Origin of the sequence: Streptomyces sp. NPDC085900, assembly GCF_044540925.1 — a bacterium.
Taxonomy (GTDB): Bacteria; Actinomycetota; Actinomycetes; order Streptomycetales; family Streptomycetaceae; genus Streptomyces; species Streptomyces gilvifuscus.
The window spans coordinates 281,104-336,961 of record NZ_JBITSP010000001.1 but is presented as its reverse complement, the minus strand read 5'-3'; the positions used below and the strand labels follow the sequence as shown (position 1 = coordinate 336,961).

General features: G+C 72.1%; 51 protein-coding genes (2 of these 51 running past the window's edge). 25 read left to right on the top strand and 26 right to left on the bottom strand.

The features are described from left to right. The 6 genes from ACIGDI_RS01495 to chpG form a co-directional block, all read right to left on the bottom strand. On the bottom strand, window positions 1-85 hold the 5' end (the start) of the coding sequence (locus ACIGDI_RS01495; RefSeq protein WP_399888886.1) for a hypothetical protein. Its footprint begins 428 nt before the window's first position; only the first 85 of its 513 coding nucleotides appear in the window; the start codon lies at window positions 83-85; its stop codon lies off the left edge, out of view. Between the two features lie 124 nt (window positions 86-209). Further along, a complete protein-coding gene (locus ACIGDI_RS01490; protein ID WP_399888883.1) occupies window positions 210-821 on the bottom strand; it encodes a vitamin K epoxide reductase family protein in 612 nt (203 codons plus the stop codon). Between the two features lie 4 nt (window positions 822-825). Further along, complete coding sequence (locus tag ACIGDI_RS01485) at window positions 826-1,326, bottom strand: DUF5949 family protein (RefSeq protein WP_399888880.1); 501 nt, start codon at window positions 1,324-1,326, stop codon at window positions 826-828. A 188-nt stretch (window positions 1,327-1,514) separates the two neighbouring features. Further along, entirely contained in the window at window positions 1,515-1,799 is a 285-nt protein-coding gene (locus ACIGDI_RS01480; RefSeq protein ID WP_399888878.1) for a hypothetical protein, read from the bottom strand. Window positions 1,800-1,911: 112 nt separating this feature from the next. Continuing rightward, window positions 1,912-2,652: a hypothetical protein gene (locus ACIGDI_RS01475; protein WP_399888875.1), complete on the bottom strand. Its 741-nt coding sequence runs from the start codon at window positions 2,650-2,652 to the stop codon at window positions 1,912-1,914. Between the two features lie 192 nt (window positions 2,653-2,844). After that, window positions 2,845-3,084, bottom strand: a complete 240-nt coding sequence (gene chpG, locus ACIGDI_RS01470; protein ID WP_058925214.1) for a chaplin ChpG — start codon at window positions 3,082-3,084, stop codon at window positions 2,845-2,847. Window positions 3,085-3,334: 250 nt separating this feature from the next. Between chpG and ACIGDI_RS01465 the strand changes: the two genes are divergently transcribed. The 9 genes from ACIGDI_RS01465 to ACIGDI_RS01425 are packed head-to-tail and all read left to right on the top strand — an operon-like array spanning window position 3,335 to window position 13,723. Then, entirely contained in the window at window positions 3,335-4,435 is a 1,101-nt protein-coding gene (locus ACIGDI_RS01465; protein WP_399888872.1) for a DUF3344 domain-containing protein, read from the top strand. Between the two features lie 47 nt (window positions 4,436-4,482). Beyond that, window positions 4,483-5,658 (top strand): glycosyltransferase, encoded by a 1,176-nt coding sequence (locus ACIGDI_RS01460; RefSeq protein WP_399888869.1) that lies wholly within the window; start codon window positions 4,483-4,485, stop codon window positions 5,656-5,658. After that, window positions 5,655-7,079, top strand: a complete 1,425-nt coding sequence (locus ACIGDI_RS01455) for an exopolysaccharide biosynthesis polyprenyl glycosylphosphotransferase (RefSeq protein WP_399888866.1) — start codon at window positions 5,655-5,657, stop codon at window positions 7,077-7,079. The genes ACIGDI_RS01460 and ACIGDI_RS01455 overlap by 4 nt, the downstream gene beginning before the upstream one ends. Window positions 7,080-7,085: 6 nt before the next feature. Next, a complete protein-coding gene (locus ACIGDI_RS01450; protein WP_399888863.1) occupies window positions 7,086-8,387 on the top strand; it encodes an O-antigen ligase family protein in 1,302 nt (433 codons plus the stop codon). After that, window positions 8,384-10,072 (top strand): murein biosynthesis integral membrane protein MurJ, encoded by a 1,689-nt coding sequence (gene murJ, locus ACIGDI_RS01445; RefSeq protein ID WP_399888860.1) that lies wholly within the window; start codon window positions 8,384-8,386, stop codon window positions 10,070-10,072. Before ACIGDI_RS01450 ends, murJ begins: the two co-directional genes overlap by 4 nt. Then, window positions 10,062-10,829, top strand: coding sequence for a polysaccharide deacetylase family protein (locus tag ACIGDI_RS01440; protein WP_399888857.1), 768 nt, complete (start codon window positions 10,062-10,064; stop codon window positions 10,827-10,829). The genes murJ and ACIGDI_RS01440 overlap by 11 nt, the downstream gene beginning before the upstream one ends. 1 nt (window position 10,830) lies before the next feature. Further along, complete coding sequence (locus ACIGDI_RS01435; protein WP_399888854.1) at window positions 10,831-11,976, top strand: glycosyltransferase; 1,146 nt, start codon at window positions 10,831-10,833, stop codon at window positions 11,974-11,976. After that, the gene (locus tag ACIGDI_RS01430) at window positions 11,973-12,629 is read left to right on the top strand and encodes a lipopolysaccharide biosynthesis protein (protein WP_399888851.1); all 657 of its coding nucleotides are present in this window, start codon (window positions 11,973-11,975) and stop codon (window positions 12,627-12,629) included. Before ACIGDI_RS01435 ends, ACIGDI_RS01430 begins: the two co-directional genes overlap by 4 nt. Then, on the top strand, window positions 12,626-13,723 hold the full coding sequence (locus tag ACIGDI_RS01425; RefSeq protein ID WP_399888848.1) for a GNAT family N-acetyltransferase: 1,098 nt from the start codon (window positions 12,626-12,628) through the stop codon (window positions 13,721-13,723). Before ACIGDI_RS01430 ends, ACIGDI_RS01425 begins: the two co-directional genes overlap by 4 nt. A 22-nt stretch (window positions 13,724-13,745) precedes the next feature. Here ACIGDI_RS01425 and ACIGDI_RS01420 read toward each other — a convergent pair whose 3' ends face one another. Continuing rightward, window positions 13,746-15,050: a glycoside hydrolase family 26 protein gene (locus tag ACIGDI_RS01420; protein ID WP_399888845.1), complete on the bottom strand. Its 1,305-nt coding sequence runs from the start codon at window positions 15,048-15,050 to the stop codon at window positions 13,746-13,748. A gap of 120 nt (window positions 15,051-15,170) precedes the next feature. On the opposite strand from ACIGDI_RS01420, the gene ACIGDI_RS01415 reads away from it, so the two are divergent. After that, on the top strand, window positions 15,171-16,544 hold the full coding sequence (locus tag ACIGDI_RS01415; protein ID WP_399888842.1) for an ATP-grasp domain-containing protein: 1,374 nt from the start codon (window positions 15,171-15,173) through the stop codon (window positions 16,542-16,544). Then, window positions 16,544-17,830 (top strand): FAD-dependent oxidoreductase, encoded by a 1,287-nt coding sequence (locus tag ACIGDI_RS01410; protein WP_399888840.1) that lies wholly within the window; start codon window positions 16,544-16,546, stop codon window positions 17,828-17,830. The genes ACIGDI_RS01415 and ACIGDI_RS01410 overlap by 1 nt, the downstream gene beginning before the upstream one ends. 83 nt (window positions 17,831-17,913) lie before the next feature. Here ACIGDI_RS01410 and ACIGDI_RS01405 read toward each other — a convergent pair whose 3' ends face one another. From ACIGDI_RS01405 to ACIGDI_RS01395, 3 genes are all read right to left on the bottom strand, one after another. Then, window positions 17,914-18,822 carry a chaplin gene (locus tag ACIGDI_RS01405; protein WP_399890442.1) on the bottom strand — a complete coding sequence of 303 codons (909 nt, stop codon included), beginning with the start codon at window positions 18,820-18,822 and terminating at the stop codon, window positions 17,914-17,916. 130 nt (window positions 18,823-18,952) lie between these two features. Further along, complete coding sequence (locus tag ACIGDI_RS01400) at window positions 18,953-19,180, bottom strand: chaplin (protein WP_399888837.1); 228 nt, start codon at window positions 19,178-19,180, stop codon at window positions 18,953-18,955. A gap of 262 nt (window positions 19,181-19,442) precedes the next feature. After that, window positions 19,443-19,835 (bottom strand): rodlin, encoded by a 393-nt coding sequence (locus ACIGDI_RS01395; protein WP_058925200.1) that lies wholly within the window; start codon window positions 19,833-19,835, stop codon window positions 19,443-19,445. 238 nt (window positions 19,836-20,073) lie between these two features. Between ACIGDI_RS01395 and ACIGDI_RS01390 the strand changes: the two genes are divergently transcribed. Continuing rightward, window positions 20,074-20,472, top strand: coding sequence for a rodlin (locus tag ACIGDI_RS01390; protein WP_399888834.1), 399 nt, complete (start codon window positions 20,074-20,076; stop codon window positions 20,470-20,472). Window positions 20,473-20,532: 60 nt separating this feature from the next. On the opposite strand, the gene ACIGDI_RS01385 is transcribed toward ACIGDI_RS01390, so the two are convergent. The 10 genes from ACIGDI_RS01385 to iolC form a co-directional block, all read right to left on the bottom strand. Next, a complete protein-coding gene (locus ACIGDI_RS01385) occupies window positions 20,533-22,452 on the bottom strand; it encodes an AMP-dependent synthetase/ligase (RefSeq protein WP_399888830.1) in 1,920 nt (639 codons plus the stop codon). Between the two features lie 87 nt (window positions 22,453-22,539). After that, window positions 22,540-24,102: a von Willebrand factor type A domain-containing protein gene (locus tag ACIGDI_RS01380; RefSeq protein ID WP_399888827.1), complete on the bottom strand. Its 1,563-nt coding sequence runs from the start codon at window positions 24,100-24,102 to the stop codon at window positions 22,540-22,542. A 172-nt stretch (window positions 24,103-24,274) separates the two neighbouring features. Then, window positions 24,275-25,147, bottom strand: coding sequence for an ABC transporter permease (locus tag ACIGDI_RS01375; RefSeq protein WP_399888824.1), 873 nt, complete (start codon window positions 25,145-25,147; stop codon window positions 24,275-24,277). Next, window positions 25,144-27,912, bottom strand: a complete 2,769-nt coding sequence (locus ACIGDI_RS01370; RefSeq protein WP_399888821.1) for a CocE/NonD family hydrolase — start codon at window positions 27,910-27,912, stop codon at window positions 25,144-25,146. The genes ACIGDI_RS01375 and ACIGDI_RS01370 overlap by 4 nt, the downstream gene beginning before the upstream one ends. Before the next feature lie 200 nt (window positions 27,913-28,112). Then, window positions 28,113-29,513, bottom strand: coding sequence for an APC family permease (locus ACIGDI_RS01365; protein WP_399888818.1), 1,401 nt, complete (start codon window positions 29,511-29,513; stop codon window positions 28,113-28,115). A 242-nt stretch (window positions 29,514-29,755) separates the two neighbouring features. Continuing rightward, a complete protein-coding gene (gene mmsA / locus ACIGDI_RS01360; protein WP_399888815.1) occupies window positions 29,756-31,258 on the bottom strand; it encodes a CoA-acylating methylmalonate-semialdehyde dehydrogenase in 1,503 nt (500 codons plus the stop codon). Window positions 31,259-31,272: 14 nt separating this feature from the next. Beyond that, window positions 31,273-33,165 carry a 3D-(3,5/4)-trihydroxycyclohexane-1,2-dione acylhydrolase (decyclizing) gene (gene iolD, locus ACIGDI_RS01355; RefSeq protein ID WP_399888812.1) on the bottom strand — a complete coding sequence of 631 codons (1,893 nt, stop codon included), beginning with the start codon at window positions 33,163-33,165 and terminating at the stop codon, window positions 31,273-31,275. Further along, a complete protein-coding gene (gene iolB / locus ACIGDI_RS01350) occupies window positions 33,162-33,977 on the bottom strand; it encodes a 5-deoxy-glucuronate isomerase (RefSeq protein WP_399888809.1) in 816 nt (271 codons plus the stop codon). The genes iolD and iolB overlap by 4 nt, the downstream gene beginning before the upstream one ends. A 7-nt stretch (window positions 33,978-33,984) precedes the next feature. After that, the gene (locus tag ACIGDI_RS01345) at window positions 33,985-34,893 is read right to left on the bottom strand and encodes a deoxyribose-phosphate aldolase (RefSeq protein WP_399888806.1); all 909 of its coding nucleotides are present in this window, start codon (window positions 34,891-34,893) and stop codon (window positions 33,985-33,987) included. Window positions 34,894-34,934: 41 nt separating this feature from the next. Further along, a complete protein-coding gene (gene iolC, locus ACIGDI_RS01340) occupies window positions 34,935-35,885 on the bottom strand; it encodes a 5-dehydro-2-deoxygluconokinase (RefSeq protein WP_399888803.1) in 951 nt (316 codons plus the stop codon). A 125-nt stretch (window positions 35,886-36,010) separates the two neighbouring features. Between iolC and ACIGDI_RS01335 the strand changes: the two genes are divergently transcribed. After that, window positions 36,011-36,928 (top strand): sugar phosphate isomerase/epimerase family protein, encoded by a 918-nt coding sequence (locus ACIGDI_RS01335; protein ID WP_399888800.1) that lies wholly within the window; start codon window positions 36,011-36,013, stop codon window positions 36,926-36,928. 285 nt (window positions 36,929-37,213) lie between these two features. Then, window positions 37,214-37,414, top strand: a complete 201-nt coding sequence (locus ACIGDI_RS01330; RefSeq protein WP_058925190.1) for an AlpA family transcriptional regulator — start codon at window positions 37,214-37,216, stop codon at window positions 37,412-37,414. A 22-nt stretch (window positions 37,415-37,436) separates the two neighbouring features. Here ACIGDI_RS01330 and ACIGDI_RS01325 read toward each other — a convergent pair whose 3' ends face one another. Then, a complete protein-coding gene (locus ACIGDI_RS01325; RefSeq protein WP_399888797.1) occupies window positions 37,437-38,489 on the bottom strand; it encodes a zinc-dependent alcohol dehydrogenase family protein in 1,053 nt (350 codons plus the stop codon). Between the two features lie 162 nt (window positions 38,490-38,651). On the opposite strand from ACIGDI_RS01325, the gene ACIGDI_RS01320 reads away from it, so the two are divergent. From ACIGDI_RS01320 to ACIGDI_RS01310, 3 genes are all read left to right on the top strand, one after another. After that, window positions 38,652-38,819 (top strand): hypothetical protein, encoded by a 168-nt coding sequence (locus tag ACIGDI_RS01320; RefSeq protein WP_399888795.1) that lies wholly within the window; start codon window positions 38,652-38,654, stop codon window positions 38,817-38,819. A 128-nt stretch (window positions 38,820-38,947) separates the two neighbouring features. Then, entirely contained in the window at window positions 38,948-39,187 is a 240-nt protein-coding gene (locus ACIGDI_RS01315; RefSeq protein WP_200701228.1) for a heavy-metal-associated domain-containing protein, read from the top strand. Window positions 39,188-39,280: 93 nt separating this feature from the next. Then, entirely contained in the window at window positions 39,281-41,542 is a 2,262-nt protein-coding gene (locus ACIGDI_RS01310) for a heavy metal translocating P-type ATPase (protein ID WP_399888791.1), read from the top strand. A 682-nt stretch (window positions 41,543-42,224) separates the two neighbouring features. On the opposite strand, the gene ACIGDI_RS01305 is transcribed toward ACIGDI_RS01310, so the two are convergent. From ACIGDI_RS01305 to ACIGDI_RS01290, 4 genes are all read right to left on the bottom strand, one after another. Next, entirely contained in the window at window positions 42,225-43,514 is a 1,290-nt protein-coding gene (locus ACIGDI_RS01305) for a citrate synthase (protein WP_390625760.1), read from the bottom strand. A gap of 232 nt (window positions 43,515-43,746) precedes the next feature. Beyond that, on the bottom strand, window positions 43,747-45,978 hold the full coding sequence (locus ACIGDI_RS01300; protein WP_399888788.1) for an ATP-dependent RecD-like DNA helicase: 2,232 nt from the start codon (window positions 45,976-45,978) through the stop codon (window positions 43,747-43,749). Between the two features lie 29 nt (window positions 45,979-46,007). After that, entirely contained in the window at window positions 46,008-46,193 is a 186-nt protein-coding gene (locus ACIGDI_RS01295) for a DUF397 domain-containing protein (protein WP_399888785.1), read from the bottom strand. A gap of 8 nt (window positions 46,194-46,201) precedes the next feature. Then, on the bottom strand, window positions 46,202-47,038 hold the full coding sequence (locus ACIGDI_RS01290) for a helix-turn-helix domain-containing protein (RefSeq protein ID WP_399888782.1): 837 nt from the start codon (window positions 47,036-47,038) through the stop codon (window positions 46,202-46,204). Between the two features lie 175 nt (window positions 47,039-47,213). Here ACIGDI_RS01290 and ACIGDI_RS01285 point away from each other — a divergent pair, with 175 nt between their 5' ends. The 8 genes from ACIGDI_RS01285 (at window position 47,214) to ACIGDI_RS01250 (ending at window position 55,397) form a co-directional block, all read left to right on the top strand. After that, window positions 47,214-47,630 (top strand): ATP-binding protein, encoded by a 417-nt coding sequence (locus tag ACIGDI_RS01285; RefSeq protein WP_399888779.1) that lies wholly within the window; start codon window positions 47,214-47,216, stop codon window positions 47,628-47,630. A gap of 32 nt (window positions 47,631-47,662) precedes the next feature. Then, window positions 47,663-48,547 carry a hypothetical protein gene (locus ACIGDI_RS01280; protein WP_399888776.1) on the top strand — a complete coding sequence of 295 codons (885 nt, stop codon included), beginning with the start codon at window positions 47,663-47,665 and terminating at the stop codon, window positions 48,545-48,547. Window positions 48,548-48,770: 223 nt separating this feature from the next. Continuing rightward, a complete protein-coding gene (locus tag ACIGDI_RS01275) occupies window positions 48,771-49,790 on the top strand; it encodes a LacI family DNA-binding transcriptional regulator (protein WP_399888773.1) in 1,020 nt (339 codons plus the stop codon). After that, window positions 49,787-51,316, top strand: coding sequence for a sugar ABC transporter ATP-binding protein (locus ACIGDI_RS01270; RefSeq protein ID WP_399888771.1), 1,530 nt, complete (start codon window positions 49,787-49,789; stop codon window positions 51,314-51,316). The genes ACIGDI_RS01275 and ACIGDI_RS01270 overlap by 4 nt, the downstream gene beginning before the upstream one ends. Continuing rightward, window positions 51,306-53,255: a substrate-binding domain-containing protein gene (locus ACIGDI_RS01265; protein ID WP_399888769.1), complete on the top strand. Its 1,950-nt coding sequence runs from the start codon at window positions 51,306-51,308 to the stop codon at window positions 53,253-53,255. Before ACIGDI_RS01270 ends, ACIGDI_RS01265 begins: the two co-directional genes overlap by 11 nt. A 68-nt stretch (window positions 53,256-53,323) precedes the next feature. Next, a complete protein-coding gene (locus ACIGDI_RS01260; protein WP_399888768.1) occupies window positions 53,324-54,226 on the top strand; it encodes a ribokinase in 903 nt (300 codons plus the stop codon). Then, entirely contained in the window at window positions 54,223-54,612 is a 390-nt protein-coding gene (gene rbsD, locus ACIGDI_RS01255) for a D-ribose pyranase (protein WP_272174110.1), read from the top strand. The genes ACIGDI_RS01260 and rbsD overlap by 4 nt, the downstream gene beginning before the upstream one ends. A gap of 254 nt (window positions 54,613-54,866) precedes the next feature. Then, on the top strand, window positions 54,867-55,397 hold the full coding sequence (locus tag ACIGDI_RS01250; RefSeq protein WP_399888766.1) for a hypothetical protein: 531 nt from the start codon (window positions 54,867-54,869) through the stop codon (window positions 55,395-55,397). A gap of 60 nt (window positions 55,398-55,457) precedes the next feature. Here ACIGDI_RS01250 and ACIGDI_RS01245 read toward each other — a convergent pair whose 3' ends face one another. Continuing rightward, a protein-coding gene (locus ACIGDI_RS01245; RefSeq protein WP_399890439.1) for a sugar phosphate isomerase/epimerase family protein crosses the window boundary here: on the bottom strand, window positions 55,458-55,858 show its 3' portion. It continues 397 nt past the right edge of the window; the window shows 401 of its 798 coding nt (coding positions 398-798); the start codon falls outside the window, past its right edge; the stop codon is at window positions 55,458-55,460.

The window sequence follows — 55,858 nt, the reverse complement described above, 5'->3', positions numbered from 1 at the left end:
CCGCCGCGGCGGGGGCGGCCGCCCCTACGGCGGCCGCGACGCCGGTGACGACGGCGGCAAGGGTTCCTCGGGTGGTCGACTTCATGACAGGTGCGGTCCCTTCCAGGGTTCGGAGGCTCAACGTCCGTACCGGGTAACGATGCTGGGCCGCCGACCAGCGCAAGAATCCCCCGAGTGCCGCAGTAGTACGACGAACCGACGTCCGTCGGTCAGCTCGTCCAGAAGTCCCACCAGCGGGTGAGGACCAGCATGCCGACGACCCCGGTGTGCAGCAGCGGGGGCGCCCAGGCGAACTCGTCGAAGAACGTCCGTACCGCCGCCGGCGCGGGCAGGAACCGGTGGCGCACGGCATGCGAGGTGACGTACCAGAACAGCCAGATCGTGGCGACCCACGCCAGACAGCACCACAGGCACAGGGCGTTGATCCGGTACAGGGACTGGAACTGCAGCCAGGACACGAACCCGATCCCGAACAGGCATCCGGCGTCGAAGGTCAGCCAGTACCAGCGGGGGAAGCGGGCGCCGGCGAGGACGCTCATGCCGACGCAGACGACGATGCCGTAGGTGGCCAGGCCCAGCATCGGGTTGGGGAACCCCAGGGCCGAGGCCTGGTCGCTCTTCATGACGCTGCCGCAGGACACCACGGGGTTCAGGCTGCAGCCGGGGGTGAAGTCCGGGTTCTGGAGCAGCTTGAACTTGTCGAGGGTGATGACCCAGGAGGCCAGCAGTCCGGCCGCGCCGGTGACCACCAGCAGCAGGGCGAAGGCGCGGCCGCCGCCCGAGGTGCGGGCCGGCTCGCGGGCGGGCTGCCCCGCGGTCACGGCGTCAGGCGCGCAGGCTGCGGGCCGGCAGTACGAGGTGCGCGGCGGCGTCCAGGGTCTCGTCGGCGTTGACGAACTCCGCCAGTTGCTCGGGCTCGACGGACTTGCCGAGTTCGGCCTCCGGCCAGGGGCGCGTGGTGAAGATCAGGTAGGCGAAGCCGCGTGCCGCGACCGCCTCGAGCCACTCCGGCGGCACGGTGCACTGGGCCCGCAGACCCGGCATGGTGACGACGGCCTGGCCCGCGACGACGAGCATGCTGACCGGCAGGCTGGGCCGGGCGATGCCGTCGACGAGCTCCCGGCCGACCGGCAGACCGTTGTCCGTCAGCAGCCGCTCGACGGCGGCGGACGTCGTCTCCGGGCCGCCCTCGGCGTTCCCCAGGGAGCACACCAGAAGGTGGGGGATGTCGACGCCGGCGGCGTTCTCGCCGCTCCAGGGGAGGACGACGAGCGTGCCGAGGTCGGCGGAGCGGAAGGGCCGGGTTTCGCTTGAGGTTGAGGTCACCGGGCGACCATATCGACGGCCTCGACGGCGACCTGACGCGTTCTCACCCGACTGGGCGAGGGCCGGCCGGGTGTCCACACGAACGAGGGACGGGGCTCGAACAGCGCGAAGGCCGATCCCGTGGCCCGACGCGAGGCCACCCGGAATCGGCCTTTCCCGGGGTGTCCCGGGTTTCCGACGAGGAGGTCTCAGCCGCCCAGGGCGGGCAGGGCGCCGACGATTCCGCCGTTGTTGTTCAGCGTCTTCGTCGCGCCGCTGACGGTGCTGAGCGCGGAGTCCTTGTTCTCGGTGTCGAGCGAGTCCGACTGGTGCTGCAGCGGCATGACGTCGATGGGACCCTTGGTGAGCGCGTTCACGGCCCCGTTGAGGCTGGTCGGCGTGAGGTCGGCGCTGTTGTAGGCGAACGCGGGCGCTGCGGCACCGGCGAGGACCAGGGAACCGGCAATGACGGCGGCGGCCTTGAGGGTCTTCATCGTGTTCCTTTCATCGGCAACTCACGTCACCCAGGGGATTCTGACGCCATGTCCAACGAGGGGCGTCCGGCGCGGAAACTCCCCTGCCGAGTCCTCATATGAGATCCCGGTGTCAGTTCGGCAGGCCGGCCGCCGGCACGCTGGGCAGGCCGGTCAGCGTCGGTGCGGGCAGCTTGCCGTCGAGCAGGGTCGCGGCGATGGCGTTGACTAGTCCCGTCACGGAGGCGTCGACGGCGGAGGCGGCCTCGTCGGCGTCGCCGGTGGTCGCCGCCGCGACCAGATCGTCGATGGCCTTCCGCAGCGACGCCAGCGCGTCCTGGAGCACGTCGGACGAGGGCGCCCCGACGTCCGTGCCGCTCTTGACGAGCGCCGGCAGCGTGGTGGCCTGCGCGGCGGCGGGGAGCACCGGCGTCGCGGGCGTGAGGGGCGGCGCGGGCGTGGCCGGGGTCGCGGGCGGGGTCGACGCCGCGGGCGTCGCGGGTGCGGCCGGCGTCGTGGGCGGGGTCGGCGTGGTCGCGGTGCTCGGTGCCGTCGGCATCGCCGCGGTGACCTTCGCGATGGCGTCCTTCACGGCGGTGGAGAGCTCGGCCGCCTCGGTGTCGGAGAGCCGGCCGTTGTCGGCCTGGAGGACGGAGGACAGCAGGTCGGTGACGGGGGTGAGCACGCCGCCGAGTCCGGACAGGCTCTGCACCTGACCGAGGAGCGTGTCCGCGCCGGGGACGGGCGTGCGGGACTCCGCGTGGGCGCGCTCCGCGGCCGGGCCGGCGGCGACGGCGGCCGGAGCGGCGATGCCGACCAGGAGGGCGGCGCAGAGTGCGGTGGACGCGATGCGCCGTGCGGGCAGAGCACGCATGGGTGTTCCTTTCGATGAGCGTCGGATCTACGCCCACCGTGAATTCACCCCTTGCGCCCTGCAACCGGAGCGGTGTTCGGGCCAATGCCGCGGGCCTTCACCCGCATCGCCCGTTCGAGGGAAAGCGGACCGGCCGCGCCCCCGTGGAGGAAGAACGGGAGGGCGGCCGGCCGGGGAAGTGACGCGCGAACGTCAGTCGTTCTCGCACTGGTTGCCGAACGCCGGGTTCAGCAGGCCGATGACGTCGACGGTGTTGCCGCAGACGTTGACCGGAACGTGGACCGGAACCTGAACGACGTTGCCCGACAGCACGCCCGGGGAGTGAGCGGCGGCGCCGTGCGCGTCACTGTCGGCGGCGGCGATGCCCGCACCACCGGCGACGGCCGCGGCGGCAACGGAGGTCAGGGCCAGGCCCTTCGCGATACGCGACATGGAGAGGTGCTCCTTGGGTTGTTGCAAACACCCGGGCGGATGCCCGGCGCTGTGTCAACGCGTGACGCCCACGCGGGTTGTGCCGCCGATGGGGTGAACTGTCCGGAGCCCGACTTCACCGATCCGACACAACTGACCGTTTTCACCTGATTAGTCGGGAAAGCGGCTAGAGTTGCGGCCTCCCGGCGCCCCGCGGGCGGTACTTCGCCCGGACCGTGCGCCGTCGTCTCCGGAAAGGGCACCGCCGGTCATGCGTACTTCCCCGGTCCCGCTGCTGCGCCGCGCGACGGCGGGATTCGCCGCCCTGGTCGCCCTGTGCGGACCGGCCCACGCCGAGGTGGCCGCACCGGCCCCGCCGGCCGCTCAGGCCCAGCGCCTGCCGTTCACCGAGCGGTACCGCGCGCTCCAGCACGGCGGCATCGTGCGCGCGGCCAACACCTCCGTCAGCTGCCGCACCACCGGCATCGCCGCCGCACCCTCGTGCCCCACGGTCCGAGCGGGCGGCAGCGGCGCCAACGACGCCTTCGACATGTTCTACGTCGACGTCGACGACGACCCCAACACCTACAACTCCTCCCGTGCCGAGGTCCGGCTGCCCGCGGGCTCCCGGGTGACGTACGCGCGCCTGTACTGGGGCGGGAACCTGCGCGTGGGCGAGCAGAAGCCGCCGCGGGACAACGGGCGGGTGCTGATCGCCGAACCGGGCGGGGCGTACAAGGCCCTCCTCGCCGACACGGTGGTGGGCCACCGGGTGGCACAGGGAGCGGACGCCTTCCAGGCCTCGGCGGCCGTCACGAAGCTGGTCCGGGACAGCGGTTCGGGGATGTACACCGTGGCGCAGGTCAACGCGGCGATGGGGAGGTCGGCGGCCGGGGCGTGGGGCGGCTGGACGCTGGTGGTGGCCTACGACAACCCCCGGCAGCCGCTGCGGCACCTCGCCCTCTGGGACGGCTTCGAGACCCTGAACGGCCGTACCGGCCAGGAGGTCCGGCTGCGGGGACTGCGGCTGCCGGCACACGGCGCCGGCCGGGCGGGGCTCGTCGCGTACGACGGCGACCGCGGCCGTACGGGTGATTCGGTCACGGTGTCCACCGGCCCCGGACGGACGACCGCCCTCACCACCCCGGCCGACCCGCGCGATGACGTCCTGAACTCGACGATCTCCGAGGCAGGGGCGTCCGCGCCGGAGCGCGAGCCCTCCTACGCGAACACGCTCGGCTACGACTCGGACGTGTTCGAACTGGGCACCGCTCTGCGGCGTGGCGGTGACCAGCTGGCCTTCCGGCTCGTTTCCCAGCGGGACGCGGCATGGGCCGGCGCGCTCTTCGTCGCCGTCGACGCCCGGCAGTAGACGCGTTCCGCCGTCCCGAGCACGTCCGTGAGCGAGGAAGCCCCGCAATGCACCAGTCAGCTACCGGCCCCGGGCCGCGGGTCCTGCACCTCACGCAGCCCGTGGACGGCGGGGTCGCCCGGGTGGTGACGGACCTGGCGCGGGCCCAGCTCGCCGCCGGTCTGAACGTCACGGTCGCCTGTCCGGCCGGCCCCCTCGATGACGGCCTGCGGGCCCTGGGCGCGGACGTACGCCCCTGGGAGGCGACACGCTCCCCGGGCCCGACACTCGTTCGAGAGGTACGCCGGCTCGCCCGGGTGATCGAGGACGTACGGCCCGATCTGGTGCACGCGCACAGCGCGAAGGCCGGGCTGGCCGGGCGGCTCGCCGTACGGGGGCGGATTCCGACCGTGTTCCAGCCGCACGCCTGGTCGTTCGAGGCGGTCGGCGGGGCCACGGCGGCCCTCGCGCTCCAGTGGGAGCGGCGCGCGGCGCGCTGGTCCTCGCGGACGGTCTGCGTCAGCGAGGCGGAGCGCCGGACGGGCCTGCGGGCCGGCATCCGGGGGCGCTGGAGCGTGATCCCCAACGGGGTCGACACCGAGCGCTTCTGTCCCGCGACCGCGCACGCCGTACGGGCCGGTCTGCTTCCCGACGTCGATCCGGCCGCGCCGCTCGTGGTGTGCGTCGGACGGCTGTGCCGGCAGAAGGGGCAGGACGTCCTGCTGCGGGCCTGGGAGGCGGTGCTGCGGCGCGTGCCGGACGCCCGGCTGGTGCTGGTCGGTGACGGGCCGGAGCGGGAGAGGCTGCGTGCCGCGGCCCCCGGACCGGTGGTGTTCGCCGGGTCCTTCGCCGACGTCGTGCCCTGGTACCAGGCCGCCGATCTGGTCGTCCTGCCGTCCCGCTGGGAGGGCATGGCGCTCGCCCCGCTGGAGGCGATGGCCTGCGGCCGACCCGTGGTGGTGACGGACGTGGACGGCGCCCGGGAGAGCCTGCCGTCCGCGCTCGCCGACCGCTGCCTGGTGCCCCCGGAGAAGCCGTCGGTGCTGGCCGCCGCCGTCGCCGGACTGCTGCTCGACCCGTCGCTGCGCGAGTCGCTCGGCCGCCGGGGGCGCCGTTACGTCCTGTCCACGCACGACGTGCGGCGCACGACCGAGGCGGTGGCGGACCTGTACCGCGGCCTGCTCGGCGCCGAGCCCGCCGCGCGCTACGTGTCCACCGAGTGCAGGGAGCCCATCCACTCGTGACCGCGGAAAGCACCGTTCCCTCCCCCGGCGGGCAGGCACGGGACCTCGGATTCTCGCCCGTATCGGTCCTGCCGCCGCGCGGCCCGGCGGCCGGTTTCCGGTTCCCCGCCCGCCGCCCCCCGGCCCGCCCCTCCTCACCGCTTCCCCTGCTCACCGCGGACCTTCTCGCGGCCCTGGCGGGGGCGCTCGCGCTCGGCGAGGCCCAGCGCCGGCCGCTGCTCGTGGCACTGCTGGTGACCGCGTCGATACTGCTGCGCCCCCAGGCGTCCGCGGCGGTGACCGGGATCCTCGACGAACTGCCCGCCGTCTGCGCCCGGACCGGCGTCGCCTGGCTGGTCCTCGCCGCCGCGGTGGCCTCGTACGACACGGACCGGGCGCTCGGCCCTGCGACCCTCGTCCTGGGCTTCCTGCTGCAGTCCGCGGCCGGCTGCGCGGGCCGTGGCGCGGTGCGCCGGCAGCAGCGCGTGGCCCTGCTCGCCCGCCCGCGCGCCGCCCTCGTCATCGGTCCGGCGGCGACCGCCCAGCGCGTGGCCGCGGCCGTGCTGCGCCACCCGCGGTGCGGGGTGCGGCCGGTGGGGATCGTCGCCGAGCAGCCGGACGGCGGCGAGGGCCTGCCGGTGCTGACGACCGGCGAGGCGGTGGAGCGGGCGCTCGTCCAGAACGGCGTACGCGACGTGCTGACCGTGCACCCGTCGGTACGGTCCCGGCAGGGGCCGCTGCTGCGGGCGCTCGCCGAGTCGGGCTGCACGGTGTGGGAGATCGACGCGAACTCGCCGTCGTACGAGGCGGGACAGCGGCTCGCCGGGTTCTCCTGCCGGCGTCTGGTGATGGGCTCGCGGCGCCGGGGCAGTGCCGGCAAGCGGGCGCTGGACGTGGCCGTGTCGGGGACGCTGCTGCTGCTCGCCGGTCCGCTGCTGCTGGGGTGCGCCGTCGCGCTGCGGCTGAGCAGCGGGCCGGGCGTCATCTTCCGGCAGGAGCGGATCGGCAAGGACGGCAAGCCGTTCACCCTGCTGAAGTTCCGCACGCACCGGCCGGTGGACGCGCACGAGGCGGCGACCCGCTGGAGCGTGGCGAACGAGCACGACATGCCGTGGCTGTGCCGGCTGATGCGGCGCACCTCCCTGGACGAGCTGCCCCAGCTGTGGAACGTCCTGCGGGGCGACATGAGCCTGGTCGGACCGCGTCCCGAACGCCCCTACTTCGTGCACAAGTTCAGCCAGACCTACCCCGGTTACGCGGCCCGCCACCGGATGCGGACCGGTATCACCGGCCTCGCGCAGGTCCACGGGCTGCGCGGTGACACCTCGATCGAGGACCGCTGCCGGTTCGACAACGCCTACATCGACGACTGGTCGCTGTGGCAGGACATCTGCATCCTGCTGCGCACCGCGGCCACGCTCGTGCGTCCGACGGGGAGCTGAGCGCGGATGAGTCACGCGCTGACGGTGCCACCGGCCCGGCGGCTCTCCCCCGTCCTGCCGGTATTGGCCGTCGTCGCCCTGCTGGCGCTGCCGGTGGCGCCGACCGCCGAAGGCGGTGCGGGACCGGCCGACGCGGTGTCCGGCCTGGTGGTGCTGTACTGCGTGGTCCGGCTGCTGCGGGAGCGGCGCCGGCCCCTGTCGCGCGGGGCGGCCGTGATCCTCGGCCTGCCCGTGGTGGGGCTGGCCGTCGCGGCGACGGGGGCGTCCACGGCGACGGCGGGGCTCGCCGGCCTCGGCCGCTATCTGCAGGTCTTCGTGCTCGTCCCGGCGGCCGTGCTGCTGCTCGTCAGGGACCGGAGCGACTTCCGGCTGCTGGCCTGGGCGCTGGTGGCCCTCGCCGGCTGGGAGGGCGCGATCGGGGTGCAGCAGTACCTGACCGGCACCGGCGCCTCCTACCAGGGCCGGGACATCCGGGCCGTCGGCACCTTCGGGGTGACCGACGTGATGGGGATGGCGACCGTGGTCTCCTTCGGGCTGGTGTGCGCGCTGGGGCTCGCCCTCGGCCGAACGCCCTTACGGCAGCGCCTGGTTGCCGCCGGATGCGCGCTCCTGCTCCTCGTGCCGCTCGCGTTGTCCTTCAGCCGGGGCGCGTGGATCGCCACGGGCGTGACCTGCACGGCGCAGCTGGTGCTGGCGGGGCTGCGGCGGGCGCTGGCGGTGGGGGCCGCGGCGGCCGCCGTCGGCGTCATCCTGGTGGGCGGCTTCGGCGTCGGTTCGGCGCAGCTGCAGGAGCGGGTCGACAGCATCACGCGGGTCACCGACGCGCCCGACCAGTCCGTGACCGACCGGTACACCATGTGGTCGGCGGCCGTCGACATGTGGCGCGAACGGCCGCTGACCGGTGTGGGGTTGAAGGGCTTCCCCGAGCACCGCGACGGGCACGCCTCGCTGGCGCTGTCCGCGGGCAGCGACACGGAGGGCGCGGGCGCCGCCTTCCGCAAGCAGCCCCTGCTGTCCCCGCACAACATGTACTTCCTCGTCCTGGCCGAACAGGGCCTGATCGGGCTTCTCGCCCTGGTGGGCAGCTGGCTGGCGCTGCTGGTGTGCGGGCTGCGGGGGCTGGCGCGGGTGCGCCGGCACGGGCCGGGGCTCGACTGCGCGCTCGTCGGCTGCGGGCTGCTGGTGTGGCAGCTGACCGACTTCGCGTACGCGGACATCGGCGGGCCCTCGACGGTGCTGACCGCGGTGTGCTTCGGGGTGATGGCGTGGTGGGCGCTGGCCGGTTCCCGAGAGGCGTCCGCCGTATGACGGTGACGCCGTCCCCGGGCGCGGGGACCTCCGGCGCCGAGGGCACGGCGGCCGTTCCGGCGGCGCGGACCCGGCCCGCCGAGGAGGCCGAACTCGCTCCCGTCTCACGGCGTTTCCTCGCCAAGGCCACCGCGGTCACCGCCGCCCTCTCCATCGCCGGGGCCCTGCTCGGGCTGGTGCGGGACCAGTCGCTGGCCCGGCTGTTCGGGGCGGGCAGCGCGACGGACGCCTTCCTGGTGGCCTGGACCGTGCCGGAGTTCGCGGCCACGCTGCTCATCGAGGACGGGCTTGCCTTCGCGCTGATCCCCGCGTTCAGTCTGGCCCTGTCCCGGCGGGCGCAGGGCGCGCCCGGAGACCCGGTCCGGGCGCTGGTCGCCGCCACCCTGCCCCGCCTCGCCCTCGGCTTCGCCGCCGCGTCCGCGCTGCTCGTCGCCACCGCCCCCTACCTCGTCGAGGCCCTGGCGCCGGGCCTGCCCGATCCCGCTCTCGCCGTGGACTGCACGCGGCTGACCGCGACCTGCGTGCTGAGCTTCGGGCTCGCCGGGTACTGCAGCGCGATGCTGCGGGCGCACCGGCGCTTTCTGATGCCGGGCGCGATCTACGTGGCGTACAACACCGCCATCATCACGGCGATGTTCGCGCTGGGCGGCCACTGGGGGGTGCGATCGGCCGCCGCGGGTGTCGCTGCGGGCGGGGCCTTGATGGTGGCGGTCCAGCTCCCGGCGCTGTGGCGGCAGTTGCGTCGCGGACCGGTCGGCCCGCGGGAGGACGCGCAGGATCCGGAGCGGGCGGTGCCGCTGGCTCTGGTCGCCAGCGTCCTGCTCTTCGCGCTGTGCCGGCAGTCCCAGGTCCTGGTCGAGCGCTTCCTCGCCTCCACCCTCCCGGCCGGGGCCATCTCGCACCTGAACTACGCGCAGAAGGTCGCCCAGATCCCGATGACGCTGTCGCTGATGCTGTGCACGGTCACCTTCCCGGTGGTCGCGCGGGCGCTGGCCGACGGCGACACCGAGCGGGCCCGCGGCCGCGTGGAGCGGGATCTGGCGCTGGCCGCGTGCACGGTGCTGCTCGGCGCGGCCACGGTGATCGCATGCGCCCCGCAGATCATCGAAGTCCTCTTCCAGCGGGGCGCGTTCACCGCCCGCGACACGGCGGCGACCGCCGGCGTCATGCGCGTGTACGCCCTCGGGCTGCTCGGCCAGACCCTGGTCGGCGTGCTGATCCGCTCGTACTTCTCGGCGGGCCGCGCCACCTGGTACCCGGTCTGCGCGATGGCCGGCGGCATCGTCGTCACCTCGTGGTTCGGCGCGTGGGCGGTGGGCCCGTGGGGCGTGTCCGGGATCGCCGCCGCCAACGCCTCCGGCATCACGGTGACGGCCGCCCTGCTCCTCGCCGGCATGGGCACGACGCACCGGGGTCGCCACCGCGGCATCCCGGTGCGGGTCCGCGAGGTGCTCAGAGGGGTCGGCCGGCCGGTGCGCGCGGCCGCGGTCGCGACACCGGCGGGCTGGCTCGTCGCGGGCCTGGTCCCGGCGCCGCTGCCGGCACTCGTGGCCGGGGCGGCGACCGTGGGCGCCGTGTTCCTCGTGCTCGGCCTGGCCCTGGACGCCCAGGGCTGCGCCTCCGCACTCCGTTCCGTACGGGCCGCCACCCGTGCCGTCACCCGAAGGCTCCCCCATGGCCGCTGACTCCGACCGCACCCGTACGGCGCCCGAGGCCCCTCCACGCCGGCAACGCCCCGTGCTCTGGGTGGCCATGTACCACTCGGTGGGCGACCGCTCGAACGACCCGTACCGCGTCACCGTCACTCCCGACCGGTTCGAGCGGCAGCTGAGGTGGCTGGCCGGGCGCGGCCTTCGGGGCGTGTCCGTGGCCGACCTGCTGGCTGCGCGCGCAAGCGGCCGGGGCGGCGACCTGGTCGGGCTCACCTTCGACGACGGCTACGCCGACTTCCTCACCGACGCCCTGCCGGTGCTGCGGCGCCTGGGTTTCGGCGCCACCCTGTTCGTGCTGCCGGGCCGGCTCGGCGGTGACAACGCCTGGGACCCGCTCGGCCCGCGCAAGCCGCTGCTGACCGCGGACGGCATCCGTGAGGCGGCCGCGGCGGGCATCGAGATCGGCTCGCACGGGCTGACGCACACCGACCTGACCAAGGCGGACGACGACCGTGTGAAGGCCGAGGCCGTGGAGAGCCGGGCCCTGCTGGAGGACCTGCTCGGCGCCCCGGTCGACGGCTTCTGCTACCCCTACGGCTCGCTCGACCGACGGGCCGTCGACGCCGTCGGGGAAGCCGGGTACCGGTACGCCTGCGCCATCGACCCCGGCCCGCTCACCGGCCCGCTCGCCCTCCCCCGTCTCCACATCGGGCAGGAGGACAACGCCGTACGGCTCTACCTCAAACACCGGCTGCACCGCCTGCGCCGCCGTCCCGTCGAGGGCTTGTGACATGCGGAGCCTGCATGTCATCACCGGCCTCGGAGTGGGCGGAGCCGAGCAGCAACTACGGCTCCTGCTGCGCCACCTGCCCGTCGACAGCGACGTGGTGACCCTGACCAACCCGGGCGCCGTCGCCGATGGGCTCACCGCGGACGGGGTACGGGTCACCCACCTCGGCATGGCCGGCAACCGCGACCTCGGCGCCCTGCCCCGCCTGGTCCGGCTCATCCGCCAGGGCCGCTACGACCTCGTGCACACCCACCTCTACCGGGCCTGCGTCTACGGCCGGCTCGCCGCGCGGCTCGCGGGTGTCAGGGCGATCGTCGCCACCGAACACTCCCTCGGCGACACCCAGATGGAGGGACGCAGGCTCACCGCGGGCGTCCGCGCCCTGTACCTGGCCAGCGAGCGGCTCGGCCGGTCCACCGTCGCCGTCTCCCCCACGGTCGCCGAGCGGCTCAGGCGCTGGGGGGTGCCCGCGCCGCGCATCGAGGTCGTCCCGAACGGCATCGACCTGACCCGCTTCCGCTTCGACGCGGCCCAGCGGCTGCGCACCCGGCAGCGGCTGGGCCTGCCGGAGGACGCCTACGTCGTCGGCGGCATCGGCCGGCTCACCGGGGCCAAGCGGTTCGACGTGCTCATCCACGCCCTCGCGCAACTGCCGGACCACTGCTGGCTGTTGCTGGTCGGGGGCGGGCCCGAGGAGCACGTCCTGCGGCGCACCGCGCACGAGGCCGGGGTGGCCGACCGCGTCCTGTTCACCGGCGAACGGCCCTACGTCGCCGACGGCTCCCCCGGCCCCGACCTGCCCTCGCTCACCTTCGCGATGGACCTGCTCGCCTCGCCGTCCCCGGAGGAGGCCTTCGGTCTGGCGGTCGTGGAGGCGCTGGCCTCCGGACTGCCCGTCCGCTACGCCTCCTGCCCGGCGATCGAGGACCTCCCCTCGACCTCCGCGCCGGCCGCCCGCCGGGTGACCGGCGGCGCCGAGGCGTTCGCCCGGGCACTGGCCGCGGCCCGCGCCGAGGGCCCCCGCCCGCGCACCGCGCCCGAGGCCGCCCACCACTACAGCATCACCCGCAGCGCAGCACGGCTCATGGACGTCTACGCGGCGGCCCACTCCTCGCCCCCGTCACCTCACGGAGTCAGTTCCTCATGACCGAGAACCCCAGCGGCCCCCGCCGCACGTCCCACGCGCTCGGCCCGGCCAGGTCCCTGCCGGCCTGGTCCCTGCTCGCCGTCGGCGCCCTCGCCGGCGGCCTGATCGGCGGCACGTACGGCCTGGTCAGGACGCCTACGTACACGGCGACCAGCTATGTCGTGGCCGTACCGACGCAGAAGTCCGACTCCGCGACCGCGCTCGGTTTCGCGCAGGCCTACGGACGGGTCGCCACGCAGCTCGCGGTGCTCGGGGACGCCCAGGTGTGGGCGGGCGTGTCGGTGCCGACGCTGAAGTCGAGTGTGCAGGCGGCGACTTCACCGGACGCGCCGATGGTGGCGATCACGGCGACCTCCTCGCAACCGCAGCTCGCCGCCGACATGGCCGACGCCGTCTCGCGGGCGCTGACCCGGCACGCCAACGACGCCAAGGCCGACACCGACGTGGAGCTGCGCCAGTTCGCCCGCGCCGTCAAACCCACGGAGCCGTCCTCGGCGTCCCCGGCGGTGACGGGGCTGGTGGGGGCGAGCGCGGGCGGTCTGCTGGGCGGCCTGGCGCTGCTGGTCCGGCCCCGTCGGACCACGGACGCACCCGGGCGGCCGGCCTCCGTGCCGAGCCCGGCCACCGCCGCCGACGTGCACGGGCAGCTGTGAAGTACTCCGTCGAGGTCGTCACCGACGAGCCCGGATTCGCCGAACTGGGCCCGCAGTGGAGCCGGTTGTACCGCGGGTGCGCGGCGGCGACCCCGTTCCAGAGCCACGCCTGGCTGCACTCGTGGTGGCTGTCCTACGGCCGCCGCGGCCGGCTGCGCCTGCTGCTCGTCCGCGACGGCCACGACCTCGTCGCCGCCGCCCCGCTGATGCGGGTACGGCGGCCGGTGCCGGCGCTCGTGCCGCTCGGCGGCGCGATCTCCGACTACGGGGACGTGCTGGTGGACGACGAGCGCGGCGAGGAGGCGGTGGGCGCGCTCACCGAAGCGCTCTGGTCGGCGGCCCGCACCGCGCTGGTCGACCTGCGCGAGGTCCGGCCCGGAGCCGCCGCCGAGGGGGTGTACGCCCGGTGGGGCGGCCCGCGCCGCCGGGTGGACGACTCGCTGTGCCTGGAGCTGCCCGCCGTACCCATGGACGAACTGGTCGCCCGGCTGCCCTCGGCGAAGGCCCAGCGGGTGCGCGCCAAGCTGCGCAAGCTCGCCGCGCTCGGCGTCGAGCGGCACGTCGTACCGCCCGACGAGGTGGACAAGGCGCTGCGCCGGCTCGTCGAACTGCACCGGCTGCAGTGGCAGGGACGCAAGGTGACGGGTGAGCACCTGCGTCCCCGCTTCAGCGAGCACCTGGTGCGGGCGGTGGAGGCGATGGTGCGGTCCGGGGACGCGGTGGTCACCGAGTTCCGGCTGGAGGACGACGTGGTGGCCGTCGACCTGACCCTGCTGTCCCGGCGGCTCGCGGGCGGCTACCTCTACGGCGCCCACCCGTGCCTGCGCGAACGCAAGGCGGACGTGGCGGTGATGCTGCTCGACGCGTGCGCCGAGCAGGCCCGCGGCGACGGGCGGGACACCCTGAGCCTGCTCCGCGGCGACGAGCCGTACAAACGCCACTGGCGTCCGGAACAGGTCGGCAACCAGCGGCTGTTGCTCGCCCGGCGGCGCACGGCCCCGCTGCTGTCGGCGGCCCTCGGCGACGTGGCGGCCCGGCGGCGGGGCAAGGAACTGGTGCGACGGTGGAGGGAGCGCGGTGGCGACGGGCCGTGACCGACCCGCCGCCCGCCGGGGTTCACCGGGTGCGCGACCACCAGTCGAGGCGCAGGCACAGCTTCCCGCCGAGCCAGTACTCGACCCAGTCGCCCAGGTTCAGCGGCGAACAGCTGGGCGCGGGAGTGGGGGTGGGTTTCGGGGTCGGTGTCGGCGTGGTGGGCTTGGTCGGCTCCGGAGTCGGCTCCCCGGTGCGGCCGGTGAGCACGGACCGGTAGACCTCCGACGACCTGGGGTTGTCGGCGCACTGCCAGACGCCGTGCGGGCAGTAGTCGGTCACCGTGTTGTACAGCGGCTTGTGCGCGTCCATCCACGCGAGCATGTCCCGCATGTACTCGGCATTGTCGCCGTTGCGGAAGAGCCCCCATTCCGGATAGGAAATGGGTTTCTTGTGGGCCTTGGCGAAGTCCACCTGCGCCTGAAGGCCGTACGGCTCTTTCACCTGCTGCTCGAAGGACAGTCCGCGCGGCTGGTCGTACGAGTCCATTCCGATGATGTCGACGGTGTCGTCCCCGGGATAGCACTCGGTCCAGGGAACGGCGTCCCGGCCACGGCTGGGAGCGAAGTCGAAACGGAATTTCTGCCCCGGCACCGCACGCATGGTGGCGACGATCCGGTTCCAGTAGGCCTTCCACGCCTCCGGGTCGGGGCCGCAGCGGTGGGTGTAGGTGGTGCCGTTCATCTCCCAGCCGAGCACGATGACCGTGTCCGGGGCCTTCAGCGCGACCAGCCGCTCGGCGAGCGCGCGGAAGTGGTGGTCGAACCGGCCCGTGGCGGCCCGGCGCAGCAGCAGTCGTACTTCCTCGTCGGAGACGTCGTTCTCGTTGCGCTCCATCATCGGCACGTTGAGGACGAGCATCCGGTCGGCCTTCTGCGCGCGCCAGTCCGCCCAGACGTCGAGGAAGCCGTGGCCGCCCTCGATGTTGGACCAGCGGTCGCCTGGCAGGTAGGTGTGACCGACGCGCAGGTCGGCCCCGCCCAGCCAGCGGCTGAGGTCGGCGATCCGGGCCACGCCGGGGGCACCGGAGTCGAGGAAGGCGCCGAACGAGGCGGCGTACGTCGCCGTCGGAGCGGGCGTGGTGGGCGTGGTGGGTGTGGCCGGGACCGACGGGGTGGGTGTGGTCGGGACCGACGGGGTCGGCGTGAGCGGGGTGGCGGGGACCGGAGGGGCGGCCGGGCCGGTCGTGGGCGCCGGAGCGGGAGGGTCGGTGACCCGCGCCGTCCCCGCCGCGAATCCCGGCCCCGCCGCCAGGGCGGCCGACGCGGCGGCCGTCACGGTGATGACCGCCAGCCGTCGCAGACGGGCCCGTCGCTGCTGTGAGGACATGCCTGCTCCTTTCTCTCCGATAACTGACACTCAGTCACGAAAATATGAAGTTCGCCACCTCATTACGGCTTTCGAGTGCACCGATCGCCCGCCCGAGTGAAACGACCGAAGGAAATGCCCGTGTCGCTGCTCGACATCCGAGTCCCCGCCGTTCTGCTACGGATCGACCGGAATCCCTTTCATCACGGAACGCTGGGGGCCGTACGCTCGCTCGGCAGGGCGGGGGTCGAGGTCCATCTCGTCGCGGATTCCACCGGAAGTCCGGTACGCAAATCCCGTTTCGTACGGCGCATGCACCCCCCGCCGCCGCCCGGCGCGTCCCTCGGTGACATCGCTGTCGCGCTGCGCCGGATCGCCGCCGGGGTCGCCCGTCCCGCCGTGCTGATCCCGATGGACGACGCGAGCGCCGTCGCCGTGAGCCGGCTGCGCGAGGAGCTGGCCCCCGCCTATCTGCTGCCGCAGCAGCCGGGCTCGCTGCCCGAACGCGTCGCCGACAAGGCGGAACTGGCCGCGCTGTGCGCGTCGGTGGGCGTCCCGCACCCGGAGACGGTGATCCCGGAGAGCGCCGCCCACGCGGTGCGCGCCGCCTGGGGACTCGGGCTGCCGGTGGTCGCCAAATGGAGCCGGCCCTGGCTCGTGCCCACCGGCGCCGGACTGCGCAGCACGGTCGTGCTGCGTTCGGCGCGGGAGGCCGGGGAGCTGTACCAGCGCAGCGAGGAGGCGGGCAGCCCGCTGCTGCTGCAGGCGTTCCTGCCACCGGGGCCCGACCGGGACTGGTTCTTCCACGGGTACGCCGACCGGTACGGGGTCGTCCGCGGCGGCGGCCCCGGCGTGAAGTCACTGGCCTGGCCGCGGGGGGCCGGACTGACGGCGGTCGGCCGCTGGGCGCCCAACCCGCAGGTGCAGCTGCTCGCCGAGCGGCTGGGCGGGGAACTGGGCTACCGCGGCATCCTCGACCTCGACTTCCGCCGCTGCGGCGCCACGGGGCGTTACCACCTCCTCGACTTCAACCCGCGCCCCGGCGCGCAGTTCCGGCTGTTCACCGACTCGGCGGGGCTGGACGTGGTCCGCGCCCTGCATCTCGACCTGACCCACCGTCCGCTGCCGGACGGACTGCCGCTGCCGGGGCGGGAGTTCGTGGTGGAGAACTACGCCCCGCTGAACGCGCTGCGGCCCGCTCCGGCCGGGCGCGAACTGGCCTGGCACGCGCGCGACGACCGGGGGCCCGGCAGGGCGATGTGGGGCCTGTGGGCCCGGCATGTGGCGGGGCGGCTCCTGGCTCGCGCACGCGGGCCCGAGGCGGCCGTGCCCACCCCAGTCCCCGTCCCCGTACCCGCGCCCTCGCCCGCCTCGGGGCCCACGGCTCTGTCCACCGAACTGTCCGACCGCGTGTCCGCCGACGTCCGCGAAGGGGGCCGCGAAGGGGGCCGCGAAGGGGGCCGCGAGGACCTCCGCGACGGCGTCTCCGACGACGAGAAAGCGAGCAGTTGCTGATGTACGACCTGCTGGTGGTGGGCGCCGGGCCCTACGGCCTGTCCATCGCGTCCCACGCCGCGGCCGCCGGGCTGCGGCTGCGCGTCCTCGGCCGTCCCATGGCCTCCTGGCGCGACCACATGCCCCGCGGCATGTTCCTCAAGTCGGAGCCGTGGGCGTCCAATCTGTCCGACCCGGCGGGCCGTTGGCGCCTGGACGGGTACTGCGCGAGCCAGGGGGTGACGGCACGGCACGGGGAGCCGATCCCGGTGGAGATGTTCGCCGCGTACGGCTTGTGGTTCGCGCAGCGGGCCGTGCCGGAGGTCGACGAGCGCACGGTGACCCGCGTGTCCGCCTGCCCCGGCGGATTCGAGGCGGTGACGCGGGACGGTCAGGTCCTGTCGGCTCGTACGGTCGCCCTGGCGGTCGGTGTCACACCGTTCGCGGAGATCCCGCCTGCCCTGCGCGGCCTGCCCCCGTCCCTGGTCTCGCACAGCGTCGACCACCACGACCTCGCCCGCTTCCGCGGCCGGGACGTCACGGTCGTCGGCGGTGGCCAGGCGGCGCTGGAGACTGCGGCCCTGCTCGCTGAACAGGGCACGCGGGTACGGGTGTTGGCGCGGGCCGAGAGCCTCTCCTGGAACGACGTGCCACCGCCCTGGGAGCGCTCGTGGTGGCAGTCGGCCCGCGCCCCGCACAGCGGCCTGGGCTGCGGCTGGCGCAACTGGTTCTACGCCGAACGCCCCGGCCTGCTGCACCGCCTCCCCGAGCCGACCCGGATCCGCATCGCCGCGACGGCCCTCGGCCCGGCGGGCGCCTGGTGGGTGCGGGAGCGGGTGGAGCGGGCGGTGGAGGTCCTGCCGGGCCACGAGATCACGGCGGCGCGGTCGGTGAACGACGGGGCGGGGGTGCGGCTGGAGGTGGTCCACCGGACCGGCGCCGAGAGTCCTGCCCCGGCCAGGTCCCTGGAGACGGACCACGTCATCGCGGCCACGGGCTTCACCGCCACGTGCGACCGCCTGGCGCTTCTCTCCCCCGACCTGCGCGCCACGCTCGCCAGGACGGCCTGCGGCTCGCCCCGGGTGACCGCCGGCTTCGAGTCCTCACGCCCCGGCCTCTTCCTGGCCGGCCTGATCACCGCGCCGGACTTCGGCCCGGCGATGCGGTTCGTCCAGGGAGCGACGTACACGGCGGAGACCCTCGTACGGGGTGTACGGCGCCGGCTTCGGGCCGGGGGCACGGGAGCGGTGATTCCCGCGCCCGGGAGGGGTGGCCGCAGCGAGGCACCGGCGGGTGCGCGCCGCTGACCGTGCCCGGCGGCGGGCCGCCGTGCGGCCGGAGCCGGGCCGGAGCGCGGGTGCCGGACGTGGCCTGTCCGGCACCCGGCGCACTACCGGCGCGAGGCGGCTCGGCCCCGGCGGTACAGCACGACACCACCCGCGATCATCGCGGCACTGGCACCCGAGGCGGCCAGCATGGCCTGGGCGCCGGTGTGGGGCAGCTGGGGCGGAGGCGTGTGGCCACCGCCGCCGGAGGGCGGGGTGTGGTCGCCGCCGGGCGGAGGGGTGTGATCCCCACCGGGGGGCGGCGTGTGGTGGTCGCCGGGGGGCGGCGTGTGACCCCCACCAGGGGGTGGCGTGTGGTCACCGCCGGGAGGCGGCGTATGCCCCCCACCGGGCGGAGTGCCCCCGCTCCCGCCACCACCGGGCGGCGGCGTGTGGTCACCACCAGGAGGCGTACCCCCACCTCCACCCCCACCGGGCGGCGGAGTGTGGTGGTCGCCGGGCGGCGGGGTGTGATCCCCACCAGGGGGCGGCGTGTGGTGGCCACCCGGCGGCGGCGTGTGGTCACCGCCGGGAGGCGGAGTGTGGTGCCCACCGGGCGGCGGCGTGTGGTGGCCCCCCGGCGGCGGCGTGTCGTGGTCGCAGGGAGGCGAGGTGTGGTGGTCGCCGGACGGCGGCTGGTCGCCGTACCCGCCACCCCCGCCGCCTCCGCCCCCGCTCCCGCCGTACCCGGAGTCGTCGCCGTAACCCGGGCCGCCGTCGCCGTGGTGGCCGTGCGAGCGGTGTTTGCCGGAACCGGACTCGCCGGCGCAGGAGTTGCCGAACGCCGGGTTGAGGGCGGCGGCCACGTCGACGGAGTCGCCGCAGGCGTTGAGCGGTACCTCGACGGGGGCTTCGACACCGTTGCCGGAGGCGACGCCGGCGGATTCCTTGGCACCCCCGGTCGTGTGCGTGTCGGCGAAGACAGGGCTGCTGCACAGGGACAGAATGCTTGTCGCGGCGGCGGCCGCGACCATTCCCCTACTCAGGGTCTGTCGCAATCTCGTTGTCTTCCTGCTTGGAGAAGTGGGAAAAGCCGGCCTCGGAACGATTGGAGCGGTCCGGGGCCGGCCATGACACAGCCGGTACGGCTGCGGCGTTACGTGGTCAGTCGTTCGAGCAGTGGTTGCCGAACGCCGGGTTCAGCGCGGCGATGACGTTCACGGTGTTGCCGCACACGTTGACGGGAACGTGGATCGGAACCTGGATCACGTTGCCGGAGAGCACGCCCGGGGAACCGATGGCGGCGCCCTCGGCCCCGGCGTCCGCGAAGGCCGGGGCGGCCACGCCGAGGGCCATGATCATGCCCGCGACGACAGCGGCGGTCTTCTTCATGAGATTTCCCTTCTCTGCGGTCATGCCCATTTGTCGGCCAGTGACCGAGCGAGCACAGCCGGAACGGCTCGCGCCATGACCTGCAGGCTGTAGAACGAGGAATAGCCGAAGGAGAAACTACGGAACGCGTGGCGCGGGGGAATTCACTCGATTGCCCCGGACCATCACACGTTTCCCCGTCGATTACATGGTGAACAAAGTGGGAAAAAGCCCGGACGGCCCGCGGACAAAACCGCGGGCCGTCCGGTTGGCCGGAAGAGGCTTACGACTCGCCCTGGGCCGAAAGAACCGACAGGTCCTCCAGGACGTGCGACAGGGCGCCGTCCCGCTTGGACTGGGTGGAGTTGTCGGAGCACTGCTGGGTGAGCTGGTCCGACAGGATCGGCACGTCCTGGACGTTGACGATCTGCAGGACGCCGACGTTGGTGTCGCTCAGGCCGAGGCACGGCTTGTTGAGCGTGCCCTCGACCAGCGACAGCTGCGGGCTCATGTCACCCTTGGTCGCCGAGTTGCCGAACGACGACGTGGCGCCGTTACCGTTCGCGACGGTCGGTCCGTTGTCGTTGCCGATGGCAAGCGCCGTCGGAGCTGCCGCCACCGACATCCCGACGACAGAAGCGGCGGCCGCGGCGGCGGCCATTGCCTTCTTGAGCACTTCGCGTTCCTTTCCTCGTAGCGACGCAATGCCCTACGGCCACATCAACCGGACCCGTGAGGAATGGTTGCGGGCATTCACTCAATTGGCCCTGTCCCACCCGGCGGCGCCCGGCGGGCACCGGGTTCACGGGCTGGTCCCCTATCGGCCGTAGGAGTGAATGGGAGAAACCCTCACGCACGCGGGGAGTTGACCAGGGCGCTCCGGTCCACGGGGCTTCCTCAGAAAGGACTGGCCAGTGATCAAGAAGATTGTTGCCACCGCGGCGATCGCCGCGTCCGCCGTGGGTGCCTCCGCCGCCGCGGCTCCGCAGGCACTCGCGATCGGCAACGACAAGGGCCCGACCGCGGCGAACGGCAACGGCTCCTGGCAGAGTTTCGGCAACTCCAGCACCTACGGGAACATGAGCCCGCAGATGGCCCTGATCCAGGGGTCCTTCAACAAGCCCTGCATCGCTGTCAGTGACCTGCCCATCGGTGTGCTCCAGGTCGTCAACGTCCAGGACGTGCCGATCCTGTCCGACCAGCAGACCCAGCAGTGCGCGGAGAACTCGACGCAGGCCAAGCGCGACGGTGCGCTGGCCCACCTGCTGGAGGACGTGTCGATCCTGTCCAGCGCCCAGGAGAGCGGCCGCTGATCAGCGGTTCCGGTCCAGGCCCTGGGGGCCGCCGAGCATCTCGGCGGCCCCTTCGGCGTGTCAGCGCCGGTACAGCTCCTCGATCCGGTCCGCGTAGGCCGCGTGCACCGCGTGCCGTTTGACCTTCAGGGAGGGCGTCAGCATCCCGTTCTCCTCGGTGAACTCGCCGTCGACCAGGGTGAACGCCCGGATCGACTCGGCGCGGGAGACGGCCTCGTTGGCGTAGTCGACGGCCCTTTGCACGTCGGCCCGGATGCGGGGGTCCCGTACCACCTCGGACATCGGGGTGTCGGCGGGCAGTTTGCGGACGGACAGCCAGTGGGCGACCGCCTCGGGGTCCAGGGTGACGAGTGCCGCGACGAAGGGGCGGTTGTCGCCGACGACGATGCACTGGCCGACCGGCGGGCGGCTGCGCATCCGGTCCTCCAGCACGGCCGGTGAGACGTTCTTGCCGCCGGAGGTGACGAGGATGTCCTTCTTGCGGCCGGTGATGGTGAGGTAGCCGTCCTCGTCGAGGGAGCCGAGGTCGCCGGTGGCGAACCACTCGTCGCGCAGTACGGCGTCCGTCGCCTCCGGGTTGTTCCAGTAGGAGCCGAAGACGATGCCGCCCTTGATGAGCACCTCGCCGTCGTCGGCGATGCGGACCGACGTGCCCGGGACGGGCTGGCCGACGGTGCCGGGGCGGGGTTTGAGCGGGGGGACGATGGTGGCGGCCGCGCTGGTCTCCGTCAGGCCGTAGCCCTCGTAGACGATGATTCCGGCGGCATAGAAGAACAGGTTGAGGTTGCGGTCGAGCGGGGAGCCGCCGCTGATGGCGTAGCGCATCCGGCCGCCGAGTTCCTTGCGGACGCGGCGGTAGACCAGGAGGTCGTACAGGGCCCAGGCGGCGTACAGAGCGGGGCCCGGGCCCTTGCCGCGGTCGAGGAACTTGTCGAGGTACGCCTGTCCGAAGCGGACGCCGACGCGGTCCGCGCGGTCGAAGGAGGCACCCCGGCCGATCTTCTCGGCGGTGGCGCGGCCGGTGTCGTGGATCTTCTCGAACAGGTAGGGGACGCCGACGAGGAAGGTGGGCCGGAACTCCTTGAGGGCGGGGCGGAGTTCGTCGGGCTTGATGCTCGGGCAGTGGCCGATCTCGATGCGGGCCATCAGGCAGGCGATCTGCAGGGTGCGGCCGAGGATGTGGGCGAGGGGCAGGAAGAGCAGGGTGGAGGCCGTCTGGTGGGTGACCTCCTTGAAGATCGGGTGGAGCAGTTCGACCGTGTTGGCCGCCTCGGCGTGCAGATTGCCGTGGGTGAGGACGCAGCCCTTGGGCCTGCCGGTGGTGCCGGAGGTGTAGCAGACGGTCGCGACGGTGCCGGGGGTGAGAGCCGTACGGCGCTTGGTGACCTCCTCGTCCGGGACGTCCTGGCCGAGGGTGGTGAGGTCGGCGAGCGCGCCGGCGTCCAACTCCCACACGCGGGGCGGACTTTCGTGCCCGGCGGTGCCGGTCGCCACCGTGGCCGTGTTCTCCGCGGTCTCCGTGACGGCGAAGCGGGCGCCGGAGTCGCGGACGATCCACTCGACCTGGTCGGCCGAGGAGGTGGCGTAGACGGGGACAGTCTGGCCGCCGGCCGCCCAGATCGCGAAGTCCAGGACCGTCCACTCGTAGCGGGTGCGGGACATCACGGCGACCCGACCGCCCGGTTCCAGGCCGGCGGCGATCAACCCCTTGGCGGCGGCGGTGACTTCACGGGCGAACGCCGCCGCGGTGACCGGCTGCCAGGCGGTGTCCCGCCTGCGGCGCAGGACGACGGCGTCGGGTGCCTCGGCCGCGTTGGCGAAGGGCAGGTCGGCGATGCTGCCGGTGGTGGGGGGTGTGGCCACCGGCGCGGTGCGGGCCTCGCGCACCACGCCTCTGTCGTCCCTGACGACCTCGACCCTGATGCGGGCGGCCAGGTCGGTGCGCTGTTTGGCCCGCTTCAGATCCTTGCGTACGCCCATGACGGCTCCCAGTCGGCTCTGACTGGGAGGTCAACTTACTCGCGAGTAAGGAAAGGTCAAGGGGGCCCGTCCCATTTCCCGGCGGTGTCACTTCATGAGATCGGCCTCGTCGATGGCCTCCGCGAGGTGCTGTACGTCCTTGTCCTCGGTGGCGTCCGCCAGCGCGTGGGCGCGCTCGCCGAGCCGGCCGAGGCCGGGGTTGCCGGGCAGGGCGCCGGTCCGGTCGGCCGTCGCGTCGCCGGTGCGCAGGGCGTCGGCGAAGTAGGCGGCGACCGCGGTGACCTGGAGGCGGTGCGGGGCGGTCCACAGGTGGTCGTGGAGGGCGCCGGTCTCCAGCCGGCCGGACTCCTCGTGCGGGGCACGGGTGCCGGGGTCCAGCCAGCGGACGCTCGCGGTGGCGAGGTGGCCGTCGGCGCCGGGCCTGGTGCGGACGGTGTAGAGGGCGGTGACCGTGTGGCCGGGGCCGACCTCGCCGCCGTCGACGTTGTCGTCGCGGAAGTCCTCGTCGGCGACCTTGCGGTCCTCGTAGCCGACGAGGTGGAACTCGGCGACCGTCTCGGGGTCGAAGGCGACCTGGGCCTTGGCGTCGCGGGCGGTGAGGTCGACGTTCTGCGGGAGCTGGTCGACGAAGACCTTGCGGGCGTCGTCGTCGCCGGAGACGTAGGCGGTGTGGCCGTCGCCCTTGTCGGCGAGGCGTTCCATCAGGGCGTCGCCGTAGTCGCTGCCGACGCCGACACCGAAGAGGGTGATGCCGTGGTCGCGGCGTTCGCGGGAGATGCGTTCGAGGATGGCGTCGGGGTCGGTGTCGCCGGTGTTGGCCAGGCCGTCGGAGACGAGGACGACCCGGTTGGTGGCGCCCTTGCGCAGGCCCTCGGCGGCGGTGGCGTACCCCTTCTCGACGCCGGCGCCGAGGTTGGTGGAGTCCTCGGTCTCCAGTTCGTCGATGGCGTCGTGGACCTTGCCGCGGTGGCCGGCGAGCCGGGTCATGGGCAGGACGGTCCGCGCCTCGTCGCTGAAGGTGACCAGGGCGACCGAGTCGCCGTCCCGGAGCCGGTCGGTCATCGCACCGAGGGAGCGCTTGGCGAGGTCGAGGCGGCCCGGTTCGCCCATGGACCCGGAGACGTCGACGACGAAGGTGAGGGCGGCGGGCGGGCGGTCGTCGGTGTGGGCGGCCCGCGTGGCGAGGCCCACGCGGACCAGGGACCAGCCGGTCCTGTCGGTCCGGGCGCCGTCGACGGAGACCGTGAAGCCGTTGCCGTCCGGCCGCTCGTAGTCCTGGCGGAAGCTGTTGACGAACTCCTCGGGGCGGACCTGCGAGGGGTCGGGCAGCCGGCCCTCGTCGAGGACGCGGCGGGCGTAGCCGTAGGAGGCGGTGTCGACGTCCAGGGCGAAGGTGGAGAGGTGGTCGGCCGACGGGGAGCGGCTCTCGTCCGAGGTCACGCTCCGGCTGCCGTCGGCCCCGGTTCCGACGGGGGCGGGGAGGCCTGCGGAGTGGTTCGAGCGGTCGGCGCTGGACTGGCCGCTGTCGCTCGCGCTGCATGCCGTCAGCAGCAGGCCGCCGGTCGCCGTGAGGGCGAGGAGGGCGGCCCGCAGCCGTCGGGTGCGGGCGGGTGCCGTGCCCTGCCGTGGTGTCCGGTACCGGTGCTCCATCTTCCGTGCCCCCTTTTGCCGTTCGACGTCTTCGAGGCCTGGGCGAAGGCCCGGGCTCTCAGTGACTGTGACGGCGCAGGGGGCCGGAACGTGCGTGACGGTGCGTTGCGGATGGATCTCGAAGCGGCCACGATCATGGCCCATCGAGACCGGTGGGAGATCCTCCGTTGACCTAGGACACCACGTCCTTGCGGGCGAAACCCCGGAAGGCCAGGGCGAACAGCACCAGGGCGTACGTTATGGAAATCGCCGTCCCCTGGATCATCCCGGACCACTCGGGATGCGGTTGCATGGCGTCCGCCCAGGCGAACTGCCAGTGCGCGGGCAGGAAGTCGCGCCAGTGGCCCAGCGCGGTCACGGCGTCCAGGACGTTGCCCACGATGGTCAGGCCCACCGCGCCGCCGACGGCGCCGAGAGGGGCGTCGGTCTTCGTGGACAGCCAGAACGCCAGCCCGGCGGTGACCAGTTGGGACAGGAAGATGTACGCCACGACCACCAGCAGGCGCTGGGTGGCCGTGCCCGAGTCCAGCGAGCCGCCGGTGGGGATCTGCAGGGGGCCCCAGCCGTAGGCGGCCGTGCCGACGGCCAGCGCGACCACGGGCAGCAGGATCATCGCGGCCAGGCTGAGCCCGAGTCCCACGGCGAGCTTGGACCACAGCAGGCGGGCCCGTGGGACGGGGGCGGCGAGCAGGTAGCGCAGGGAGGACCAGCCGGCCTCCGAGGCGACCGTGTCCCCGCAGAACAGGGCGACCGGGATGACCAGGAGGAACCCGGCCGACACGAAGAGGTTGACGGCGGCGAAGTTGGCACCGGACGCGGTGGCCGTGTCCATCAGCGTCACCTGGCCGCCGCGGTCGCTCGGGGTGCCGCCGATCGCGAACGCGATCACCAGCACGAACGGCAGCGCGGCCAGGATGCCGAACATGACCAGCGTCCGGCGCCGCTTCAACTGGCGGACCAGCTCGACCCGGAGGGGAAGGGTGCGGCCGGCGCGGTAACCGGAGGCGGTTTCGGCTTCCGCCGTCCGCTCGGTGAGCGTGCTCATGCTTTGCCTCCGATCAGGGTGAGGAAGGCGTCTTCCAGACGGCGGTGGGGGGCCAGGGAGGCGACCGGGACTTCCAGGCGGACCAGTTCTACGAGGAGGCCTGCGGCGGCGGAGGCGGAGGGGGGTGCGGTGAGGCGTTGTTCGTCGTCCGCGGCGCCGTGGGGGCTGGTCGCGCCCCGCGGCGAAGCCGCTGATGCATGCAGCCCCGCGCCCCTTTGGGGCGCTGCCCCACCGGGCGTCAGTCGGACCAGGAGGCCGCCGTTCGCTCGGGTTGCCGATTCCACGCCCGGCAGTGCCGCGACCTTTTCCACCACGGGGTCCGGGATGTCGGAGGCCAGGCCGACGAGCAGGGTGTCGCCCGTGCCGACGATCTCGCTCACCGGGCCCGCCTGGATCAGGCGGCCGCGGTCCATGACCACCAGGTGGGTGCACGACTGCTCGACCTCCGCCAGGAGGTGGCTGGAGACGATCACCGTGCGGCCGGCCGCCGCGTAGCGGATCATCACCTCGCGCATCTCGCGGATCTGCGGCGGGTCGAGGCCGTTGGTGGGCTCGTCGAGGATGAGCAGGTCCGGGAGGCCCAGCATGGCCTGGGCGATGGCCAGGCGCTGCCGCATGCCCTGGGAGTAGGTGCGCACGGCGCGGGCGAGCGCGTCGCCCAGGCCCGCGATCTCCAGCGCCTCCTCCAGGTGGGCGTCCTCGGCCGGGCGGCCCGTCGCCCGCCAGTACAGCTCGAGGTTCTCGCGGCCGGAGAGGTGCGGGAGGAAGCCCGCGCCCTCGACGAACGCGCCGACCCTGGACAGCACCGGGGCGCCGGGGCGGATCGCGTGACCGAAGACGCGGATCTCGCCGCCGTCGGGCCTGATCAGGCCCATCAGCATGCGCAGGGTCGTGGTCTTGCCCGCGCCGTTCGGGCCGAGGAGGCCGAGGACCTGGCCCTTCTCCACGCGGAAGGACAGGTCGCGGACGGCATAGCGGTCGGAGGACTTGGCGTACCGCTTGCTCAGGTCCGTGATCTGGAGCGGCACTTCGGCCAGGTCCGGGTCGGGGGGCGGGGCCGCGGTCGTCCGGCGGCGGCTGGTGACCAGGAGCGCCAGGGCGATCAGCGCGCCGGTCAGCGGCAGCCACCACACCCAGGAGGGCAGCGGGGCGGCCGCGGTCGTCACGCCGGGAGCCGTCGGCACCTTCAGGTCGCCCTTGACGGAGACGGTGTACGTCGCCGGGGCGACCGGGGAGGCGTAGCCGAGGTCCGTGGAGGCGAGGACCAGGCGCAGACGGTGCCCCTGCTCGAATTCGTGGTCGACCGCCGGGAGGGTGATCGTGACGTCCCTGCCGGACTCCGCGCCCTGCACGCGGACGGGGGTGACGAGCTGGGAGGGCAGTACGGGTGTGCCGCCGCCGGGTCCGACGTCGTACACCTTGGCGAACAGGACGGCGTCGTCGCTCGTCGACTTCACGTGGACCGTGACCGTCGGCGATCCGGTGACGCGCAGGCCGCTGCGGACCGGCGCCGACTCGAACCGCGCGAACTGGCCGGGGAAGTCGAGGGAGACGCCGACGCCGAGGGAGGACAGCTGGGCCAGGCCGCCCGCGCCGCCGAGGCCCGGCAGGGCGGAGACACCCGGCGGGCTGGAGCCGGCCGGGTTGTCGAAGCTCTGCTCGGTGCCGCGCAGGGCGAGGGAGCGCCGGCCGCTCTCCAGGCCGGGGTAGGTGTCGTCGGTCGCGCCCCGCAGCTGGGCGGCGCCGTCCGTGGAGTCGACGCCTCCGGTACGGGTGACACGGAAGGCCGGGCCGGTGTCGGTGCCCTTCTCGTCCTTGAGGTAGCGGTCGAACCAGGCCCGCACGCGCGCCTGGACGCGGCTCGTCTCCAGGTCGCCGCCGTCGTGTCCGCCCGCGATCCAGTCGACGTCGACGGGGGCGCCGTTGGCCTTGACGGCCTTCGCGGCGGCGTCGGCCTGGCCGAGCGGGAAGAGGGAGTCGGTCTGGCCCTGCAGCAGCAGGGTGGGCACCTTGATGCGGTCGCCGACGGCGGACGGGGAGCGGGACTGCAGCAGGGCGCGTGCCTGGGCGTCGGGCTTTCCCGACTCGGCGACGCGTTCGTACATCCGGCACAGGTCGGGCTCGAACTTGTCGCAGCCGCCGCCCGAGTTGACGAAGATGCCGGCCCACAGCTTCTTGAAGACGCCGTTCGGGAACAGGGCGTCCGCGAGGTTCCAGTAGGTGATCGACGGGGCGATGGCGTCCACGCGGTGGTCGTGGGCGGCGGCGAGCAGGGAGATCGCGCCGCCGTAGGAAGCGCCGGCGACGCCCACGCGCGGGTCGCCCGCCTTGTCGAGGCGCACCTGGGGCTGCTTCGCGAGCCAGTCGATCAGCCTGGAGACGTCGGCGACCTCGCCGCGGGGGTCGTTCAGGCCGATCTTGCCGGTGGATCCGCCGAAGCCGCGGGCGGACCAGGTGAGGACCGCGTATCCGTCTCCGGCCAGCTCCTCGGCCTGCTTGCGCATGTCGTCCTTGCTGCCGCCGAAGCCGTGGGCCAGCAGCACGGCCGGCCTGCGGCCGCTGAGGCCGGACGTGAAGTACGAGGTGTCGATGCGGACGCCGTCCATCGACATGACCCGGTCCGAACGGTGCACCGGGGACGCGTCGTCCGAGGCGGCGGCCGTCCACGTCCCCGCGCCCGCGAGGACGACGACGGCCGCCCCGGCGGCGAGGGCCCGCCGGGGGTTTCGCAGCAGGCCTCGCAGGCGGGGCGGTCGAAGATCCATGCGTCAACGGTACGAGGTGTCTCCGACGGTTGGAGCAGACCGGGGTGGGAACCGTGGGCCATCCCGCAGGAGTACGGGGGATCGGGTTGTACCGCAGGTGCTGTACGGCTGCCGGCTCGGGGCGCCTCGTAGTTCGCCGGGTGCGGGTGTGTGGGGGCTGGTCGCGCAGTTCCCCGCGCCCCTCGGGGCCTTCGGCCCCCTCAGGTCTGCTGGTCCTCCGGGATCGAGACCAGCCAGCGGGTGTCCTTGCGGGGGCGGAGGTAGAAGGCCCAGTACAGCGTGGCCGCCGCGGTGATGCCGCCGGTCCACAGCAGGTAGCTCGTCTCCTGCTGGGTCAGGATGTACGCCAGGACCGCGATCAGGAGGACCGGCATCGTCGGCCACAGGGGCATCCGCCAGGCCGGGGTGTGCTTGTGGGAGCCTCGGCGGGAGAGCAGGGCGGCCACCGCGACCAGGAGGTACATGCCGGTCACCGAGACGCCCGTGACGCCGTACAGGGTGTCGAGGTTGACGAAGCAGAGCAGGGCGCCTGGGACGCCGACGGCGAGCGTGGCGACCCAGGGGGAGCCGAAGCGGCCGAGGCGGGCGAAGGCGGTGTTGACCGGGGTGGGCCAGGCCTTGTCGCGGGCCGAGGCGAAGAGGACCCGGGAGTTCTGGATGACCATGACGATGCCCGCGTTGATGATGGCGAGGGCGACGCAGAGGCTGACGAAGGTGCCGACGTCGGAGTTCGACCAGGCGGTGACCATGGAGCTGATGTCGCCGCCGCTCAGTTCGGAGATGTTCGAGGCGCCCATGGTGATGGCCGCGACCGGGACCAGGATGATCACCGTCGAGATGGCGAGGGTGGCCAGGACCGTGCGGGCGACGTTGCGGCGCGGGTGCTCCAGCTCCTCGGAGAGATAGACCGCGGTCGAGAAGCCCTGGGTGACGAAGAGGGCGATCGCCAGGCCCGAGACGACCAGCATCGCCGTGACCGTGTCCGTGTGGCCGTGCGCGCCGGCCACCTGCATCGACACCAGGCTGCCCACGCCGCGCTCGCTGTGGGCGAAGCCCAGGACCGCCACGACGGCGGCCGCGATGACCTCCAGGACCAGGAAGATGCCGGTGATCCAGGCGTTGGCGCGCAGGTCGAGCAGACCGGCGAGGGTGGCCAGCAGCATCACGCCGGCGCCCGCGATCGACGGGTCGAGGTGGATGACCGGGGCGAGGTAGTCCGCGGTGCCCATGGCGATCACCGGCGGGACGATCATGACCACCAGCAGCGACAGGACGAAGACCAGCCAGCCCGCGAGGCGGCCGGCCATCGTCGAGACCATCGCGTACTCGCCGCCCGCGCTGGGGATGAGGGTGCCCAGTTCGGAGTAGCAGAACGCCACGGCGATACAGAGGAGGGAGCCGATGGCGATCGTCAGGGCGGTGGCGGTGCCGAGGGTGCCGAACAGGTCGGGGACGACCACGAAGAGGGTGGAGGCGGGGGTGACGCAGGAGAGGGTGAGGAGGGTTCCGCCGACGACCCCGATGGAGCGCTTGAGCGCCTTGGAGTTGCTGTCCGTGGCCTCTGGGACGGCGGTGTCGACAGGGCGGAGCGTGTCGGTCATTGAGCGGTTCCGATCGGCTGGTGCGGATTCCTCCGGCGGCTGGGGTTGCTGCATGGAACCCCGACGAAAACCAACCCGTCAATACCTGTTTACCTACGGAATCCGTAGATCGGAAGGCCTTTCGATCCCGTATACGTCACTCCACTCCCCTGCTTCTTCGATTTTCCCCCGTACGGGAACCGCAGCGCGCGCGGGCAAAAAAATGGGGCCGTCCGCAGTGCGGACGGCCCCGGGCGCCTTGGTCAGTGGTTGCGCGGGAAGCCGAGGTCGACGCCGGCGGGGGCGTCGGCCGGGTCGGGCCAGCGGGTGGTGACGACCTTGCCGCGGGTGTAGAAGTGCGTGCCGTCGTTGCCGTAGATGTGGTGGTCGCCGAAGAGGGAGTCCTTCCAGCCGCCGAAGGAGTGGTAGCCCACGGGGACCGGGATCGGGACGTTCACGCCGACCATGCCGGCCTCGACCTCCAGCTGGAAGCGGCGGGCGGCGCCGCCGTCCCGGGTGAAGATCGCGGTGCCGTTGCCGAACGGCGAGGCGTTGATGAGCGCGATGCCCTCGTCGTAGGTGTCGACGCGCAGGACGGTCAGCACCGGGCCGAAGATCTCGTCCTGGTACGCCTTGGCGGTGGTGGGCACCTTGTCGAGCAGCGAGATGCCGATCCAGTGGCCGTCCTCGAAGCCCTCGACCGTGTGGCCGGTGCCGTCCAGGACGACCTCGCAGCCCTCGGCGGCGGCACCGGTGACGTAGGAGGCCACCTTGTCGCGGTGGACCTTGGTGATCAGCGGGCCCATCTCGGAGGCCGGGTCGTTGCCCGGGCCGATCTTGATCTTCTCGGCGCGCTCGCGGATCTTCTCGACCAGCTCGTCGCCGACGGCGCCGACCGCGACGACCGCGGAGATGGCCATGCAGCGCTCGCCCGCGGAGCCGTAGGCGGCGGAGACGGCCGCGTCGGCGGCGGCGTCGAGGTCGGCGTCCGGGAGGACCAGCATGTGGTTCTTGGCGCCGCCCAGGGCCTGCACCCGCTTGCCGTTGGCGGAGGCGGTGGTGTGGATGTAGCGGGCGATGGGGGTGGAGCCGACGAAGGAGACGGCCTTGACGTCCGGGTGCTCCAGCAGGCGGTCGACGGCCACCTTGTCGCCGTGGACGACGTTGAAGACGCCGTCGGGCAGGCCCGCCTCGGCCAGCAGCTCGGCGAGCTTGATGGAGGCCGACGGGTCCTTCTCGCTCGGCTTGAGCACGAAGGTGTTGCCGCAGGCGATGGCGATGGGGAACATCCACATCGGCACCATCGCGGGGAAGTTGAACGGCGTGATGCCGGCGACCACGCCCAGCGGCTGGCGGATGGAGGAGACGTCCACGCGGCTGGCGACCTGCGTCGACAGCTCGCCCTTGAGCTGCACGTTGATGCCGCACGCGAGGTCGACGATCTCCAGGCCGCGGGCCACCTCGCCGAGCGCGTCGGAGTGGACCTTGCCGTGCTCGGCGGTGATCAGCTCGGCGATCGCGTCCCGGTTGGCGTCCAGCAGCGCCCGGAAGCGGAAGAGGATCTCGGTGCGCCTGGCCAGCGAGGACTGGCCCCAGGACAGGTAGGCGTCCTTGGCGGCGGCGACCGCCGCGTCCACCTCGTCGACCGATGCGAACGCGACCTTCGTCGTCACCGCGCCGGTCGCCGGGTCGGTGACCGGGCCGTAGTTCCCCGACGTGCCCTCGGCGGTCTTGCCGCCGATCCAGTGGTTGACGATCTTCGTCATGCCCAGTTACTCCTTCACAGATGGCGGCGTCGGGTGGAGACGTGCCGTTCGTAGAGCTCACGTGCCTTGACCGCCGACGGCCGGGTCGCGGTCTCGGCCACAGGAACATCCCACCAGGCCTGCGCCGGAGGCGCGCCCGACACTGTGTCTGACGTTTGGGTCTCGACGTAGACACATGTGGGAGTGTCGGCGGCCCGGGCCTCGGCGAGCGCGTCCCGGAGGTCGCTCACGGTCTTGGCGCGCAGCACGCGCATGCCCAGGCTGGCCGCGTTGGCGGCGAGGTCGACGGGCAGCGGGGCGCCCGTGTAGGTGCCGTCGTCGGACGGGAAGCGGTAGGCCGTGCCGAAGCGCTCGCCGCCGACGGACTCGGACAGACCGCCGATGGAGGCGTACCCGTGGTTCTGGATCAGCAGGACCTTGATCGCCACGCCCTCCTGCACGGCCGTCACGATCTCCGTCGGCATCATCAGGTAGGTGCCGTCGCCGACCAGGGCCCATACGGGGCGGTCGGGCGCCGCCAGCTTCACGCCGATCGCGGCCGGGATCTCGTAGCCCATGCAGGAGTAGCCGTACTCCAGGTGGTACTGGTCCTTCGAGCGGGCCCGCCACAGCTTGTGCAGGTCGCCGGGGAGGGAGCCGGCCGCGTTGATGACGATGTCCGACTCGTCGACGATCGCGTCCAGCGCGCCCAGCACCTGCGGCTGGGTCGGCCGTACGTCCGGCTCGTCGGCCTCGTAGCAGGCGTCGACGCGCTGCTCCCAGCGCTCCTTGTCCTCGGTGTACTCGGCGAGGTAGGAGGCGGTGACCCGGTGGCCGTGCATCCGAAGCGCCACGGCCAGCTCCTGGAGGCCCGAACGGGCGTCCGCGATCAGCGGCAGGCCGGCGAGCTTGTGGCCGTCGAAGGGCGCGATGTTGAGGTTGAGGAAGCGGACGCCCTCGCCGGCGAAGAGGGTGCCGGAGGCGGTGGTGAAGTCGGTGTAGCGGGTGCCGACGCCGATCACCAGGTCGGCGGTGCGGGCGAGTTCGTCCGCGGTGGCGGTACCGGTGTGGCCGACCCCGCCGACGTCCTGGGGGTGGTCGTGGTGCAGGGAGCCCTTGCCGGCCTGGGTCGAGGCGACCGGTATGCCGGTGGTCTCCGCGAACTCGGCGAGCGCGGCCTCGGCGCGGCTGTGGTGGACGCCGCCGCCGGCGATCACCAGGGGCCTGCGCGCGTTCCTGATCGCGGTCACGGCCTCGGCGAGCTCGGTCGGATCGGCGCCCGGGCGCCGTACGACCCAGGTGCGCTCGGCGAAGAACTCCTCGGGCCAGTCGTAGGCCTCGGCCTGGACGTCCTGCGGGAGGGCCAGCGTCACGGCGCCGGTCTCGACGGGGTCGGTCAGGACGCGCATGGCGTTCAGGGCCGACGGGATCAGGGCCTCGGGTCGGGTGATCCGGTCGAAGTACTTCGACACCGGGCGCAGGCAGTCGTTGACCGACACATCGCCCGCGTACGGGACTTCGAGCTGTTGCAGCACCGGGTCGGCGGGGCGGCCGGCGAAGACGTCGCCGGGCAGGAGCAGGACCGGGAGGTGGTTGATCGTGGCCAGGGCGGCGCCGGTGACCAGGTTGGTGGCGCCCGGGCCGATGGAGGTCGTCACCGCGTGGGTGGACAGCCGGTTGGACTGGCGGGCGTAGCCGACGGCCGCGTGCACCATGGCCTGTTCGTTGCGGCCCTGGTGGTACGGCATGTCGTCCGCGTACTCGACGAGCGCCTGGCCGATGCCGGCCACGTTGCCGTGGCCGAAGATGCCCCAGGTCGCGCCGATCAGCCGCTGTCGTACGCCGTCGCGCCGGGTGTACTGCGCGGACAGGAAGCGCACCAGCGCCTGGGCGACCGTCAGCCTCGTCGTCGAGGTGGTCGGAGTCATCGGTAACCCTCCGTGTGGTCCGGGTGGAAGCAGATCCGCCACTCCCGTGTCTCGCCCGGCCCCGCCATGACGTTGAGGTAGTACATGTCGTGGCCGGGCTGGGCGATGGACGGGCCGTGCCATCCGTCGGGGACGAGGACGGCGTCGCCGGAGCGGACCTCGGCGAGGACGTCGGATCCGCCCTCACGGGAGGGAGATACGCGCTGATAGCCGAAACCGTTCGGGCCGTCGATCTCGAAGTAGTAGATCTCCTCCAACTCCGCTTCGACGCCCGGCCGGTGCTCGTCGTGCTTGTGCGGCGGGTACGAGGACCAGTTGCCGCCGGGGGTGATCACCTCGACGGCGATGAGCTTGTCGCAGTCGAAGGCGTCGGCGGAGGCGAAGTTGCGGACGTGCCGCAACTGGGTTCCGCTGCCGCGCTGTTCGACGGGGACCTCCGGCGCGGGGCCGTAGCGGGCGGGGAGTCGTCGCTCGCACTTCGCTCCTGCCAGGGCGAAGCGGCCTCCCGCGCCGGAGGCGATCTGGACCCGGGCGTCACGGGGAACGTACGCGAAGTCGGTGACCGACGCGAAAACGCTTCCCCTGCCCAGGAGTTGGAACTGTTCGTCAGCCGTTCGCACGCTACATCCGCCTTCCAGCGGAAGCACGATCCACTCGCTGTCACCGGTGGCGAACGTGTGTGTCTCCCCCGGCGCCAGCTCGACGACGCGCAGACTGCTGTACTCCCAGCCTGCCCGCTCGGGGCCGATGTCGAGCACGTGATCGGCGTCGGCGGTGGCGCCCCGCGGAACGTACAGCTCCTTGCTGCTCATGCGGCCCTCACAGCAGTCCTACGGCGGTGTCCACGGCGGCGGCCACATCGCCGTCCGCCGGGTACAGCAGTGAGCGGCCGACCACCAGGCCGCGCACGGTGGGGAGTTGGAGGGCGCCGCGCCACTTCTCGTACGCGCCGTCCTGGTCGTCGCCGACCTCGCCGCCCAGCAGCACGGCCGGGAGCGTGGAGGTCTGCATGACCTCGGCCATGTCGTCGGGGTTGTCGGTGACCGGCAGTTTCAGCCAGGTGTAGGCCGAGGTGCCGCCGAGCCCGGAGGCGATGGCGATGGACCGGGTGACCGCCTCGGCGGACAGGTCGTTCCTCAGCCGGCCCTCGTCCGTGCGGCGGCTGATGAACGGCTCGACGAACACGGGGAGCCGGCGCGCCGCCATGTCGTCGATGGCGCGGGCGGTGGACTCCAGGGTGGTCAGGGAGCCCGGGTCGGAGTAGTCGATGCGCAGCAGCAGCTTGCCGGCGTCGAAGCCGAGCCGCTCGATGTCCTCGGCGCGGTGACCGGTGAAGCGGTCGTCGAGTTCGAAGCTGGCGCCCTGCAGTCCGCCGCGGTTCATGGAGCCCATGACGACCTTGCCGTCCAGGGCGCCGAGGAGCAGCAGGTCGTCGAGGATGTCGGCGGTCGCGAGGACGCCGTCGACGCCGGGGCGGGACAGCGCCAGGCAGAGGCGTTCGAGCAGGTCGGCGCGGTTGGCCATGGCGAACCCGCGCTCGCCGACGCCGAGCGCGCCGCGGGCGGGGTGGTCGGCGGCGACGATCATCAGCCGGCCGGAGTCGTTCAGCAGCGGACGGCGGGTGCGGCGGGCGGCGGCCTCGGCGATCGCCTCGGGGCGCTGGGCCCGCAGCCGGACCAGCTCGCCGACGTCGACGCTCCGCACGGCCGCCGCGCCGGTCGCGCCCACGTCCGTCCCCTCGCCCTCGGCCCCATGGACCCGGCCGGCCCTCACAGCACCGCTCCGGCCGTGAGGGCGGCCTCGATCTCGTCCGCCGTCGGCATGGCGGACGAGCACTCCAGCCGGGAGGCGACGATCGCCCCGGCGGCGTTGGCGCGCCGCATGATCGTCTCCAGGTCCCGGCCCGCCAGCAGGCCGTCGCAGAGGGAGCCGCCGAACGCGTCGCCGGCGCCGAGGCCGTTGAGGACGTTCACCGGCAGCGGGGGCACCTCGGCCGACTCGCCCTTGCTGTCGACGGCGAGGACGCCCTTGGGGCCCTGCTTGACGACGGCGAGCTCCACGCCCGCGTCCAGCAGCGCCTCGGCGGCCGCCCGGGGTTCGCGGACGCCGGTGGCGACCTCCACCTCGTCGAGGTTGCCGACCGCGACGGTGGTGTGGCGCAGCGCCTCCTTGTAGAAGGGGCGGGCCGAGGCCGGGTCCGCCCAGAACATGGGGCGCCAGTCGAGGTCGAAGACGGTCGTGCCGGCCTTGGCGCGATGGGCGAGCGCCGCCAGCGTCGCCGTACGGCTGGGTTCCTCGCTCAGGCCGGTGCCGGTGACCCAGAAGAGGCGGGCCTCGCGGATGGCGTCGAGGTCGAGTTCGTGAGCGTCGATCTCCAGGTCGGGGGCCTTGGGCCGACGGTAGAAGTACAGCGGGAAGTCGTCGGGCGGGAAGACCTCGCAGAAGGTGACCGGTGTGGGCAGGCCCGGTACGGGGGTGACCCAGCGGTCGTCGACGCCGAAGTTCCGCAGTGCCTCGTGGAGGTAGGTGCCGAAGGGGTCGTCGCCGGTGCGGGTGATCACCGCGGTGCTGCGGCCGAGGCGGGCGGCGGCCACCGCGACGTTGGTCGCCGAGCCGCCGAGGAACTTGCCGAAGCTCGTCACCTGCGGCAGCGGGACGCCGGTCTGCAGTGGATACAGGTCCACTCCGATCCGCCCCATGGTGATCAGGTCGTACGCCATCGGCATCCCTTCGTCACGGCTCTCCCCGCGTTTGTAGCCCTGTCCGCGCGACCCTGTCAATGTTTTGTCCAGACATTCGGACGAGACCTTGACAGCGCTTACTCGTGCCGCTGAAGCTGACCGGCATGACGCCGTTGTCCTCCCAGTCCTCACTGTCCCGCATCCGGATCGGGTCGGCTCCCGACTCATGGGGTGTGTGGTTCCCCGACGACCCCCGCCAGGTGCCCTGGCAGCGGTTCCTCGACGAGGTCGCGCAGTCCGGCTACGAGTGGATCGAGCTGGGCCCGTACGGGTATCTGCCGACCGACCCCGCGGTGCTCACCGAGGAGGTGAACCGACGGGGGCTGAAGGTCTCCGCGGGCACCGTCTTCACCGGGCTGCACCACGGCGAGGCCGTCTGGGACAAGACCTGGGCGCACGTGGCCGACAACGCGGTCCTCGCGCAGGCCATGGGCGCCGAGCACCTGGTCGTGATCCCGTCCTTCTGGCGGGACGACAAGACCGGCGAGGTGCTGGAGTCCTCGGCGCTGACCCCCGAGCAGTGGGGCAACCTGACCTCGCTGACCGAGCGGCTGGGTCAGCGGGTGCGGGAGGAGTACGGCCTGCAGATCGTCGTGCACCCCCACGCGGACACGCACATCGACAGCGAGGAGAACGTCGTCCGGTTCCTGGACGGCACCGACTCGTCACTGGTCTCGCTGTGCCTGGACACCGGGCACTACGCCTACTGCGGCGGCGACAGCGTCAAGCTGATCGAGACCTACGGCGAGCGGATCGGCTACCTGCACCTGAAGCAGGTGGACCCGGAGATCCTGGCGGACGTGCGGGCCAAGGGGACGCCGTTCGGGCCGGCCGTGGCCCAGGGCGTGATGTGCGAGCCGCCCGCCGGAGTGCCCGAGCTCGGGCCCGTGCTGGAGGCGGCCCAGCGGCTGGACGTGGACCTGTTCGCGATCGTCGAGCAGGACATGTACCCGTGCGAGCCGGACAAACCGCTGCCCATCGCCCAGCGGACCCGGGCGTTTTTGAGGTCCTGCGGCGCGTAGGGCGACAGGCCCCCGGGGCGCAGGGGGCCGCCCTCCCGCCGATGTCAACGCGCCGCGCCCAAGAGCCCGCGTACGCCCGTGCACCACTCCTGTCACGAACGCCCCCCTCGTGTCACACATGTCGCGGGTACGCGGGTCTTGGGTCACACCCGGCGCACAGGCCCTGACCGGCTTTCACGCCACGTCGTTCACCGGGCACAGGCTTTGTGATCGCCAGCGCCGCGCCCGGCTCCCCCGACGGCCCTCCCCGGCCGCCCCCGCGGTGCGCGCAGGGAGGTGCGACTCGTGTCAGACCGACGGCTGTGGTCATACAAGGAGATCGCCGCGCACATCCGGGTGCAGCCCGACACCGTGCGCTCCTACCGCAAGCACGGGCTGCTGCCGCCCCCCGACCATGTCGAGGGCGGCAAACCCTTCTGGTACGCCGACACGGTGCGGGCCTGGGTGGCCTCCCGGCCCGGCAACCGGGGCCGCAGGGACGAGTGAGCCGCGAGCGGGTGGGGTGGTCCTACTCGCGCCCGCTCCACGGCTCGACGACCGTCACCCCCGCTCCCGGCGCCGTGCCCAGCGCGGCCAGTGCGGCGGGGGCCGCGTCCAGGCCGATGGTGGACGTGACGAGGAGGTCGGGGCGCAGGACGCCCGCGCGGACCAGTTCCAGCATCGGCGGGTAGGTGTGCGCCGCCATGCCGTGGCTGCCGAGGAGCTCCAGTTCCAGGGCGATCGCGCGGCCCATGGGAACGGGGGTGGTGCCGTCCGGTGACGGCAGCAGACCCACCTGGACGTGCCGGCCGCGCCGGCGCAGGCCGTTCACGGAGGCCGCGCAGGTGACGGGCGAGCCCAGGGCGTCGAGGGACAAGTGGGCGCCTCCGCCGGTGAGTTCGAGGACGGCCGCGGCCGTGTCCGGCGTGACCGAGGCGTCCACGACCTGTGCCGCGCCGAACTTCCGCGCCAGTTCCAGGGCCGCGGCCGACACGTCGACGGCGACCACGCGCGCCCCGGACGCCGCCGCGATCATCACCGCCGACAGGCCCACGCCCCCGCACCCGTGCACCGCGACCCACTCCCCCGCCGCCACCCGGCCCTGCTGCACCACCGCCCGGAACGCCGTGGCGAACCGGCAGCCCAGGGAGGCGGCCGTGGCGTACGACAGGTCCTCGGGGACGGCGACCAGGTTCACGTCGGCGTGGTCCAGGGCCACGTACTGGGCGAAGGAGCCCCAGTGGGTGAAGCCGGGCTGGGTCTGCCGCTCGCAGACCTGGTGGTCGCCCGCCGCGCAGGACGGGCAGCTTCCGCAGGCGCACACGAAGGGCACGGTGACCCGGTCGCCGGGGCGCCAGGCCGTCACCCGGTCGCCGGCCGCCTCGACGACACCGGCGAGTTCATGGCCCGGCACGTGCGGCAGCGTGATGTCCGGGTCGTGGCCCTGCCAGCCGTGCCAGTCGCTGCGGCACAGGCCGGTGGCCTCGACCCGGACGACGACCCCGTGGGGCGCCGGACGGGGGTCGGGCAGTTCGCGCACCTCGGCCGGCTCGCCGTACCGCTCGAACACCACAGCCCGCATGCCTGCTCCCGTCGTCGCGCGTGTGTGCGGGTACAGGATGCCCGGCGGGGGCACCCGCGGGGCGAGGGGGCGTGATCGAACGGGCGTCCCGGACTGCGCGACGGGCGGTATCTCAATAAAGTTCCGGTAAATCCGCCCTGTACGAGTATGAGGGGATCCGCCGTGACCCACTCCTCGCCGCCCGGCGCCCCGCGGGCCCGCATCCCCTCCCCACGGCAGCCCCGGCGGCCGGATCCGCGCACGCCTTCGCGGCTGCGGGCCCTGCTCCTGTGGGGCGGACTCACCATGTCGTCCCTGGCCCTGCTGCTGGCGTACGCGGCGAGGCCGTGAACGTGACGCGGTCCGCCTCCTCCGGCGGCGCCGACCCTTGGAGTCATACCCCCTAGGGGTATAGTGTGGAGAGTGCGGGGCCCACCGTGGGTCCCGGCAACCCCACACGCCTCGATGAGGAGAACGACATGACCGCGCAGACCGACACCCCGGACACCGTCACCGCCGTCTACAAGGTGAGCGGGATGAGCTGCGGGCACTGCGAGGGGTCCGTCTCGAGCGAGATCTCCGAGATCGCCGGCGTCACCTCGGTGAAGGCCGTCGCCTCCACGGGCGAGGTCACCGTGGTCTCCGAGGCCCCCCTCGACGAGGCCGCGGTGCGCGCCGCGGTGGACGAGGCCGGCTTCGAGCTCGTCGGCCGGGCCTGAGCGCCGGCCCTTCCGTTCCTGTTCTCCGACCGGCCGTGCCGACCAGCTGATACTGGCTCCGCACGGTCCCGGTCCGATGTCTGGAGTCCGGACATGACCAGCACGACAAGAACGACCGGCGCCGCAGAGGCACCGATAGCCGACGCCTCGGAAGTCGAGCTGCTGATCGGCGGGATGACCTGCGCCTCCTGCGCGGCCCGCGTCGAGAAGAAGCTCAACCGCATGGACGGCGTCACCGCCACGGTGAACTTCGCGACGGAGAAGGCGAAGGTCACCTACCCCGCGGGCATCCAGGTCGCCGACCTGATCGCGACCGTGGTGAAGACGGGGTACACCGCCGAGGAGCCGCCCCCGCCGCAGCCCCCCGCCGAGGCGGCGCCCGCCGCCGGGAAGGACGCGGAGGACCCCGAGCTGACCGCCTACCGCGAGCGGTTCACCGTCTCCGCGCTGCTGGCGCTCCCGGTCGTCCTGCTGTCGATGATCCCGGCGCTGCAGTTCGACAACTGGCAGTGGCTGTCGCTGACCCTGGCCTCGCCCGTGGTCGTCTGGGGCGCGCTGCCCTTCCACCGGGCCGCCTGGACGAACGCCCGGCACGGCGCGGCCACCATGGACACGCTGGTCTCGGTGGGCACGCTGGCCGCGTTCGGCTGGTCGCTGTGGGCGCTGTTCTTCGGTGACGCGGGCATGACCGGCATGCACGACGAGTTCCGGCTGACCGTGTCGCGCATGGACGGCGCCTCCACGATCTACCTCGAAGTGGCCTCCGGGGTCGTGGCGTTCATCCTGCTGGGCCGCTATCTGGAGGCCCGCGCCAAGCGCCGCTCGGGAGCCGCGCTCCGGGCGCTGATGGAGCTGGGCGCCAAGGACGTGTCCGTCCTGCGGGGCGGACGCGAGGTGCGGGTGCCGGTGGCCGAACTGGCGGTCGGCGACCGATTCGTCGTACGACCCGGGGAGAAGGTCGCCACCGACGGCACCGTCGTCGAGGGCGCGTCCGCGGTGGACGCGTCGATGCTGACCGGCGAGTCGGTGCCGGTGGACGTGGGCGTGGGCTCCGCCGTCACGGGCGCGACCGTGAACGCCGGCGGACGGCTGGTCGTCGAGGCCACGCGCGTGGGCGGCGACACCCAGCTGGCGCGGATGGCGAAGCTGGTGGAGGACGCGCAGAACGGCAAGGCCGAGGTGCAGCGGCTCGCCGACCGCATCTCGGCGGTCTTCGTGCCGGTCGTCATCCTGATCGCGCTCGGCACCTTCGGGGTCTGGCTGGGCGTCACCGGCGACACGGTCGCCGCGTTCACCGCGGCCGTCGCGGTCCTGATCATCGCCTGCCCGTGCGCCCTGGGGCTCGCCACGCCGACCGCGCTGATGGTCGGCACCGGCCGGGGCGCGCAGCTGGGCATCCTCATCAAGGGCCCCGAGGTGCTGGAGTCCACGCGCCGCGTCGACACCGTCGTCCTGGACAAGACCGGCACGGTCACCACCGGCCGGATGACCCTCCAGGAGGTGTACGTCACCGACGGCACCGACGAGAAGGAGGTGCTGCGGCTGGCTGGCGCCGTCGAGCACGCCTCCGAGCACCCCGTGGCCCGGGCGGTCGCCGTGGGCGCCGAGGAGCGGGCGGGACGGCTCCCCGAGGTCGAGGGCTTCGAGAACGTACCCGGGCGGGGTGTGCGCGGGCGCGTGGAGGGCCGCGAGGTGGCCGTGGGGCGGCTCTTCGACGCGTTGCCGCCGGAGCTGGCCCGCGCCAAGGACGAGGCCGAGCGGGGCGGTCGTACGGCCGTCGTGGTCGGCTGGGACGGCGCGGCACGTGGTGTCGTGGCCGTCGCGGACGCCGTGAAGGAGACCAGCGCGGAGGCGGTACGGCGGCTGCGGGCGCTCGGGCTGACGCCGGTGCTGCTGACCGGGGACAACCGTGCCGTGGCCGAGGCGGTGGCGCGGGAGGTCGGGATCGAGCAGGTGATCGCGGAGGTCCTGCCCGAGGACAAGGTGGACGCCGTACGCCGGCTGCAGGACGAGGGGCGGGTCGTGGCCATGGTCGGCGACGGCGTGAACGACGCGGCGGCGCTGGCCACCGCCGACCTGGGGCTCGCCATGGGGACGGGCACCGACGCGGCGATCGAGGCCGGCGATCTGACGCTGGTGCGCGGTGACCTGCGGGTGGCCGCGGACGCGATCCGGCTGTCCCGTAAGACCCTGTCGACCATCAAGGGCAATCTCGTGTGGGCCTTCGGCTACAACGTGGCCGCCCTGCCGCTGGCCGCCGCGGGACTGCTGAACCCGATGATCGCCGGGGCCGCGATGGCGTTCTCGTCGGTCTTCGTGGTCACCAACAGTCTCAGACTGCGGACATTTCGATGAACTCCTGAGAAGTTACTGGCGGTTACTCCGAAGTCGTGACCAGAGGACCTCTGGAGTCCGGCGCCGGGCTCACATAAGCTCTTCACAAGGCTCGCGCATCATCCTTACGCCTGAGTCCCGATCGCTGCGTCGGGGCTCTTGCGTATCAAACGGACAAATGCAAGAGACGCAGATCACAGTGATGCGAACGTAACCATCGAAGGGGTTCGAAGGTCTAAGTTGGCGATGTCAGTAAGCGTCTTGGGGGGCGCGAACTGGCATCTGGGGATGTCTTGGGGGACTTCCTCAGAGATGCGTTGCCGGGGCACGCACCTCGGGAAGCTTTGAGCGGCCCACCCGAGCGTGCGTTGTCCCGGCAGACCGCACACACGAGTAGTACGGCGACTTTTGCTCGTTCTGCTCAACGGCAGTACCAGCAGTACCGAAAGAACAGCGATTCAGGCGCTGTCCTCTCAGACGCCCGGCCGGATCCCGTGGGGGGAATCCGCACCGGGACATGGGAAGGCGCCCTGGACGTCGGCCCGTGGGGGGACCGACGCCAGGGCGCCTTCCGCTTTTCGCTCCGCAGGATGAGCCGGGGGGCGTGGACTTCAGGTCGTCGCCCGGCCATCCGCGCCGGTGGGGGCTGGTCGCGCAGTTCCCCGCGCCCCTGAAGACAGGTCAGCCCCGGCACCGGCGTTTGTCAGCGCTGCTCGACCGGGACGAAGTCCCGCTCCACCACACCCGTGTAGATCTGGCGCGGACGCCCGATGCGCGAACCCGGCTCCTTGATCATCTCGTGCCACTGGGCGATCCAGCCCGGCAGACGGCCGAGGGCGAACAGGACCGTGAACATCTCGGTCGGGAAGCCCATGGCCCGGTAGATCAGACCGGTGTAGAAGTCGACGTTCGGGTAGAGGCTGCGCGAGACGAAGTAGTCGTCGGAGAGCGCGTGCTCCTCCAGCTTCAGCGCGATGTCCAGCAGCTCGTCGGACTTGCCGAGGGCCGAGAGGACGTCGTGCGCGGCGGCCTTGATGATCTTGGCGCGCGGGTCGAAGTTCTTGTAGACCCGGTGGCCGAAGCCCATCAGGCGGACGCCGTCCTCCTTGTTCTTCACCTTGCGGATGAAGGAGTCGACATCGCCGCCGGTGGCCTGGATGCCCTCGAGCATCTCCAGCACCGACTGGTTGGCGCCGCCGTGCAGGGGGCCCCAGAGGGCGTTGATGCCGGCCGAGATCGACGCGAACATGTTGGCCTGCGACGAGCCCACCAGGCGCACCGTCGACGTCGAGCAGTTCTGCTCGTGGTCGGCGTGCAGGATGAGGAGCTTGTCGAGGGCGGAGACGACGACCGGGTCGAGGTCGTACTCCTGCGCCGGCACCGAGAAGGTCATCCGCAGGAAGTTCTCGACGTAGCCGAGGTCGTTGCGCGGGTAGACGAACGGGTGACCGATCGACTTCTTGTACGCGTACGCGGCGATCGTCGGAAGCTTGGCGAGCAGGCGGATCGTCGAGAGGTTGCGCTGCTTCTCGTCGAAGGGGTTGTGGCTGTCCTGGTAGAAGGTGGACAGCGCGGAGACGACCGAGGACAGCATGGCCATCGGGTGGGCGTCGCGCGGGAAGCCCTTGTAGAAGTTCTTGACGTCCTCGTGCAGCAGGGTGTGCTGCGTGATGTCGTTCTTGAACACCGAGAGCTCATCGACGGTCGGCAGCTCGCCGTTGATCAGCAGGTAGGCGACCTCCAGGAACGTCGAGCGCTCGGCCAGCTGCTCGATCGGGTAGCCGCGGTACCGGAGGATGCCCGCCTCGCCGTCGAGGTAGGTGATGGCGGATTTATATGCGGCGGTGTTGCCGTAGCCGCTGTCCAGGGTGACCAGCCCGGTCTGGGCGCGGAGCTTCCCGATGTCGAAGCCCTTGTCGCCGACGGTGCTGTCGATCACCGGGTAGGTGTACTCGCCGTCGCCGTACCGCAGTACTACAGAGTTGTCGCTCACGTCTTCCCTCACCGACGTAGTGCCTCATCTTCGAGGTTGCCCTGACTGTCTCTACCATCCCCCAATTGGCTCAGGAGAGTGCACTCGGGGTCGACCATCGGGCCTACTGGCGGCACTGAGTGCCGCCAACTTGCACATCCTGCCCCCTTGATTCCCCATCCGGAAGTGCTCTGTGACCTTCGCGACTCATTTGATCGATCATTTTTTGTGATGCCTGCCGCAGCGCCCGGTCTCACGGCTCCAGGGGGCGGGGTGAGAGCCGGAAGTCGAGCGCGGTGCAGCGGCGTCCCGCCGAGACCGTGCGCACCGCCTGGCCGATCGCCTTGCGCGAGCCCACGAGGACGACCAGCCGCTTGGCCCGGGTCACGGCGGTGTACAGCAGGTTCCGCTGAAGCATCATCCAGGCGCCGGTGGTGACCGGGATCACCACTGCGGGATATTCACTCCCCTGCGAGCGGTGAATGGTCACCGCGTACGCGTGTGCCAGCTCATCCAGTTCGTCGAACTCGTACGGCACCTCCTCGTCCTCGTCCGTCAGCACCGTCAGGCGCTGGTCGACCGGGTCGAGCGCGGTGACGACGCCCACGGTGCCGTTGAAGACACCGTTCTTTCCCTTCTCGTAATTGTTGCGAATCTGGGTGACCTTGTCGCCGACCCGGAAGACCCTGCCGCCGAATCTCTTCTCCGGCAGGTCGGGGCGGCCCGGGGTGATGGCCTGCTGGAGCAGACCGTTGAGGTTGCCGGCGCCGGCGGGGCCCCGGTGCATGGGGGCGAGGACCTGGACGTCCCGGCGCGGGTCGAGTCCGAACTTGGCCGGAATCCGCCGGGCCGCCACGTCCACGGTGAGCCGCCCCGCCTCCTCCGTGTCGTCCTCCACGAACAGGAAGAAGTCCTTCATGCCGTCGGTGACGGGGTGCTGTCCGGCGTTGATCCGGTGCGCGTTCGTGACGACCCCCGACTGCTGGGCCTGCCGGAACACGCGGGTGAGGCGGACGGCCGGGATGGGGCCGCCGTCGGCGAGGAGGTCGCGCAGCACCTCGCCCGCGCCCACGGAAGGCAGCTGGTCCACGTCCCCCACGAAGAGGAGATGGGCACCGGGCGGTACCGCCTTCACCAGCTTGTTGGCGAGCAGCAGGTCCAGCATCGACGCCTCGTCGACGACGACCAGGTCGGCCTCCAGCGGGCGGTCCCGGTCGTACGCCGCGTCGCCACCGGGCTTGAGCTCCAGCAGGCGGTGGACGGTCGAGGCCTCGGCGCCGGTCAGCTCGGCGAGGCGCTTGGCGGCGCGGCCGGTGGGGGCCGCGAGGACGACCCTCGCCTTCTTGGCGCGGGCCAGCTCCACGATCGAGCGCACGGTGAAGGACTTGCCGCAGCCGGGACCACCCGTCAGCACGGCGACCTTCTTCGTCAACGCCAGCTTGACGGCGGCCTCCTGCTCGGGGGCGAGGTCGGCGCCGGTCCGGGCCTTGAGCCAGCCGAGGGCCTTGTCCCAGTGGACGTCCCCGAACCCCGGCATCCGGTCCTCCTCAGTCCGCAGCAGCCGCAACAGCTGGCCGGCGAGGGAGAGTTCGGCCCGGTGGAAGGGGACGAGGTAGACGGCGGTGACGGGTTCCCCGTCCTCGCCGGGGACCTTCTCCCGTACGACGCCGGGGTCCTCGCCGTCCTCGGGAGGTGCGGCCAGCTCGGCGAGGCACTCGATGACGAGCCCGGTGTCGACCTGGAGCAGCTTCACCGCGTCGGCGATCAGCCGCTCCTCGGGGAGGTAGCAGTTGCCCTGGTCGGTGGCCTGCGACAGCGCGTACTGCAGGCCCGCCTTCACCCGCTCCGGGCTGTCGTGCGGGATGCCCACCGACTGGGCGATCTTGTCGGCCGTGAGGAAGCCGATGCCCCAGACGTCGGCGGCCAGGCGATACGGCTGGTTCTTGACCACGGAGATGGAGGCGTCGCCGTACTTCTTGTAGATCCGCACGGCGATGGACGTGGACACCTCGACGGTCTGGAGGAAGAGCATGACCTCCTTGATCGCCTTCTGTTCCTCCCAGGCGTCGGCGATCTTCTTCGTGCGTTTCGGACCGAGGCCGGGGACCTCGATGAGCCGCTTCGGCTCCTCCTCGATGATCTGGAGGGTGTCCAGGCCGAAGTGCTGGGTGATGCGGTCGGCGAAGACGGGACCGATGCCCTTGACGAGCCCCGAGCCGAGGTAACGCCGGATGCCCTGGACGGTGGCGGGCAGGACGGTCGTGTAGTTCTCCACCGTGAACTGCTTGCCGTACTGGGGGTGCGACCCCCAGCGCCCCTCCATCCGCAGGGACTCCCCGACCTGGGCGCCGAGCAGCGCGCCGACGACCGTGAGGAGGTCGCCGGCGCCCCTGCCGGTGTCGACCCGGGCGACGGTGTAGCCGTTCTCCTCGTTGGCGTACGTGATGCGTTCCAGGACGCCTTCGATCACCGCCTGATTGGACATGATCCGACCGTACTGGTGGGCACTGACAGTCAGCGAAGGGATGTGGATTTCAGGGCTTCGAGGAACGTGGTGAAGGCGGGGGCGGGGAAGGTGAGGGTGGCCCGGGCGGGAGTTTTGGAGTCGCGGACGGCGGTGTGGGTGGGGGTGGTGGCTATCTCCACACAGTCATTGCCGTCGCCTTCGCCCGAGTAGGACGACTTCCGCCAGTTGTCCATGGAGTGCCTCACAGCTCTTTCGCCAGGTTGTGGATGAAGTCACGCGAGCGTTCGGGTTCGAGGGATACAGCCTCCACCCTACGGAAGCGCGTTCGATAGACGTTGAGCTGTGCCTCGGAGTCGATGAAGACCGAGCCATGAGGGGCGTCACGCACCACCGTGTCCAGCTTGGGCACAGGTCCGCCCACGTAAGTCATCGTGCTTGAGGCGGTCGCGAAATCGTCAAGGTCGAAGGGGATGACTCGCAAGGTGACGTGGTCCGCTTCGGAGCGCTCGAGAAGTCTGGCGAGTTGGGCCCGGGAAGCGGCACGGTCACGAACCCTCATGCGCAGGGCCGACTCGTGGATCACCAACTTGTAGGGGATGGTGAGCTGCTGTCGCCTCATACGGTGGCTTACGCGCAACTCAAGCTCTTCGGTGGTGAGTTCCGGAAGCCGCGCGGAGAAGACCGCGCGGGCGTAGTCCTCCGTCTGCATAAGGCCCGGCACGTACAGGATGGCCACCTCATGTCGGAACGAGCCATGGTGATCCAGCTCGGCCAGATCCAGGAACGACGTAGGCAGTTTCCACCGGTATTCCTCCCACCAGCCGCGCGTTCGGTCGGTCGCCATGGCCACCAAGGCATCGATGAACTCCGTGTCCAGGCAGGCGTAGTGCGAGGCGAGGCGGCGCAGCCGCTCCTCGCTCACGCCCGCGAGTCCGGACTCGATGTGGCTCATCTGGACGCGATTCGCCCCCAGCTGCGCCGCCGCTTCGATGGCGGTGAGCCCTGCGGCCTCACGGAGCTTGCGCAATTCGCTGCCCAAGCGCACCTGACGTGCGGTTGCTTCGCGCCTCAGGACCATCAACTGCTCCTCGTTCGAGGGTGAATTACGCGATCGACTTGTCCGGGACAACATGTTAGCCCTACCGTCAGTGACGAAGCACTGACTCTGCGGAAGTGCACCGCTCCGTCCTGCCTGCCCTGACGGCCGCGGCGATGCCACCGCCAACCCCCCACCACCTCAGCGGAGTTGCCGCATGCCTGAAAACACCCCCGAACCCTGGGAGTACTGCCTCTCCATCCCCAACGACCCCCGCGCCGTCACCGTGAGCCGCCGCACCCTGCGTCTGATCCTCACCGCGCACGGACTGATCGGCCTTGTCGACGTGGCCGAACTCCTCGCCACCGAACTGGTCACCAACGCGGTACGCCACACCAAGGGCCCGGCCGCCCTACGGGTCCGCTGGGCGCCGCCCGGCACGCTGCGGATCGGCGCGTGGGACGCGGACCCCGAACCTCCCGAGCCGCCGGTGCCGTTGGCGCGGCTCGGCGAAGCGGAGGAGGGCCGCGGACTGCTGCTGGTGCGGGCTTGCTCCGAGGTCTGGGGCTGGCATCCCCTGTCCCGGCACGGCAACCGAGGCAAGTACGTGTGGTGCGAACTCGCGGCGGCGTAGCTCGTTGATCAGCGCGATGGAAAGGAGAGCTGATGGTCGGCTCGTCGCATGAGGCGCTGCACCGGATCTTCCAGAAGGATCCGACGCTGCTGACGAAGGCGTTACAGAAAGTCCTGCACGTCCCCTTCCCCGAGCCTCGGGAGATCGCCGCGCTGAACGTGGACCTCACCGAGATCGAACCGGTCGAGCGCCGCGTGGACACCCTGCTGCGGGCGGAGACGGACGAGGGCACGTATCTGCTGGTGGTGGAGTCGCAGGGGAAGGTGGACGAGCGTAAACGGGGGAGTTGGCCCTACTACCTCTCCTACTTGTACGAGAAGTACCGCTGCGAGCCCGTGCTCATCGTCATCACGCAGAGCAGCAAGACGGCCGAGTGGGCGTCCAAGCCGATCCGGTTCGGCTTCCGTGACTGGCACTCGCTGACGGTACGACCCCTGGTGCTCGGCCCGGACAACGTCCCGGTGATCGCGGACGAGCGGCAGGCCGAGAAGGACGTACCCCTTGCGGTGCTTTCGGCCATGACGCACGGCCGCGGCCCGCAGGCTCCGGCCATACTGGAATCCCTGGCCGCCGCCCTGCGGACCATCGACCCGGACAGCGCCGCTGTCTTCGTGCAGTTCGTCGACTCCTGCCTGGCCGACCCCCAGGCAAAGCAGATGTGGAGGGACCTGATGACGGCGATCCAGTACTTCTGGCGGCACCCGCTGGCGGAACAGGTGCGCGAGGAAGGACGGGAGCAGGGCAAGGCCGAGGCCAGGGCCGAGATGATCCTCCACATCCTGGAGTGGCGAGGCATCCCCGTACCCGACTCCGTCCGTGAGCGCGTCCAGTCCTGCACGGACCTGGACCAGCTCGAAGCGTGGGCCCAGCGCGCCGTACACGCCACGGACGCAACGGAACTGTTCATCGACGACTGAGCAACCGGCCGTACGCTCCGAGCGCCCCCACCACGAGCCCCTTGCCTGCGGCTACCCGCCGCCGGGCCGGGGGCTCGGTAGCGCCGGCTCAGTGAGGCCCGGCGTCCACTTTCATCACGATCCGGTCTCAAGGCCTTGCCAACCGCTCATGTAATCGATTCCAATCCCTCTGCACGAGATCGTGTAATCGATTCCACGAGTTCCACGAGGAGGTGGAGCGGCGATGGCGAGTATCAAGGACGTCGCTGCCGAGGCGGGGGTGTCCGTCGCCACGGTGTCGCGTGTCCTGAACGAGCATCCGTCGGTCAGTGCCGACGCACGCACGCGCGTGCTGGCCGCCGTCGAGGCGCTGGGCTACCGCCCGAACGCCGTCGCCCGTTCGCTGCGCACCGACCAGACCCACACCCTCGGCCTGGTCATCAGCGACGTGATGAACCCCTACTTCACCGAACTGGCCCGCTCCGTCGAGGAGGAGGCCCGCGCGCTCGGGTACAGCGTCATCATCGGCAACGCCGACGAGCGGCCCGAGCTGCAGGACCACCATGTGCGCACGCTGCTCGACCGGCGGATCGACGGTCTGCTCGTCTCCCCCACCGACGGCGGGTCCCCGCTCATGCTGGACGCCGCGCGCAGGGGCACGCCCATGGTGTTCGTCGACCGATGGATCCCGGGTGTCGACGTGCCGGTGGTGCGGGCCGACGGCCGGGCGGCGGTACGGGACCTCGTCGCGCATCTGCACCGGCTGGGGCACCGGCGGCTCGCGATCATCGCGGGTCCGGCGGCCACCACCACCGGACGCGAGCGCATCGAGGTCTTCCGGGAGGCGCTCGCCGAGTACGGGCTGGAACTCCCCGACGTCTACATCGGACAGGGCGACTTCCAGGCCGAGAGCGGGCGGCGGGTCACCGAGGGGTTCCTCGACCTGCCCGAGCCGCCCGAGGTCGTCTTCGCCGCCGACAACCTGATGGCGCTGGGCGCCCTGGACGCCGTACGCGCGCGTGGGCTGCGCGTTCCGCGGGACATCGCGCTCGCCGCGTTCGACGACATCCCGTGGTTCGTGCACACCGATCCGCCGATCACCGCGATCGCCCAGCCCACGGGCGAGCTGGGCCGGGCCGCCGTACGGGCCCTGGTCGACCGCATCGAGGGACGGCCTCCCCAGTCCGTCACTCTCCCCGCCCGGCTCGTCGTACGCCGCTCGTGCGGCGAGGACCCCACCCCAGTGCAAAGGAGCACGTCGTGAGCAACCGGGACGAGTTGCTGCGCATCGAGGGCATACGGAAAACCTTCCCCGGCGTGGTCGCGCTCGACGGCGTCGACTTCGACCTGCGCCGGGGCGAGGTGCACGTACTCCTCGGTGAAAACGGCGCAGGCAAGAGCACGCTGATCAAGATGCTGTCCGGCGCCTACCACCCCGACGAGGGCCGTGTCCTGGTGGACGGCGAGGAGGTGCACATCCGCGGGGCGCAGGACGCCGAGCGGCTGGGCATCGCCACCATCTACCAGGAGTTCAACCTCGTACCGGATCTCACCGTCGCCGAGAACATCTTCCTGGGACGGCAGCCGCGCCGCCTCGGGATGATCGACCGGAAGCGGATGGAGGCCGACGCCGAGGTGCTGCTGAAGCGGGTCGGCGTCAGCGTCTCGCCCCGCGCGCGGGTGCGTGAACTCGGTATCGCGCGGTTGCAGATGGTCGAGATCGCGAAGGCGCTCAGCCTGAACGCGCGCGTGCTGATCATGGACGAGCCGACCGCCGTGCTGACCTCGGAGGAGGTCGAGAAGCTCTTCGCGATCGTGCGGCAGTTGCGCGAGGACGGCGTCGGGATCGTCTTCATCACGCATCACCTGGAGGAGATCGCCGTCCTGGGCGACCGGGTGACCGTCATCCGCGACGGGAAGTCCGTCGGGCAGGTGCCCGCCGCCACGGCCGAGGACGAGCTCGTACGGCTGATGGTGGGGCGCTCGATCGAGCAGCAGTACCCGCGTCAACAGCCCGACAGGGGCGCCGCGTTGCTCACCGTCGAAGGACTCACCCGGGACGGCGTCTTCCACGACGTCGGCTTCGAGGTGCACGCCGGTGAGGTCGTCGGCATCGCGGGACTCGTCGGGGCGGGGCGTACCGAGGTCGTGCGGGCCGTGTTCGGCGCCGACCCGTACGACAAGGGCGCCGTCAAGGTCGCCGGGACCGCGGTGCGGCGCGGTGACGTCAACGCCGCCATGGCCGCCGGGATCGGGCTGGTGCCCGAGGACCGCAAGGGCCAGGGGCTGGTGCTGGACGCGTCCGTCGAGGAGAACCTCGGGCTCGTCACCCTGCGGACCGCCACGCGCGCGGGGCTCGTCGACCTCAAGGGGCAGCACGCGGCCGCCGAACGGATCGCCGGGCAGCTGGGCGTGCGGATGGCCGGACTCGGGCAGCACGTGCGCACGCTGTCCGGCGGCAACCAGCAGAAGGTCGTCATCGGCAAGTGGCTGCTCGCCGACACCAAGGTGCTGATCCTCGACGAGCCCACGCGCGGCATCGACGTCGGCGCCAAGGTCGAGATCTACCAGCTGATCAACGAACTGACCGCGGCCGGGGCCGCCGTACTGATGATCTCCAGCGATCTGCCCGAGGTGCTCGGCATGAGCGACCGGGTGCTGGTGATGGCCCAGGGCCGGATCGCGGGCGAGCTCGCGGCCGGCGAGGCCACCCAGGACGCCGTGATGGCCCTCGCGGTCAGCAACCCCACGAACCAGAAGACCGGAACGGAGGCCAGCCGTGGCCACTGACACGCTCAAGAGCACTACGGGCGCCGGTGGCGCCACCGGCGGCCTGCGCCGCCTGCTCCTCGACAACGGCGCGCTCACCGCGCTGATCGTCCTCGTCATCGCCCTGTCGGCGCTGTCGGGAGACTTCCTGACCACCGACAACCTGCTCAACGTCGGCGTCCAGGCGGCCGTGACCGCCGTCCTCGCCTTCGGCGTCACCTTCGTGATCGTCTCGGCGGGCATCGACCTGTCGGTGGGCTCGGTGGCCGCGCTGTCCGCCACCGTCCTCGCCTGGAGCGCCAGTTCGCACGGCGTGCCGGTCGTCCTCGCGGTCGTGCTGTCCGTCGCGACCGGCATCGTGGCCGGACTGGTCAACGGCTTCCTGATCGCGTACGGGAAGCTGCCGCCGTTCATCGCGACCCTCGCCATGCTGTCGGTGGCCCGCGGTCTGTCGCTGGTGATCTCCGAGGGCTCCCCGATCCCCTTCCCGGGCTCCGTCTCCCACCTCGGCGACACGCTCGGCGGCTGGCTGCCGGTGCCCGTGCTCGTCATGGTGGTCATGGGGCTGCTCGCGGCGTTCGTGCTCGGGCGGACGTACATCGGCCGTTCCATGTACGCGATCGGCGGCAACGAGGAGGCCGCCCGGCTGTCCGGGCTGCGGGTGAAGAAGCAGAAGCTCGCGATCTACGCCTTCTCCGGGCTGTTCGCGGCCGTCGCGGGCATCGTGCTCGCCGCCCGTCTCTCCTCCGCGCAGCCGCAGGCCGCCGATGGCTACGAGCTGGACGCGATCGCCGCGGTCGTCATCGGCGGCGCCTCGCTCGCGGGCGGCACCGGCAAGGCGTCCGGCACGCTGATCGGCGCGCTGATCCTGGCGGTCCTCCGCAACGGGCTGAACCTGCTCAACGTCTCCGCGTTCTGGCAGCAAGTCGTCATCGGCGTCGTCATCGCGCTGGCGGTGCTCCTCGACACGCTGCGGCGCAAGGCGGGTGCCACGCCGCCGGCCGCGGGTACGGGCGGCAACAGGACCAAGCAGGCGGGGACCTACGCGCTCGCGGCGGTCGTCACCGTCGCGCTGGTCGGCGCGACCTCCTTCCTGCACAACGGCGGCTCTGCCTCGGCCACCCCGAAGATGGGCCTGTCGCTGTCCACCCTCAACAACCCCTTCTTCGTGCAGATCCGCTCCGGCGCCCAGGCCGAGGCGAAGAAGCTGGGCGTGGACCTGACCGTCACCGACGCGCAGAACGACGCCTCCCAGCAGGCCAACCAGCTGCAGAACTTCACCAGTTCGAGCCTCGGCGCGATCATCGTCAACCCGGTGGACTCGGACGCGGCGAGCAACTCCGTGAAGGCCGCCGACAAGGCGAAGATCCCGGTCATCGCCGTCGACCGCGGCGTCAACAAGGCGGACGTGGACGCCCTGGTGGCCTCCGACAACGTCAAGGGCGGTGAGCTCGCCGCGCGGACGATCGGCGAGAAGCTGGGCGGCAAGGGCAAGATCGTGATCCTTCAGGGCCAGGCGGGCACGTCGGCGGCGCGCGAGCGCGCGGCGGGCTTCGCGGCCGGTCTGAAGGCCTACCCGGGCATCCAGGTGGTCGCCCAGCAGCCGGCCGACTTCGACCGCACCAAGGGCCTCGACGTGATGTCGAACCTGCTCCAGGCGCACCCGGACGTCCAGGGCGTCATCGCCGCCAACGACGAGATGGCCCTCGGCGCGATCAAGGCGCTGGGCTCCAAGGCGGGCAAGTCGGTCCAGGTCGTCGGTTTCGACGGCACCCCGGACGGTCTGAAGGCCGTCGAAGGGGGGACGCTGTACGCGTCCGTGGCGCAGCAGCCCTCGCAGCTGGGCAGGATCGCCGTGGACAACGCGCTCAAGGCGCTGCAGGGCAAGAAGGTCGAGGAGACGGTGAAGGTGCCGGTGAAGGTCGTCACGAAGCAGAACGTGGCCGGCTTCAGCGGCTGACGACGAGGCATGGGCGGGCGGTCCGGGGGACCGCCCGCCCCAGCCCACTCATCTGGGGAGTCTTTTTCATGTACGACTACGACCTGCTGGTCGTGGGTTCGGCCAACGCCGACCTGGTCATCGGTGTCGAGCGACGGCCGGCGGCGGGCGAGACCGTGCTCGGCTCCGACCTGGCCGTCCACCCGGGCGGCAAGGGCGCCAACCAGGCGGTCGCCGCCGCCCGCCTCGGGGCCCGTACGGCCCTGCTGGCGCGGGTCGGCGACGACGCGAACGGCCGGCTGCTGCTCGACTCGCAGCGGGCGGCCGGCGTCGACACGGTGGGCGTGCTGGTGGGCGGGGCGCCCACGGGCGTCGCGCTCATCACCGTCGACCCGTCGGGGGACAACAGCATCGTGGTGTCGCCGGGCGCGAACGGCCGGCTGACCCCGGCCGACGTCCGGGCGGCGGCCGGCCTCTTCCAGTGCTCGCGGGTGGTGTCGGCGCAGCTGGAGATCCCGCTGGAGACGGTCGTGGAGGTGGTACGGAGTCTGGCGGAGGGCAGCCGGTTCGTGCTGAACCCGTCGCCGCCCCGGCCGCTGCCGACCGAGGTGCTGGCGGCCTGCGACCCGCTGATCGTCAACGAGCACGAGGCGAAGGTCGTCCTGGGCGAGGCGTGCGTGTCGGAGCGGCCGGAGGACTGGGCGCGGCTGCTGCTCGCGAAGGGGCCGCGGTCGGTGGTGATCACCCTGGGCGCGCAGGGTGCGCTGGTGGCCTCCGCCGAGGGGGTGGAGCGGGTGCCGTCGACGAAGGTGGACGCGGTCGACACGACGGGCGCGGGCGACGCGTTCACGGCGGCGCTGGCGTGGCGGCTGGGCACGGGCTCCGGCCTGGCCGAGGCCGCCGCCTACGCGGCCCGGGTCGGGGCGGCCGCCGTCACCAGGGAGGGCGCCCAGGAGTCCTTCCCGACGGCGGAGGAGGTCGAGTCCCTGTGAAGAAGGCGGGGATCCTCAACCGGCATCTCTCCGGCGCGCTGGCCGAGCTGGGGCACGGGGACGGGGTGCTGGTGTGCGACGCGGGCATGCCGATTCCGGACGGCCCGCGCGTGGTCGACCTGGCCTTCCGTGCCGGGGTGCCGTCCTTCGCGACGGTGCTCGACGGCCTGCTGGCGGAGCTGGTGGTGGAGGGAGCCACGGCGGCCGCGGAGGTGAAGGACGCCAATCCCGGCGCCGCCGCCCTGCTGCAGGGCGAGTTCCCTCAGCTGGAGCTGGTCTCGCACGAGCGCCTGAAGGAGCTGTCGGCCGGGGCACGGCTGGTGGTCCGCACCGGGGAGGCACGGCCGTACGCGAACGTGCTGCTGAGGTGCGGGGTGTTCTTCTAGCCCCGGCGCCCGGTGCGTGGGACGAATTCGAGGGGGCCCGATCCGTCGACCGGGCCCCCTCGGCTTTTCCCCTCCAACATCAGAACCCCCGCGATCCCCCCAGATCCCCCTCCAAGAGTCCTGACACCAAGTACGACAGGCCAGGTGGGGAAAGGGTTGTACGGTTGCGGAAAATTCCTTTGGCGTCGGCTGCGGGAAATTTTTTGGCGTCGGCACACTGCCCCGCGGCACGGACGCCTGCCAGACTCGCCGGCATGCATCGTGCCGACAACGGTGATCTCGCGCAGGGCCTGCGGGAGGACCTGTACCGCAGGATGATCGAGGCGTTCGCGGAGGGCCGGCTGGTGGTCCACCGCCTGCGGTCCCCGTGGCACACGCCCTGTGCGCTGGCCGAGAGCCATGAGGTGAACGGCGTCTGGCGGTCCGCGACGATCGTCCACGGCGCGTGGACCGCCGACGAGGACCACATCCGTGTCACCACTTGGCGCGAGCTGCCCGGGCAGGAGTCCGAGCCGGACGTCGTGCCGGATCCGGGAACCGCTCCTGAGCAGGAGCTGCGGGTCCGCGTCGACGAGCGGACGTTCCCCGCCCTGCTGCGGCACGGGTCGGGGCGGTGGCAGCTGCGGACAGCCGTCGCCGGGCACGGCATCCTGGTCAGCGGCCGGGGGGCGCCGGGCGATCTGACGCTCGAGACCGTCGACGACATCGTCCCCCTCATCGACGAACGGCGGGCGATCCTCGCAAGGCGCGCACAGGACGCACAGGACCGCCCCGACGAAGGGTGATCGGCAGACGGCTCCGCCCCGCATCGGTGTCCTCGGTGCGGGGCGGATGCCGTGGTGGGGTCAGGCGGTGTGTTCAACGAAGCGGCGTGCGGTCTCGGCCAGGACCTCGCGGCCGTCCCGGGTCCACAGCCCGTCGTTGAAGAGTTCGACCTCGATGGGGCCCGTGTAGCCGGCGGACTCGACGTAGCCCTTCCACTCCCGCATGTCGATCGCGCCGTCGCCGATCTGGCCGCGGCCGTTGAGGACGCCCTCCGGGAGTGGGGTGGTCCAGTCGGCGAGCTGGAAGGTGTGGATGCGGTCGCCCGCGCCGGCGCGGGCGATCTGCGCCGGGGCGTTGTCGTCCCACCAGATGTGGTACGTGTCGACGGTGACGCCGACCTGGTGGGCGGGGAAGCGTTCCGCGAGGTCGAGGGCCTGGGTGAGGGTCGAGACCACGCAGCGGTCGGAGGCGTACATCGGGT

Excerpts from the sequence above, each read along its gene's own strand:
- ACIGDI_RS01260 (WP_399888768.1), top strand. The coding sequence starts at position 53,324 with ATGTACGACTACGACCTGCTGGTCGTGGGTTCGGCCAACGCCGACCTG.
- ACIGDI_RS01385 (WP_399888830.1), bottom strand. The coding sequence starts at position 22,452 with ATGGGCGTACGCAAGGATCTGAAGCGGGCCAAACAGCGCACCGACCTG.
- ACIGDI_RS01475 (WP_399888875.1), bottom strand. The coding sequence starts at position 2,652 with ATGCGTGCTCTGCCCGCACGGCGCATCGCGTCCACCGCACTCTGCGCC.
- ACIGDI_RS01465 (WP_399888872.1), top strand. The coding sequence starts at position 3,335 with ATGCGTACTTCCCCGGTCCCGCTGCTGCGCCGCGCGACGGCGGGATTC.
- ACIGDI_RS01250 (WP_399888766.1), top strand. The coding sequence starts at position 54,867 with ATGCATCGTGCCGACAACGGTGATCTCGCGCAGGGCCTGCGGGAGGAC.
- ACIGDI_RS01400 (WP_399888837.1), bottom strand. The coding sequence starts at position 19,180 with ATGAAGAAGACCGCCGCTGTCGTCGCGGGCATGATCATGGCCCTCGGC.
- mmsA (WP_399888815.1), bottom strand. The coding sequence starts at position 31,258 with ATGACGAAGATCGTCAACCACTGGATCGGCGGCAAGACCGCCGAGGGC.
- ACIGDI_RS01300 (WP_399888788.1), bottom strand. The coding sequence starts at position 45,978 with ATGTCCAATCAGGCGGTGATCGAAGGCGTCCTGGAACGCATCACGTAC.
- ACIGDI_RS01295 (WP_399888785.1), bottom strand. The coding sequence starts at position 46,193 with ATGGACAACTGGCGGAAGTCGTCCTACTCGGGCGAAGGCGACGGCAAT.
- ACIGDI_RS01380 (WP_399888827.1), bottom strand. The coding sequence starts at position 24,102 with ATGGAGCACCGGTACCGGACACCACGGCAGGGCACGGCACCCGCCCGC.
- ACIGDI_RS01335 (WP_399888800.1), top strand. The coding sequence starts at position 36,011 with ATGACGCCGTTGTCCTCCCAGTCCTCACTGTCCCGCATCCGGATCGGG.
- ACIGDI_RS01280 (WP_399888776.1), top strand. The coding sequence starts at position 47,663 with ATGGTCGGCTCGTCGCATGAGGCGCTGCACCGGATCTTCCAGAAGGAT.
- ACIGDI_RS01310 (WP_399888791.1), top strand. The coding sequence starts at position 39,281 with ATGACCAGCACGACAAGAACGACCGGCGCCGCAGAGGCACCGATAGCC.
- ACIGDI_RS01410 (WP_399888840.1), top strand. The coding sequence starts at position 16,544 with ATGTACGACCTGCTGGTGGTGGGCGCCGGGCCCTACGGCCTGTCCATC.
- ACIGDI_RS01405 (WP_399890442.1), bottom strand. The coding sequence starts at position 18,822 with ATGGTCGCGGCCGCCGCCGCGACAAGCATTCTGTCCCTGTGCAGCAGC.
- iolC (WP_399888803.1), bottom strand. The coding sequence starts at position 35,885 with ATGGCGTACGACCTGATCACCATGGGGCGGATCGGAGTGGACCTGTAT.
- chpG (WP_058925214.1), bottom strand. The coding sequence starts at position 3,084 with ATGTCGCGTATCGCGAAGGGCCTGGCCCTGACCTCCGTTGCCGCCGCG.
- ACIGDI_RS01450 (WP_399888863.1), top strand. The coding sequence starts at position 7,086 with ATGAGTCACGCGCTGACGGTGCCACCGGCCCGGCGGCTCTCCCCCGTC.
- ACIGDI_RS01325 (WP_399888797.1), bottom strand. The coding sequence starts at position 38,489 with ATGCGGGCTGTGGTGTTCGAGCGGTACGGCGAGCCGGCCGAGGTGCGC.
- ACIGDI_RS01435 (WP_399888854.1), top strand. The coding sequence starts at position 10,831 with ATGCGGAGCCTGCATGTCATCACCGGCCTCGGAGTGGGCGGAGCCGAG.
- ACIGDI_RS01430 (WP_399888851.1), top strand. The coding sequence starts at position 11,973 with ATGACCGAGAACCCCAGCGGCCCCCGCCGCACGTCCCACGCGCTCGGC.
- ACIGDI_RS01480 (WP_399888878.1), bottom strand. The coding sequence starts at position 1,799 with ATGAAGACCCTCAAGGCCGCCGCCGTCATTGCCGGTTCCCTGGTCCTC.
- ACIGDI_RS01460 (WP_399888869.1), top strand. The coding sequence starts at position 4,483 with ATGCACCAGTCAGCTACCGGCCCCGGGCCGCGGGTCCTGCACCTCACG.
- iolD (WP_399888812.1), bottom strand. The coding sequence starts at position 33,165 with ATGACTCCGACCACCTCGACGACGAGGCTGACGGTCGCCCAGGCGCTG.
- ACIGDI_RS01315 (WP_200701228.1), top strand. The coding sequence starts at position 38,948 with ATGACCGCGCAGACCGACACCCCGGACACCGTCACCGCCGTCTACAAG.
- ACIGDI_RS01290 (WP_399888782.1), bottom strand. The coding sequence starts at position 47,038 with ATGGTCCTGAGGCGCGAAGCAACCGCACGTCAGGTGCGCTTGGGCAGC.
- ACIGDI_RS01370 (WP_399888821.1), bottom strand. The coding sequence starts at position 27,912 with ATGGATCTTCGACCGCCCCGCCTGCGAGGCCTGCTGCGAAACCCCCGG.
- ACIGDI_RS01275 (WP_399888773.1), top strand. The coding sequence starts at position 48,771 with ATGGCGAGTATCAAGGACGTCGCTGCCGAGGCGGGGGTGTCCGTCGCC.
- ACIGDI_RS01440 (WP_399888857.1), top strand. The coding sequence starts at position 10,062 with ATGGCCGCTGACTCCGACCGCACCCGTACGGCGCCCGAGGCCCCTCCA.
- ACIGDI_RS01285 (WP_399888779.1), top strand. The coding sequence starts at position 47,214 with ATGCCTGAAAACACCCCCGAACCCTGGGAGTACTGCCTCTCCATCCCC.
- iolB (WP_399888809.1), bottom strand. The coding sequence starts at position 33,977 with ATGAGCAGCAAGGAGCTGTACGTTCCGCGGGGCGCCACCGCCGACGCC.
- ACIGDI_RS01420 (WP_399888845.1), bottom strand. The coding sequence starts at position 15,050 with ATGTCCTCACAGCAGCGACGGGCCCGTCTGCGACGGCTGGCGGTCATC.
- ACIGDI_RS01375 (WP_399888824.1), bottom strand. The coding sequence starts at position 25,147 with ATGAGCACGCTCACCGAGCGGACGGCGGAAGCCGAAACCGCCTCCGGT.
- ACIGDI_RS01365 (WP_399888818.1), bottom strand. The coding sequence starts at position 29,513 with ATGACCGACACGCTCCGCCCTGTCGACACCGCCGTCCCAGAGGCCACG.
- murJ (WP_399888860.1), top strand. The coding sequence starts at position 8,384 with ATGACGGTGACGCCGTCCCCGGGCGCGGGGACCTCCGGCGCCGAGGGC.